The following is a 44,219-nucleotide window of genomic DNA, read 5'->3' as shown; positions in this document are numbered from 1 at the left end:
CAAGCTCGCTTCGGAACTCGGGGAGCGGATGGGTACGCCCGACACTCATCTACAACGACACTCGGGGAGCGGATGGGTACGCCCGACGTTCGCCCACAGGTGCATCCGACGGTCGCGCTGATGCCGCCGTCTTGGCCTGCAACGACTCACCGAAATCCATTGTCTCACCATGGTTTCGACACGTTCGTCGCTAACGCTCCTCACGGCTCAACCAGCGGAGCGGGCCTGCCGTCGGTGAATCCAGGCCGAGTGCCGAAGCGGTGTATCCCCCGCTCCCTGAACCGCCCCGGGTTTCCTGGAGAGTCTCTCAGGCGGAAGTCTGATCCTGCTGGTCAGACTTGGTCGACGTTCCCAACGTCTGGTGATGATCGTAGTAGACCCGTTCAGCGTGAGCGGGTGTGAGGTGGTTGCAGAACCCGTTGGGGCGTTTGTGGTTGTACCAGTGCACCCATTCGGCGGTACCGATCTGCAGGTCCGGTAGGCCAGCCCAGACGACGTCACCGAACTCCACGAGCTCGGTCTTGTAGCTGGAGTTGATCGACTCGGCCAACGCGTTGTCGTAACTGTCGCCGATCGACCCGATCGACGGGGTGATCCCCCGATCGGCCAACGCGGTCGAGAACGCGAGCGCCGTGTACTGTGACCCCGCATCCGAATGATGAGTCAGAGAACTGAAATCTGTTGTCCCACTGCGCATCCGCTCATGCAGGGCGTAGTCCAGAGCGGCTCGTACGAGCGACTCGGTCATCGACGTGGCGCACTTCCAGCCCACGATCCGCCGCGCGAACACGTCGGTGATGAACGCGGTGTACACCCACCCCGATGCGGTCCGGCAGTAGGTGAAGTCGGCCACCCATAACTGATCCGGCGCCGGGGCCAGGAACCGGCGGTGCACATGATCAGGGGCGCGCTCATGACTGCGATCGGGGCGGGTGGTACGCACGGTGCGGCGTTTGAGTGCCCCATGCCACCCCATCAGCCGCATCAGCCGTTCCACCGTGCAGCGGGCCACCCGGTGACCGCGGGAGGTCAGCACCACCCAGGTTTTGCGGGCGCCGAGCACCTTGAACAACCAATGCTCCGTACGTAGATCGTGAATCATGTTGATAGTCAATGCATCTGACCAATCTCGGGCCGACGGGCCGCGGGTGAGGAAGTCATAGAATGTTGATGGGGCGATCGCCATGCCGTGCTCGGTCAGCACGGCGCAGATCGACTCGACACCCCAGATAAGACCATCCGCGCCCACCCGGTGACCCCGGTGAGCGCGGATGAATTCAACGATTACCGGTGTGGCCGGTCGAGCTCGGCCGCAAAGAAAGCCGACGCCGCTTTCAAGATGCCGTTCGCCCTTTTCAGTTCTGCCACTTCACGTTTCAACGCCCGGATCTGCTCAGCCTCCGCCGTCGACGTCCCCGCACGATCTCCCGAATCGACCTGATCCTGACGCACCCACTTGCGCAACGTCTCCGGCGTCGTGATCCCCAACAACTCCGCCACATGACAGATCGTCGCGTACTCCGAGGAATGCTCACCGCGCACCTCGGCAACCATCTTCACCGCACGCTCACGCAACTCACTGCCGTACCTCTGCGAACCCATCGTTCAATCCTCTCGTTCCCAACAACGAGAACCTCCAGACACTCCGGGGCGGATCACCCCGAGTGCCGAAGCGAGGAACGAGCTTCGGTGTATCGAGGGGCCGGCGATCCGACATCCGAACGCAACCACCCCAGCAGCCCTGCGAACACCCAACGCACCCAATATGTCTCGGCCCGAGTTGGGTTCCTCGAGTCACCAACCCCTCGTTACACCGAAGCTCGCAAGCTCGCTTCGGCACTCGGGGAGCGGATGGATACGCCCGACACTCGCCAACTTCGGCACTCGGGGAGCGGATGGGGTACGCCCGACACTCGCCAACTTCGGCACTCGGGGAGCGGATGAGGTACGCCCGACACTCGCCAACTTCGGCACTCGGGGAGCGCGTGGTACGCCCGACGCTCCGCTCGGGGAGCGGATGGGCACGCCCGAAGACTCGGAACGCCGGTGGGTACGCTCCGAAACCCGCTCCCGATCACCGTCTCGTCGGTAGCCCGAAACTCGCGACCAGCTTCCGGATGAGACCGGCGTCGTCGACGGCGAACGACTCAGTCACCTTGGCGGCCAACCGAAGTGGCTTGGGGTGCACGTGCACGTAGTAGGTCGTATGGACCACCCCCGCGTCGTCGACGCGGGCGTCGAACTCCGAGATCGCGTGAATCAGTTTGAACTGCGGCCCGTTGGCCAGACTCCGCCTGATGTGGTCGCCGCTGCGACCGGTCCGAACGCCGAGTTCGGTGCGGGTGCAGTCCGGATGCAGCGGCACCGACGACGGATCGTGCGTCACCAGCGCATCCACGTAGGCGCGCGCCGCGCCGATTCGCGCAGCGGCGTCGACGATGCTCACCGCGCTCCGTAGGCTTTGACCGGCTGCGGCGAGTTGGCCAGCAGATCAGCGACGACTACGCCGAGTTCGCCTGGCTCCCAGCGTGATCCCTTGTTCTTCGACGCCGCGCGCTGCCAGGCGTCGAGCACCGTGACGGTGCCGCCCTCCACTTCGAAGACGCGCCCGGTGACCCCGCCCGACTCGGGCGATCCGAGCCACACGACCAGCGGCGAGATGTTCGCCGGGTCCATCGTGTCGAAGGAACCGTCGGTCGGGGCGGCCATCTGCGCCGCCATCGCGTCGCCGGCGCCGAGCGTCATCTGGGTGCGCGCCGACGGCGCGATGGCGTTCGCGGTGACGCCGTAGCCGCCTAGTTCGGCCGCCGCCTGAATCGTCAGCTCGGCGATGGCCGCCTTGGCCGCCGAGTAGTTACCCTGCCCCACCGAGCCGAAAATGCCTGCGCCGGAAGAGGTATTGATGATCCGCGCCTGTGGGGTGTGTCCGGCCTTGGCCTGCGCTCGCCAGTATGCGGCGGCATGCCGAAGCATCACGAAGTGCCCCTTGAGGTGAACACGGACCACCGAATCCCATTCTTCTTCGGAGAAGGAGACGAGCATCTTGTCGCGCAGGAAGCCCGCGTTGTTGACCAGTGTGTCAAGCCGCCCGAACTCACGGACGGAAGTGTCGACGAGGTCGGCGGCCGCGTCCCAGTCGGCGACATCGGCGCCGTTGGCAACGGCTGTGCCTCCGGCAGCAGCGATCTCGTCGGCGACGCCGCGCGCGGCGTCGAGGTTGAAGTCGTTGACGACGACACTCGCGCCGTCGGCGGCGAACGCCAGTGCGTGGGCCCGGCCGATGCCCTGACCGGCGCCGGTCACGATGACGGCTCGGCCTTCATTCAGCGTGCTCATGGGTCTTCTCAGGTCCTCTCGGAAGTGCTCGGAAAGCGTGACGGTCAGATCTTGTTGTCGATGGTGGCGGCGTCGAGGAAGGCGGGCTTCTCCCCGCCACCGTGCACGGTCAGTGTCGAACCGCTGATGTAGGCGGCCAGCGGCGAGAGCAGGAATGCGCTCGCATTGCCGATGTCGACGGGAGATGCCAAGCGTCCCAACGGGATCGTCGCGCCGACGGCGGCGATACCCGCCTCGTCGCCGTAGTGCAGGTGCGACAGCTCGGTCTCGACCGGCCCGCTGACGACCGAGTTCAGCCGCACCTTGGGAGCCCATTCGATGGCGAGCGATGCCGTCAGATTGTCCAGGCCCGCCTTCGCCGCACCGTAGGCAGCCGTTCCCGGCGACGGCCGGTGTCCGCTGACGCTCGAGATGTTGACAATCGCACCGCCCGAATCCTGCTGCTGCATAACAGCATTGGCGGCACGGGCGACGATCAGCGGAGCCAACAGGTTGAGATCGAAGATCTTTGACGAGAACCGGTCAGACGCGTCAGCGGCCAGCGCGAACGGCGATCCGCCCGCATTGTTGACCACGCCGTCGAGCCGACCGTGCCGCTCGGCGACGGCATCGATCATCGCGCTCACCGAGTCGGTGTCGCGGACGTCGCAGCGGTGGAACTCGTAGGGAGTGTCCACGGCGTTGCGGGCGCACACGACGGGGGTGGCCCCCAGCGAAGCCAGGACGGCACTGATTCCCGCGCCGACGCCGCGCACCCCGCCGGTGACCAGAACGACACGACCGGCCAGGCCCAGATCGACGTCGATCTGGGTTGCTCCGGAACTTGCTCGGTTCGACATGAGTGCTACCCTACCAAACAACCAAGCACTTGCTTGGTTGGTCCGATCATCACCGTCCAAGGAGAACCGAGTGCCGATCACCACAACCCGTGACGAACCCGGCATCGCCGTCGTCACGATGGACTATCCGCCGGTCAACGCACTGCCCAGCGCGGCATGGTTCGAGTTGGCCGACACCGTCCTGGCCGCCGGTGCCGACCCGGAGACGTCGGTCGTGATCCTGCGCGCCGAGGGACGCGGCTTCAATGCGGGCGTCGACATCAAAGAAATGCAGGCCACCGAGGGCTTCGGCGCTCTGATCGACGCCAACAAGGGTTGTGCCGCCGCATTCTCCGCCGTCTACGACTGCGAGGTTCCGGTGATCGTCGCGGTCAACGGATTCTGCGTCGGCGGCGGCATCGGACTGGTCGGCAACGCCGACGTCATCGTCGCCTCCGACGACGCCGTGTTCGGTCTGCCCGAAGTGGACCGCGGCGCACTCGGCGCGGCGACTCACCTCGCGCGGCTGGTTCCCCAACACATGATGCGGACCCTGTACTACACGGCGCAGAACGCGACCGCCCAGCAACTGCACCATTTCGGCTCGGTCTACAAAGTGGTCCCGCGCGACGAATTGCTCGACGCCGCACTGGTGCTCGCGCGCAGCATCGCCGCCAAAGACACCCGGGTGATCCGCGCCGCGAAGGCCGCGATCAACAACATCGACCCCGTCGACGTGAAGACCAGCTACCTGCTCGAACAGCGCTACACATACGAACTGAACCTCGCCGGCGTCGCCGACGAGCACCGTGACGCATTTGTGGAGACCGGAAAGGCGAAGGGCGCCAAGTGACTTCAGTGACTGCTCCTCCCAGCAAGACCGACAAGACCTCGACGCTCGACGAGATCGTCGCCGAGTTGTCCGACGGCATGACCATCGGCATCGGCGGGTGGGGGTCGCGACGCAAGCCGATGGCTCTGGTCCGGGCGATCGCGCGGTCGTCGGTGACGGATCTGACCGTCGTGACCTATGGCGGCCCCGACCTCGGATTGCTCTGTGCCGCAGGAAAAGTCAGGCGCGCTTACTACGGATTCGTATCGTTGGACTCGGCGCCGTTCTACGATCCGTGGTTCGCCGCGGCCCGCACGACCGGAAGCATCGAGGCCCGCGAGATGGACGAGGGCATGGTCAAATGCGGCCTGGAGGCGGCCGCCGCCCGGGTGCCGTTCCTGCCGATCCGCGCCGGCCTGGGCTCCGACGTCGTCAACTTCTGGGAGGGTGAACTCAAGACGGTCACCTCCCCGTATCCGGATGCCGACGGCCGTACGCAGACACTGATCGCGATGCCCGCGTTGACGCTCGACGCCGCATTCGTACACCTCGACCTCGCCGACAAGCACGGCAACGCCGGCTACACCGGCGTCGACCCGTATTTCGACGACCTGTACCTGGCCGCGGCGAAGCGCCGCTACCTGGAGACCGACCGGCTGGTGTCCACCGCGGAACTGGTGGAAACCCTTCCCACGCAACGACTTCTACTCAACCGGATGAACGTCGACCGGGTTGTCGAGGCGCCTGGCGGTGCCCACTTCACCTTCGCCGGATCCTACGGTCGCGACGAGCGCTTTCAGCAGTTCTACGTCGAGTCGGCCAAAGACCCGGCCACCTGGGCGGCCTTCAAAAACCGTTTCCTCGACGTCGACGAGGCGACCTATCAGACCGAGATCGCCGCCTGGGCGGCCGAGCAGAAGGAGTCCAAGTGAGCTCCCCGGACACCATTACTCGTGCCGAGTACTGCGTCATCTCCTGCGCCGACATCTTCTCCGGCGCAGGTGAAATCATGGCGTCGCCGATGGCCCCGACACCGCTGCTCGGCGCGCGACTGGCCCGGCTCACCACCGAGCCCGACCTGTTGATCACCGACGGTGAGGCACTGATCTTCGCCGACACGCCGGGCATCGGGAAGAACGGGCCGATCGAGGGCTGGATGCCGTTCCGCAAGGTGTTCGACGTCGTCGCCTCGGGCCGCCGCCACGTCGTCATGGGCGCCAACCAGATCGATCGGCACGGCAACCAGAACCTGTCCGCCTTCGGCCCACTGCAGAAGCCGACGCGGCAGATGTTCGGCGTCCGCGGCGCGCCCGGCAACACGGTCAATCACCCCACCAGCTACTGGGTGGCACGGCATAGCGCGCGGGTGTTCGGCGATGTCGACGTCGTTTCCGGCGTCGGCTTCGACAGGGTCGACGCCGACAATCCGGCCTTCGACGATCTGAACATCCACCGGGTGGTCACCAACCTGGGCGTCTTCGATTTCGGCGGCCCGGGCCACACCATGCGGGCGCTGTCGCTGCACCCCGGCGTCGACGCCGCCGACGTCGCCGAGAACACGAGTTTCGAAGTAGCCGAACTGAATTCGGCTCCGGTCACCAGAACGCCGTCGGATGAGGAGCTCCGGTTGATCCGGGAAGTGCTGGACCCCAACGGTGTTCGGAATCGAGAAGTCAAGTGACCTCGAATGGGGGTCACGCCCCCCATTTGCCCCCCGAAGGTCTTCAGCGCGCGGCGACACTGCCCACCCGCTTCACCGACCTCGTCGGCATCGAATACCCCGTCGTGCAGACCGGCATGGGCTGGGTGTCCGGTCCCGCACTGACAGCGGCCACCGCCAACGCGGGCGGCCTGGGCATCCTGGCGTCGGCGACGATGACCTTCGCCGAGCTCGAGGCGGCGATCAAGAAGACGAAGTCGTTGACCGACAAGCCGTTCGGGGTGAACATGCGGGCCGACGCCACCGACGCGGCCGACCGGATCGACTTGGTGATTCGGGAGAACGTCAAGGTCGCATCATTTGCCTTGGCTCCTAAGCAGGAGCTGATCGCGAAGCTGAAAGACAATGGCGTAGTGGTCATTCCGTCGATCGGGGCAGCCAAGCACGCGGTCAAGGTGGCCGGCTGGGGCGCCGACGCGGTGATCGTGCAGGGCGGCGAGGGCGGCGGGCACACCGGTCAGGTAGCGACCACGTTGCTGCTGCCGTCGGTGATCGACGCGATCTCGAACGGCAACGGCGGCACCACGATTCCCGTGGTCGCGGCGGGCGGCTTCTTCGACGGCCGCGGTTTGGTGGCAGCGCTGGCCTACGGTGCCGAAGGAGTTGCGATGGGAACGCGGTTCCTGCTCACGAGCGACAGCGCGGTCCCCGACAGCGTCAAGCGCGAGTACCTGCGGCGGGGGCTGGCCGATACTGTCGTATCGACGAAGGTCGACGGCATGCCGCACCGCGTACTGCGTACTCAGTTGGTCGATGCTCTCGAAAGTGGCAGCAAGGCAAAGGCTTTGGTGGCCGCGGCACGCAATGCGAACGACTTCAAACAACTGACCGGCATGCGCTGGACCACCATGCTGCGCGACGGGGCGTCGATGAAGCGTTCCGGCGAGCGGACCTGGCAGCAGATCATCATGGCCGGAAACACCCCGATGCTGCTCAAAGCCGGTCTGGTGGAAGGCAATACGGAGGCGGGTGTGCTGGCGTCGGGTCAGGTGGTCGGCATGATCGACGACCTGCCCAGTTGCGATGCGCTGATCCAGTCGATCATGACCGGGGCGCACGAACGGTTGGAGTCGTTGCGGCGCTTCGGCTAGGTGTAGTCTCCCAATTCTTCTGCGAGGCGTCGCCGGCGCGAGCGCAGCGACGGGGCATAAGGGAATTGGGGGACACCCCCTAAGGCGGATCGGCCGGACTACAGAATGGTCGTCTCCACGCGCGAGCGCCCGGCACGTTTCGCCCGGTACATCGCGGCATCGGCCGCGTCGTAGAGGTCGGCGAGCGGCTGCGAATTCCAGTGTGCCGCTGCGACGCCCACACTCGCGGTGACCGAATGATCGTGGGGACCGTCGAGCGTGAACAAACATGACGCCGCCATCGCGTCGATGTCGGAGGTGCTCGACGCTGCCGCTACGGCGATGAACTCGTCGCCGCCGACGCGCGCGACTCGCCCGTCGGTGACGCCGTCGCTCAGAATCCTCGCGGCCCGCCGCAGCAAGGCGTCGCCGCGAGCATGACCGTTGTCGTCGTTGAACCGTTTGAAACCGTCGAGATCGACCACGATGACGACCAGCCAGTGCGGCGGATCGACCCGGGCCGTCAACGATTTGGTGTACTCGTCGAGGCCACGCCGGTTGAGCAATTTGGTGAGGGGATCAAGCAGTGACTGACCGGTAATCCGCCGCAACCCGATCCGGCCGCCCTCGACCACCGCCTGCACCATCATCGGGATGCCGACGACCGTGGAGAGTGCGGGCGCGACGATGACGTAGAGCAGCGAAGCTGACATTCCGTCGTGAATTCCCCACACGGTGAGTGCCGTGATGACCAGCACACAAAATCCGCAGTGCACCAACAGGACGCGCCAGCCCAGAAGAAAACCGACGAACAGTCCGACCATCCCCATGTGGATTGTCGCAAGCAACCGGGCCTCCGGGCTCGACAGCACCGCGGCACCGACGGTGACCGCGACGTCGGCCCACACCGCGAAGGCGAGAGCCATCCGGTACGACGGCCACGGCAGGCTCACCCACAGCACACCGACGACAAGCGCACTGATGAGCACCACCACTTGAATGGTTCGCATCAGTGGGCCGTGTGGGCCGTACGGATGAAACTGCATCCCCGCACCCAGGACGGCCACAGTCAGACACAGCATCGCTATCGCCCAGCGCAGCATTGTCTGCGATCCGCCGACCCAGCGCAGCGCATTCGTCGCGAATCTGTACTCCGCCCGTCCCGCACGACGCCATTGCTCGCCGTCGAACAGCGCCCGCAACAGCGACGTCAGCGTCGGCGTTGACAGTCGGGGCACAGGATCCGATAGTAGCGGCCGAGGTCGGCCGCCAGACCCTACTTCCGGCCGGTGACCCGCAGCACCGCGGCGATGACCTCGGCGGCCTGCGCGGTGGCGCCCCATTCGTTCGGGTGATACGGAATCGCCCCGCCCGCGTACGGGTTGCCGAGCTGGAAGCCGGAGACCCACGGGAGCAGATCGCACGCGCGGTGCCCGTTGGGTGCGCCGACCAGGGTCGCCCCGGATCGGGCCGCGGCGACCGCGGTGACCCGGACCAATCGGCGGTACTCAGCGGCGAGTTCGGCGGCGCGGTTACCGGGCAACGGGACGGTCACGCATGTCGACCCGTCGTCGTTCAGCACCGGAAGGTATTGCACGAGAAAGACTTTGGCCCCCGGCGCACGCTGGTGGACACCCGCCACGATGTCGATCAGCGCGTTCTCGACCTGCCGGAGCGTCACCGACCGGCGTGCTCCGCGTTGCGGATCGATGGCGGCACCGCAGGCGCGGCCCGCGATCTCACCGACGGCGTCGCCGCCCGGTATCGCGCCGACCGCGCCGCGACAGCTTTCGGCGGTCATCCGGCCGATGTAGTCGATGTCGTTGCCGCCGACGGTGATGGTCACCACCTTCGTCGACGCCGAGACCGCGTCGATCTGCAGGGGCAGATACCGATGGGACCGGCGGAGGAATTGGCGTCGGGAGATGACGTCCGCCGTCGTCGCACCGGAGCAGGTCACGTCGACCAGTCGAAGCCGCAGTGCGGCCGCCACCTGGTGAGGGTAGTTGCGGCCGGACCGCCAACACCCGTGGTCGACGACGGGTGCGATACCCGGGCCCGCCGCGTACGAACTGCCCATCGCGACATAGGTCGCACCGACGCGCAAGCCCACCGGAACAGGCTTGGGAATCTCCCCGGCGAATGCGGTGGTCACTGTCGCGATAACGACGAATACGCAGGCGAGAAGCAGTCGCGTAATCCGGGGCACGCCCAAATCTATCAAACCGTTACCCGAGAATCCGAAACCGGCTACGCGCCACGCGGGCGATTGTGACGCGCGGCACGGCGTCGAATCTCGGCGGCCATCACGTCGTCGAGGAGATCGACGGCGATACAACTCCTGGACGCAACTCCCACGTCGAAGTCCGACATTCGCACCCTTTCGGAAGTTCAGATGGTCACGGCGACCGGTAACGTCGTCGCAGTGGATTTGCGCACGCTACGACGACACCCCGACGTCGAGGGACCCGGGCTGTCTGCGTACGACGCCGCGGATCGGCTGATCCTCGACGAAGCGGCGTCGTCGATCAGTGCCGCACCTGCGGGGACGACGGTGGTTATCGATGACAGTTACGGAGCGCTGGCCTTGAGTGTCGTCGACGCTGGCGGGTCAGACGTGCGTGTTCATCAGGACCTGGTGACCGGTGAGCGAGCGTTGAGCGAGAACGCTGCCCGCTTGGATCTCGGCGGGGCGGCGCGGTCGGGGCCGCTCACCCCCGAACTCGTCGACGGCGCGACGGTGGTTCTGCTGCGCCTTCCCCGCTCGCTCGGTCGTCTCGACGAGGTGGCCGGCCTCATCGGCCGGTACGCCGATCCCGCCGTTCACGTGTTTGCCGGCGGACGGATCAAGCACATGTCCCCGGCGATGAATGATGTTCTGCGGACATACTTCTCACGCGTCGACGTGAGCCACGCACGCCAGAAGTCGCGGGTGCTGACGGCGACCGGACCGTTGCCCGGCGTCGAATCGCGGTGGCCGCAACGCGCCCCGCATTCCGATCTCGGTCTCACGTTGGTGGCCCATGGCGGTGTCTTCGCCGGAACGAAGGTCGACGTCGGCACCAGGTTCCTCCTGGAGCAGCTCGACGCCGCGGTGCCGTCGGCGTCGGGCGCAGTCGATCTGGCCTGCGGGAACGGGATCGTCGGAGCGTGGTTGGCGATGCGCCGCCCGACGATTCTGGTGTCGGCGTGTGATCGGTCGGCGGCCGCGGTGGCGTCGGCGCGCTTGACCGCGACGGCGAACGGCGTCGGCGGACGCGTCGACGTCGTGCAGGCCGACGGCCTCGAGCACCTCGACGACGCGAGCGCCGAGTTGATCGTTCTCAATCCCCCGTTTCACGCCGATGCGGCATTGTCGACGGGCATCGCGACTCACCTATTCGCTGATGCCGCACGGGTTTTGGCACCCGGCGGCGAGTTGTGGTGCGTATGGAATTCACACCTGCGCTATCGGGGTGCGCTGGAACGTATCGTCGGGCCGACGCGGCAGATCGCCCGTAACCCCAAATTCACCGTCACAGCGTCGAGACGCGTCTGATTGAGCCTGCAGATTGCTGCTCCCGCCGCCGGTTGAGCGACGGGTGCTGCTAAAAATTGCTGTGGCACAGTCGGTTTCGTTGGTCTGCGGTGGTGGTTTCGAGTTCCGAAGGTAGGTGAGCAGGTCGCGGGCTCCGCCCAGGAGCCCGAGTCACGTACCCGACGACGCCCGCATCGTCGACGGCGGGGGCGCTCGCACTGTGCAGTAGCCGAACTCCCACGGCGGCAATCCCCTCCTACGGCGGTGGCTGCCGCCGTATTTGCAGGTTACCGCCGTAGGTGTTCGACGAACACAGTGTGAAGGAACCACCGCAGCGAGAAGCCAGGATGTGCGGGCAAATCCCCACGTACCCAACGCCTTTGGTGTCACGACGATTTCGACTCGCTACGCTCGCTCAATCAACGGGAGGGGCGCTTCGGCCGCTGGATCCAGGATCAACGGGAGGGGCGCTGCGGCTCGGTTGAGCCTAGGCTCAATCAACGGGAGGGGCGCTTCGGCTAGGCTCAATCAGCGAATCGTACCGCCGTAGAAGCCCCTGGCTCAGAAAACGGGGCAGCACACCGAAATCCCATCCCGACCTCATCGTCGGTGCGCCCGGCGACGGATGGAAAGTCGCGATGGGACTGCTGCAGACCCGACGCTCCGGGCGCGAAGCCTGTCATCTCAGCGACGCGGATCGACGTGGCGGTAATGCAGATCGATGACCATGTTCGCGTTGGGTTCACTCCGAGCTTCCGTCGGGGCTGTGCGAGAGAATCCCGTCGAGTACGACCGACAGATATTGTTCGGCGATCTGATCGACCGACATCGCACCGCCCGGCCGGTACCACCGGACCGCGACCCACACGGTATCGCGCATGAAGCGGTAGACCAGTTCGATGTTGAGATCGGAGCGGAACTCGCCGTCGGCGACTCCGCGCGCGAGGACGGAATGCCACAGCTGACGGAACTCCTGGTTGCGCTCGCCGATGTAGGCGAAACGTTCTTGTCCGGCAAGGCGTTTGGCCTCGTCTTGGTAGATCGCGACGGCATGATGATCCGCGTCGATCGCCTCGAAGGACGCGACCACCAACTGTCGCAGCGTATCGGCCGCCGACGACTGTGCGGACGCGATCTCTTGGTACCGCGCGAACAACGAGTCGAGGAATCCGCGCAGGAGTTCGTCCACCATCGCCTCCTTGGAGTCGAAATGGTGGTAGAGACTGCCGGACAGGATGCCCGCGGCGTCGGCGATGTCGCGTACTGTCGTCGAGCGGAGCCCCTGCTCGGCGAACATGCGTCCCGCCATCGTCAAGAGTTCGTCGCGACGGCTTGTTCCTGCCGGTGCCTTTGCCATGGACACAATCCTACCAAGCACTTGCTTGGTTTTGCGTTCGGGATCGTAAAGTACCGTCGGACACCAATGAAGCCGCCCTCCACGGCGTTGGAGGGCGGCTTTCGATCTGGCTGAGATCCGATCAGCGCTTAGCGTTGCGCCGCGATGACTTCGCGTTCCAGCGGCGCCACATCTTCATCTGAACTTCGGTCATCTTCTTGTCGCGCGCGGTGAACGGAGGCGACATGAGTTCGGCGAAGTTGATCGGCAGCGTCGAAACGGTGACCGCACGTGCGTGACTGAACGTTTCGAAACCGAACTTGCCGTGGTAGTTGCCCATGCCGCTGCGTCCGACGCCGCCGAACGGCAGGTGGGCACTGAGCAGATGCAGGGCGAAGTCGTTGCCACTGATCGAACCGCTACGGGTGCTGTCGGCGACCGTCTTGAGATTGTCGTTGTCGTCGCCGACCCAGTACAGGGTGAGCGGGTGTGGGTGCGAATTGATCTGGTCGATGGCCTCGCCGATCTCCCGGTAGGGGTAGACGGTGAGCACCGGCCCGAACACTTCATCCTCCTCGATCTTCATGCCGGCCTTGACGTCGGTGAGCAGGGTCGGCGGAATCTTGCGCGCTTGCGCGTCGGGCAGCGTTTCACCGGCCGGAATCACCTGGCGCTTCGTCGCACCGAGCTCCACGGCGTCGTCGATGAGACCGACGATGCGGGTGTAGTTCTTCTCGTTGACGGTCGAGGTGTACTCGCCGTTGTGAGCGATCGTCGGGAAGTTGTTCCTCCACCGTTCGATGACCTTGTCGGAGAATTCGCCGACCTTCGATTCGGGGACGAAGACGTAGTCGGGGCACAGGCAGACCTGTCCACCGTTGACCATGCGAGCGTCGGCGAGGAACTTCGCAGCCTTGGAGATGTCGGCGTCGGGGTCGACGATGGCGGGGTTCTTGCCGCCGAGCTCGAGGGTCACCGGCACGAGGTTCTTGCCGGCCTCAGCCGCAACGGACGCGCCCACCTCGGGTGACCCGGTGAAGAACATGTGGTCGACCTTGAGCTTGGCGAAGTCGGAACCGCCGCCGTGCTTGTTGGTGATGATCGCGAGTTCCTCGATGGAGAAGTAATCGGGGGCGTGCTTGGCGATGACGGCGGTGGTCTTGCCGGTGATCGACGACGGCCGCATCAGAACGCGGTTGCCCGCGGCGAACGCTGCGCCGGCCGGTACGAAGGTGAGCTGGAGCGGGAAGTTCCACGGGCCCATGATGCCGACGACGCCGAGCGGGTCGTGACGCAGTCGTTGCTTGAAGCCGAGCAGTCCCTGCAGCTTGGCCACGTTGGTCTCGGCCATCCACTTGCCGACCGAGCGGCGTTGATGGGTGAGATCGATCATGCAGCCGGCGACGTCGGCGGCGATGGACAGGTCCGCGGGTCGCGACCCGAAGTCGGCGGTGAGCGCCTCGGTGATCTCGTCGGCGTTGTCGAGCAGGAGCGCCTGCAGTCGGTTGATCCGGTCGATGCGGGTGCGCAGGTCGGGGATGCCGTCGCGCAGGTACGCGGCCTGTTGGATCTCGAGCAGTTCGGCAAGCGTGCGATCCTCGGAGGACACTCGCCCCGTAGTCGCGGTACCTGCTTCGGCTGGTTTGGTCATGGGTCGTTCCCCTTGCTCGACATTGATTGGAACAGTTTCTTACAAGTGTTCCAACATTGTATGCGCAAAGTCGATGCAATGTGGACACAGGCGTTGCCAGTTTAGCGCGCGGGGTTGGGTTTGGCCTACGGACGATTGCAATCAGCGACCTCAGGCGCGGCGAGGGGCGGGCTCCCCCGGCGGCAACGTCGGGACCGATTGCAATCAGCACGCTCAGCCGCGGCGAGGGGCCGGCTCCCCCAGCTGCAACGTCGGGGGACGATTGCAATCAGCGACCTCAGGTGCGGCGAGGGCCCGCTCCCTCGGCGGCAACGTCGGGGGACGATTGCAATCAGCACGCTCAGCGGCAGCAAGGGGCCCGGCTCCCTCGGCAGCAACGTCGGGACCGATTGCAATCAGCACACTCAACCGCGGCGCGACGGCGCCATTTCCTACAGGCGTTCGATGATCGTCACGTTGGCGGTGCCGCCGCCCTCGCACATGGTCTGTAGGCCATAGCGGCCGCCAGTGCGCTCCAACTCGTTGAGAAGCGTCGCGAACAGCTTTGCGCCGGTGGCGCCCAGCGGATGACCGAGCGCGATGCCACCGCCGTTCGGGTTGACCTTCGACGGATCGGCATCGGTCTCTTTCAGCCAGGCGAGCACGACGGGCGCGAACGCTTCGTTGATCTCGACGACGTCGATGTCGTCGATGCTCATGCCGCTCTTCTCCAGCGCGTACTTGGTCGCGGGGATCGGCGCCGACAGCATCATGACCGGGTCGTCGCCGCGCACCGAGATGTGGTGAATTCGGGCGCGCGGAGTGAGCCCGTAGCGCTTCAGCGCAGCTTCGGAGACCACCAGCGTCGCCGACGCACCATCGCAGATCTGCGATGCGACGGCCGCGGTCAGATCCGACCCCTCGGCGAGCACGTTGAGCGACGCCATCTTCGCCAGCGACGTTTCCCGGGGGCATTCGTCCACGACGCAGTCGCCGAGCGCGACGTACTCGTTGTCGAATCGCCCGGCGGCGATGGCAGCGCGTGCACGCTCGTGCGACTGCAGGGCCCACTGCTCCATGTCGAGGCGGGTGATGTCCCACTTCTTCGCCATCATGTCCGCGCCGACGAACTGGGAGATCTCGACGTCGCCGAAACGCTCGGTCCAGCCGGGAGACTCAGCGGTCGGCGTGGTGAAGCCGAGTTCACGTCCGGCGATCATCGCCTGGCTGATCGGGATGGCCGACATGTTCTGGACGCCGCCGGCGAGCACGACGTCTTGGGTGCCGCTCATGACTCCCTGCGCGGCGAAATGGATTGCCTGCTGCGACGATCCGCACTGCCGGTCGACAGTGGTGCCGGGTACGCCGAGGGGTTGCCCGGCGGTCAGCCACGCGGTACGGGCGATGTTGCCCGCCTGCGGCCCGACGGTGTCGACGCAGCCGAACACGACGTCGTCGACGACGTCGGGGTCGACCCCGGTGCGGTCGAGGATGGCGTTGATGACGTGGGCGCCGAGGTCGGCGGGGTGCACTTTCGCGAGTGACCCGTTGCGCTTGCCGACGGGGGTGCGCACGGCGTCGACGATGTAGGCCTGTGGGGTTGACATGTGTTGACTCCCTTGATCTTCGGTGACGGGGGCGAGCGCAGCGACGGGAAAATAGTCAGGCGAGCGCAGCGACGGGAAATCAGTCAGGCGAGCGCAGCGGACGGGAAACGCTCAGGCGCGCTGGCTGGAGATCGACACGATCTCGCCGGTGAGGTAGGTGGAGTAGTCGCTGGCGAGCATCGCGATGGTGGCGGCGATCTCCCAGACTTCGGCGGCGCGGCCGTACGCTTCACGGGAGGCGAGCTCGTCGAGGAGCTCATCGCTGGTCACCTTGGCGAGGAACGGATGGCGCGCGATGGACGGCGCGACGGCGTTGATCCGCACACCGAACTCGGCGGCCTCTATCGCGGAGCATCGGGTCAGCGCCATCACTCCGGCTTTGGCTGCGGCGTAATGGGATTGGCTGTGTTGCGCCCGCCACCCGAGCACCGACGCATTGTTGACCAGCACGCCGCCGTGGTCGACGCCACGAAAGTAGCGCAACGCGGCACGCGTAGCCCGGAACGTGCTGTTCAAGGTGACGTCGAGGACGCGGTCCCACTGTTCATCGGTCATGTCGACGACGGGTGTCTCACCGCCGAGCCCGGCGTTGTTGACCAGCACGTCGATCCGGCCCAATTCGTTTGCGGCACCGTCGATCAGAGCGTCGACCTGGGCGGTGCTCGACACATCGCAGACGATGGCGGCGACCTGTTGGCCGGGAAACTCCGCGGTCAACGTGTCGAGGGTCTCGCCGAGGCGGCGCTCGTGGAAGTCGGAGACCACTACGTCGCCGCCTTCGAGGAGAACCCTTCGGGCGCAGGCGAATCCGATGCCGGTACCGGCCGCGGCGGTCACCACGGCCTTCTTGCCCGCGAGCAGACCGTGGCCCGGGATCTCCGTGGGAATCTGCGCCAACGGCGACGTCGGGGCCGATGATGTCATGGGCGTGCCTCTCTGGGTAGTCCGAGCACCCGCTCGGCGATGATGTTGCGCTGCACCTCATTTGATCCGCCGTAGATCGTGTCGGCGCGGGTGAACAGCAGGAGTCGTTGCCATTCGCCGAGTTCGACGGTGGCAGGATCGGCGATGTCGTTGGGGTGGCCTTCGGTGGTGGCCGACGGTCCGATGAGTGCAGGCGCGCCGACGACGTCGACCGCCAGCTGTCCGAGCTCGCGATGCCAGTTGGCCCACAACAGTTTTGCGACCGACGCCGCGCCTGCCTCGCTCACGATGTCACCGGCGCCGGGAGCGGAGCGAGCGGGCCGATTGTTACCGGCGTCGGGAGCGGAGCGAGCGGACCGACTACTACCGCCGAGCGTGCGCTGGGCGTGGGCGCGCATGACACGCAGCCCGATCCGGGCGCGGGTCAGTCGCGATGCGATCTCCGGATTGCTCACGGCGCCATTGGCTTTCGCTACCGCAATCACGGCGTCGAGCTCGCGGGCGAAGCCCACCTGCTGCCCCAGCGTCGACACGCCGCGTTCGAACTGCAGCAGTCCCATCGCGACTTTCCATCCGTCGCCGGGCGCACCGACGATGAGGTCGGCGTCGGTGACGGCGTCGTCGAAGAACACTTCGTTGAATTCCGAAGTGCCGGTAAGCTGTTGGATCGGGCGGACCGTGACGCCGTCCTGGTCGATGGGCACCAGCAGGAAGCTCAGCCCGGCGTGGCGCGACGATCCCTTTTCACTGCGGGCGACGACGAATACCCATTGTGCGACATGGGCAAGCGACGTCCAGACCTTCTGCCCGTTGACAATCCACTTGTCGCCGTCGAGCACGGCGGTGGTCGAGACGCCGGCGAGGTCGGAGCCGGCGCCCGGCTCGGAGTAGCCCTGCGCCCACAGCTCGGTGACGTTGACGATGCCCGGCAGGAAACGCGCCTTCTGTTCTTCGGTTCCGTACTCGATCAGCGTCGGGCCGAGGAGTTCTTCGCCGAGGTGGTTGACGCGGGCGGGCGCGTCGGCGCGGGCGTATTCCTCGTGGAAGATGATGCGCTGTTCGATGGTCGCGCCGCGGCCGCCGTATTCGGCGGGCCAGCCGAGACAGGTCCAGCCCGACGCCGCGAGGTGTCGATCCCAGGCGAGTCGTTGAGCGAAGAATTCGTGTTCGCTGCCCGGTCCGCCGCGGCCTTTGAGTGCGGCGAAGTCGCCGGCGAGATGTTCGGCGAGCCACAGGCGCACCGCAGCGGCGAAGAGTTCAGTCGCGTTCGGCGTCACCGCAGCCCATTCGCCGAGATCCACGCTGCGATCGGCGAGATTGATCTGGGTCATGACAGCTAGCATAAACTACCAAGCGCTTGCTAGGTTAGTGCGATGGAGGAGTACCCGACCACGACGCCCGCAGCACTCAACCGGGCGGCCGAACGCTGGCCCGACGGTGCGGCCGTCGTCGACCACCAGTGGGGCGATCCCGTGACGCTGACCTGGGCCGACCTGCGCAACCGCGTCCGTGAATTCGCTGCGGCGCTGGTCAACTACGGTGTCGCACATGGCGATCGGGTGGCCATCTGGGCCCCGAACAGCTACCACTGGCCGATCGCCGCCCTCGGCGTTCACTACGCCGGCGGAGTCTTGGTTCCGCTCAACTCGCGCTACACCCTCACCGAGGCCGTCGACATCATCGATCGATCCGGGGCGCGGACCGTCGTCGTCGCCGGCGCGTTCCTCGGTACCGACCATCTCGCCGACCTCGTCGGCGCCCATACCGGCCGTACCCTGATCCGCGCCCCGCTCGATTCGGCGCAGCCGTGCCCGCCGTCGGCCATCGACTGGCCCGACTTCGTCGGTTCCCCCTCGACCGCCGACCTCGCCGTCGCCGACGACCGCGCCGACGCCGTCGCGCCCGACGACCTCTCCGACATCCTGTTCACGTCGGGCACCACCGGACTCCCCAAAGGTGTGCTCGCCGAGCACCGGCACACCATGGCCGGGGCGTACGGCTGGGCGTCGAACGGCGAGATGACCGACGCCGACCGCTATCTCATGGCCAACCCGTTCTTCCACACCTTCGGTTACAAGGCCGGCATCCTGCCGTGTGTGCTGTTCGGGTCGACGATGCTCCCGCTGGCCGTCTACTCCCCCACCGAGGCGATGAAACTCGTTGCGGCACAACGTGCGACCATCTTCCCCGGCGCCCCGACCATCTTCCAGACCATCCTCGACGACCCCGCGCGCACCGAGCACGACCTATCGTCGTTGCGGCTGATCGTCACCGGGGCGACCATCGTGCCGGTGGTCCTCGTCGAGCGCCTGCAGACCGACCTCGGCGTCGACACCGTGATCACCGCCTACGGGCAAACCGAGACGAGCGGTTTCATCACGACGTGCCGGCCCGACGACGACGACGTCACCGTCGCCACCACCTGCGGCCGCGCGTACCCGGGCATGGAGGTGCGCATCGGCGAGCAGGGTGAAGTGCTCGCGCGCGGTCGGATGGTGATGCGCGGCTACCTCGACGACCCCGACGCCACGGCGTCGACCATCGACCCCGACGGCTGGCTGCACACCGGCGACGTCGGGACGCTCGACGACCGCGGCAACCTGAAAATCACCGACCGACTCAAGGACATGTACATCTGCGGCGGCTTCAACGTGTATCCGGCCGAGGTGGAGCAGACCCTGTCACGGATCCTCGGCGTCACCGAGGTCGCGGTGATCGGCGTCGACGACGACCGGCTCGGCGAGGTGGGGCGGGCCTACCTCACGCTGCTACCCGACGCCGACGTCACCGAGGCGTCGGTCGTGGCCTACGCGAAAGAACACCTCGCCAATTTCAAGGTGCCGCGATCGGTGGTCGTCGTCGACGCGCTGCCGCGCAACGCGTCGGGCAAGATCCTCAAGCGCGAGCTGACATAGCGTGGTATGGGATGCGCCATACTTCGCCGGAGGCACTAACGCGCAGGTAGATCAAGTGGGTAACGTTGATAGCCATGAGTGACCCGACCCGCCCCAATCCTTGGCAATACATCACCTACTGCTACGGCCGCACGCTTCCCGCTTCGATGCACGACTGGGTACGTAACGACTTGGCCGGTCCGGGCGCCGCTCGACGTACGGTGATCCGCAACGTGATTCCGGTCCTCATTCTGCTCGTCATCCTGTTGCTGTGCTTCCCCAACGCCACCCCGCTGGTGCAGTTGACGATGACGCTGCCGATTCTGCTGCCGTTCATCTACTTCGCCGTCGTGCTCAACAAGTTCTATCGCAAGGCGCGACTGAAGAGGCACGGACTCGACACCGAGCTGGTCCACGAGATCGAGTTGGCCAAGACCGCCGACGCCCGCGCCGAGTACGAGGCACGGCACGGGCGCCGGCTGCAGAAGTAGCGGCCTTACGCGAGCGGCTTGACCAGCGGGAACAGAATGGTCTCGCGAATGCCCAGCCCGGTCAGTGCCATCAGCAGCCGATCGATGCCCATGCCGGTCCCCGCCGTCGGAGGCATGCCGTACTCCATCGCGGCGAGGAACTCCTCGTCGAGGACCATCGCCTCATCATCACCGGCCGCGGCCAGCCGCGCCTGATCGACGAACCGCTCACGCTGGATGATCGGATCGACCAGCTCGGAATACCCCGTCGCGAGCTCGAAACCGCGCACGTAAAGGTCCCACTTCTCGACGACGCCGCGCTGCGACCGATGCGACCGCACCAGCGGCGACGTCTCGACCGGGAAGTCCCGGACGAACACCGGCTGCGACAGCCCGTGTCCGACGGTGTGCTCCCACAGTTCTTCGACGAGCTTGCCGTGGCCGTATCCCTTGCCCGTGGGGACCTCCAACCCGACTTTCGTGGCAAGCGCGAGCAGCTCGTCGACGGTGGCGTCGGGAGTGATCTCCTCGCCGACCGCCTCCGACAGCGACGGGTACATCGACACCGACATCCACTCGCCGGACAGGTCGTACTCGGAGCCGTCCGGCATCGTCGGGGTGAGCGTGTCGAGCGCTCCCAGCGAAACCTGTTGCACCAGTTCACGAGTCATCACGGCGGCGTCGTCGTAGGTGCCGTAGGCCTGGTAGGTCTCCAGCATCGCGAACTCCGGCGAGTGCGTGGAGTCGGCGCCCTCGTTGCGGAAGTTGCGGTTGATCTCGAAGACGCGGTCGATGCCGCCCACGACGGCGCGCTTGAGGAACAGCTCCGGCGCGATACGCAGGTAGAGGTCGATGTCGAAGGCGTTCGAGTGCGTCACGAACGGCCGGGCCGCGGCACCGCCGTGCAGCGTCTGCAGCATCGGCGTCTCGATCTCCAGGAAGTCCCTGTCCGCCAACGCCTTTCGCAATTCCGCCAGCACCGCGACGCGGGTGCGCGCGATGGAGCGGGCCTCCGGGCGCACGATGAGGTCGACGTAGCGCTGCCGGACCCGTGACTCCTCGTTCATCTCCTTGTGTGCGACGGGCAACGGCCGCAACGCTTTTGACGCCATCTCCCAGCGGTCGGCCAGCACCGAGAGCTCACCGGTGCGCGAGCTGATCACCTGACCGTGCACGAAGACGATGTCGCCGAGGTCGACGTCGGACTTCCACCGGGCGAGTTCCTCCTCGCCCACGCCGTTGAAGCTGACCATCGCCTGCAACTGCGTGCCGTCACCGTCTTGCAGCGTCGCGAAGCAGAGCTTGCCCTTGTTGCGCAAGAAGATGATTCGGCCGGCGACGCCCACGTTCACGCCGGTTTCGGCGCCTGCTTCCAGGTCGGTAAACTCGGTGCGGATCTGCGCCAGGCTGTGGTTGCGTTCGACGGCGACCGGGTACGCTTCGCGGCCGTCGGCCAGGATGCGCTCACGCTTCTCGCGGCGAATCCGCAGCTGTTCGGGGGTGTCGTCGGCGGTGTCACGAGTCGCGTCGGTCTGATTGCTCACGACTTGCCACAATACCGGTGGCGGTGCGCGCAACCCGCACTAGATGATTGATTCGGCGGTGATCCAGTGGGCCGGTCGGTGACTCTCGCCCGGGCGCTTAGGAAATCTGCAGATAGTTGTCCCGCCAGACAACGATTTCCCGGCGCCCGCCCGGAATCACTCATCTACCGTCTCGTGCTGGGAACACTGGTGGTGTGTCGCACTTAACAGCTGTATGACCGTTGCGGTCCTCTGCCGGTTGAGCGAGCGCAGCGAGTCGAAACCCCCACCGGCCGGGCAATGACGAACCCCGCAGCGTCACAGTGGCTTCGACTCGGCTTCGCCTCACTCAACCAGCAGGATACGGCGAAGCACGGTGCGCGCAACATATCAGTACTATTAGCCACGACGCACCACCAGCCGACTGTCGCACTTAACAGCTGTATGACCGTTGCCCTCCTCTGCCGGTTGAGCGAGCGCAGCGAGTCGAAACCCCCACCGGCCGGGCAATGACGAAACCCCCAGCGTCACAGTGGCTTCGACTCGGCTTCGCCTCGCTCAACCAGCAGGATGCGGCGAAGCAGGGTGCGCAAGATATCAATACCATTAGGCGCGACGCACCACCAGCCGACTGTCGCACTTGACGAGTTGTATGACGTTGCGTTCCCCTGCCGGTTGAGCGAGCGCAGCGAGTCGAAACCCGCCGGCCGGGCAATGACCCAACCCGCAGCGTCACAGCGGTTTCGACTCGGCTTCGCCTCGCTCAACCAGCAGGATACGGCGAAGCAGGGCTGCGCGCAGCATATCAGTACTATTAGCCGCGACACTCACTAGTGGCGTGTCGCACTTAAAAGATTGTGTGGCGTTGCTGTCCTCTGCCGGTTGAGCGAGCGCAGCGAGTCGAAACCCGCCGGCCGGGCAATGACGCAACCCGCAGCGTCACAGTGATTTCGACTCGGCTTCGCCTCGCTCAACCAGCAGGATACGGCGACGCAGGGTGCTCAAGATATCAATCCTATTAGCCGCGACAACCACTAGTGTGCGGAGATCATCGCCAGTTCGGCGGGCGACACGGAACCGTTGATCCGTTCGCTGCACATTCGGCGATGTCCGCCGACGACGAACCGCGCGCCGAGGACGCCGCGGGCCTGCAGATGCCAGGCGAGCCACTCGGCGTCGTGGCCGTCGTCGCTGATCAGCAGCCACCGCGCACCGGGCGCGGCGATACGCAGGGCGTCGGGGCCGCCGGGAGTGAGACGGTCGAGCACGGCGTCGGCGGGGACGGCGACGGCACCGAACACGACGCCGTCCCGCTCACGCACAGCTTGGCTGCGAATGTCGACGGCGACAGCGCCCGCGGCGACGTGGCGGTGATAGTCGCCCGCCGGAACCGAAAGCGGTGGCATACCGCCGGAGCGGCCGGAGGGGCGGAAGGTAGCGAACGCGGATAACGCAGAAGGGGCCGCGAGGGTGGCGGTCATGAGAGAAACCTCGGGAATGATCGAGACGGAACTGGGGGCGTCGAAGAGGGCCGCCGCATACGCGGACTAGCCCTGACAACACTCCTGACAGCTCTTGATCACGCAGACAGTCTGTCATATCGGCGCGCTGCGCACCAGCCTTAGAATCATTCACACGCGTTAATCGAGTGTTCGCGATCGGCTCGACGAGTTGTCGGTGTCATCGGCTACTGTCTAGTGGCCGCGCTTGCTATGCGGTGAAAATCCGTTCTTCGCTTCTACAAAGACAGGTGGATCTTCAAACCATGGGTGACACACTCAACGTCGGCGATCGTCTCGGTACCGGCCAGTCCCTAACCTCGACAAACGACGCCTACCAGCTGATTCTGCAGGACGACGGCAACCTCGTTCTGATCGATCAGGGCAATCCGGTGTGGTCCACCAAGACCAACGGCAGTGGCGTCGTGCGCGCGACCCTGCAGGAAGACGGCAACTTCGTGCTGTACAACGGCGCGGACGAGGGCATCTGGTCCACCAAGACCGACGGCAACACCGGCGTACGACTCGTCCTGCAGAACGACCGCAACGTGGTCGTCTACGCCGGCGACGCCGCCCTGTGGGCCTCCGACACCGTCACCGACTCGCCGATCCCCGAGGCCGCCGAAGTGCCGGCGCCGGCCGCTCCGGCACCGGCTCCCAAGGTCACCCATACCGTCGTCCCCGGCGACACTCTGTGGGGGCTGGCCGAGCAGTACCTCGGCGACGGCAACCGCTACGGCGAGATCGCTGCCTTCAACAACATCCCCAACCCCGATCTGATCAACGTCGGACAGGTCATCACCATCCCGTGACGTGATCTCTCGCTGTCGAGACAATGCTGGGCCGGAAGGTGAATCACCTTCCGGCCCAGTATTTTCGGGATTCATCGGCCGATCGTCAGCCGCGTCGACGCTCCTTGCCGCGCTCATGCACTCGACGCAGTCCGTCGAGAGTCAGCTCGGAAACATGGTCGGTGAGCGTCTCGCATTCGTCGTACATCAGCGGTGCGAGGAAGCCCGTCGCGACGACATGCACGTCGTCGGCGTCGAAACCCGGGACCTCGTCACGCATGCGATCCACCAGGGCGTCGACCTGCCCGGCGAATCCGTAGATGATTCCGGACTGGAGCGCTTCGGTGGTGTTCTTGCCGACCACGCTACGTGGAGCCCGTAATTCGGTGCGGCGCAACGTGACCGTGTGTTCGGCCAGCGCTTCGACGGCGAGGTTGACGCCGGGAGCGATTGCACCGCCGAGGAATTCACCCCGCGCCGACACGGCGTCGACGACGGTTGCGGTGCCGAACGCCACGACGATCGCCGGTCCGCCGAATCTGCCGTGTGCCGCAAGGGCATTCGCGACGCGATCGGCGCCGACCTCCTTGGGATTGTCGACCAGCAGTGGCACTCCGGTGCGCACACCGGGCTCCAACAGCGCGTGCGGGCCGTTGCCGAAGTGTTTGCCGACCATCACCCGCATCTCGCGCGTCAACGACGGCACCGTCGAGAGTCCGGCGACAGCGGTGACCTGCTCGACGTCGGAGCCGAGGAGACCGCGGATCGACATCGCCAGCTCATCGGCGGTGTAGTGCGGGTCGGTGTGAATCCGCCAGTCGTGCACCAACTTCGCGTGATCGCCGAGTCCTGCGAAGACACCGAGGTGGATGTTGGTGTTGCCGACGTCGACGGTGAGCAGCATGACCGGAGTCTAGACGGTGACCGGGATGCGGGGGTCGAGCAAACCGGAATCGAGCGGTACGTCGGCGGGATCGGTGCCCTGGGTGAGCACCTTGTTGTCGGCGTCGACGAAGACCACGTGCGGCGCGTAGTCGAGGACTTCCTGTTCGCTCATGATGCCGTAGGCGATGATGATGACGAGGTCTCCGGGATGAACGAGATGTGCTGCGGCACCGTTGATTCCGATGACGCCCGTGCCGCGTTCGCCGGCGATGGCGTAGGTCTCCAGTCGTGCGCCGTTGTCGATGTCGACGATCGTCACCTGCTCGCCCTCGCGGAGGTCGGCGGCGTCGAGCAGGTCGGCGTCGATGGTGACCGATCCGACGTAATGCAGGTCGGCCTGCGTGACGGTGGCCCGATGGATCTTCGAGGTCATCATTGTGCGAAACATGTTCTGTCCTTTTCCTTTTCGTCGATTGGTCGCATTCGCCTATTAGTCGCGTACCGTCTATTGGTCGCGCAGCGAGATGCCGATCGCGACTCCGACGTTGTCGAGCAGTCGGGTGTTTCCGAAGCGTGCGGCGATGAGGAGCCGGCCATCGCCCTGGGCCGGTGGATCCTCCAGTTGGCGGCCGCGTACGGCGAGGTAGTCGACCTCGATCTGCGGGAACGAATCCAGAACCTGTTGTGCGGCAGCGAGAATCGCGTCCTCGCCGCCCTGCGCCGCGTACGCGCCCGCTACCAGCGCGGCCGACAGCGTCGTCGCGAGTTCGCGTTGCTCGGCGTCGAGGTTGCGATTGCGCGATGAGAGTGCGAGGCCGTCGGACTCCCGAACCGTTGGCACCCCGACGATTTCGACGTTGAGATCGAGGTCGGTGACCATCTGTCGGACGAGCACCAGTTGCTGGTAGTCCTTCTCCCCGAAGTACGCGGCGTCGGGCGCCGCGATGTTGAGCAGCTTCAGCACGACGGTGAGCATTCCCGCGAAATGCGTTGGCCGCGAAGCCGCTTCGAGGATTTCCCCAGCGGGTCCGGGATACACCGTGGTGCGCGGCCCATTGGGATACATGTCCGCCGCCGTCGGCGCGAAAACCAGTTCGACGCCGAGTGCGCGGAGCATCTCGACGTCGGCGTCGAAGGTGCGCGGGTAGGCGTCGAGGTCTTCCCCGGCGCCGAACTGCAGCGGATTGACGAAGATCGACACGATGACGACGGTATTGCCGTGCGACTTGGCGGTGCGCACGAGTTCGAGGTGCCCCTCGTGCAGGGCGCCCATCGTCGGGACGAGGGCGATGCGCTTACCGGTGGCGCGCAGGGCACGACTGATCCGGTTGATCTGTGCCGGGTCGTGGTGGACCGTCAACTGCCCCGGCGTGAACGGGCGTGCCTGCTCGGCGTTCGTCATCGATTCTCCGTATCGTTTCGGCCTGCTCGCGACAGGAGGTCGCGCAGCTTCGGTGGCGCGTCCGCGTAGACCGCGGCGCGGTTGGCTGAGGCGATGTAGGCGGCGGGGATCCCCGCGGTGATCCCGGTGTCGGGTAGTTCGCGCAGTGCGGCGAGGTGCGCCGCGACAGCGTCGGCGTCGCCGCGGGCGACCGGCCCGGTGAGTGCCGCGGGTCCCAGGTCGAGGACGTTGCTCAGGGCCGCGGTGACCAGCGGTCCCAGGATGGCGTTGGCGGCGCGGACCGGCGGTTCGTCGTGGTAGGCGGCACCGCGCGCAACGGCGACGTCGAGGATGGCGAGGGCGTCGCTGATGAGCGCGACCAGGTGATTGGCGCCGTGGGCGAGCGCCGCGTGATAGAGGGTGCGGTCGGCCTCGGCGATGCGGACCGGTTGACCACCGATCTCGTAGACGAGTGATTGTGCGATCGTGTAACCGATCTCGTCGGCCGCCGTGATGCCGAAACAGGACGTGGCGAGGCGGTTGGTGTCGTCGACGCCGCCGACGAAGGTCATCGCGGGATGCACTGCCAGGGCAAGCGCGCCCAGGTCCGACAGGGGTGCGAGGATTCCCACGCCGTGCGCACCCGCGGTATGCAGCACGACGGTGCCGCGTCGAAGTGCCCCGCCGGCTGCGATCTGCCCGACGACCGTCGGGAGCACGGCGTCGGGGACCGCGATGACAAGCAGTTCCGACCGTGCGACGACCTGGTCGAGCGGAAGAATCTGCGATTCCGGGAGCCTGGCCGCGGCCCGCTCGCGCGACGCCGTCGACGATGCCACAACTGCCCCGACGACATGTCCGGCTCGTTCTAGCGCTTCGGCGATCGCGGTGCCGACCCGACCGGCGGAAACAACGCCGACAGCGAGGCGCGCGGGCGCCAATCCGTCCGCGCGCATGCCAGCAGAAAATCGGTCCGGTGTGCTCACCGTGGTCCCTTCGTTCCGTTCCAGTCCCGCTCCGCGGGTACCAGACGTCCACGACGAGGATAGGCGGTCGGCGAGCGATGTGGTTGAAGGTGTGATGTGAGTAACTGGGCAGATTGCAATCGGCAGGGTGGGTCGCAGCGAGGGAGTGGCTCCCTCGGCGCGGGTGACGGGGCCGAATGCAATCAGCCCGCGAGGCGGCGTCGACGACGGTGACGTCGGGACAGATTGCAATCAGCACGCACAGCCGCAGCGAGGGAATGGCTCCCTCGGCGCGGGTGACGGGGACGAATGTAATCAGCCGGCGAGGCGGCGTCGACGACGGGGATGTCGGGACAGATTGCAATCAGCAGGGTGGGTCGGCGCGAGGGAGTGGCTCCCTCGGCAGGGGTGACGGGGCCGAATGCAATCAGCACGCCAGGCGGCGTCGACGACGGAGACTTCCGGGCAGATTGCAATCAGCCCACACAACCGCAGCGAGGGAATGGCTCCCTCGGCGCGGGTGACGGGGCCGAATGCAATCAGCACGCCGTAGGAAACGAACGACCCTGCTAGTCGTCTTTGCGTCGGCGGCCACCGCTGCCCGGCGAGACTTGCTGCAGCTGGGTCAGGAGTTGAGAGAAGGGGACGCCGGTGCCGTCGTCGTGTTTGCCGATGGAGTCTTCGAGGTCGGCCTCGGACGGCTGCACGTTCTGCTGTTGCGCAGCAGGCTGCGGGGCCGCCGGGCCGGGAGCGCCCGGGTCGGGCAGCCACGCGTCGGTGGGCGCGTCTTCGGTGAACTGCGGCTGGTTGGGGTCGGGCTGGGGGGCTACATAGGCCTGGGTCGGCGCGGGTTCGGCGACGACCTGCTCGAACTGAGTACTGATGATCTCTTCGTCATCGGTCACCACGGGGATGATCTCGGTCATGTCGGTGGCCGCGGCCCGAGGGATGTCGTAGCGCGCGTCGCCCGACGGCTGGTGCCGACCGTCGGCCGTGGCGGGTGCCGTCGACGCGAAATCATGAGCGGCCATCACGCGGTCGTCGGGAGCGTAAAGGTTGCTGCCGATACCCGACGCCAGCTCACGCAGCTTCTCGCTGGGCAACGCGACACGTTCCTCGGGCAACGGCTCGCCGAGGAGGAGCTCCAGGCTGGCACGCAATGCCGCGACCTGGGCCTGCAGCTCGAGCAGCTCCTGGCCGGATTCGGCGGCGACCTCCTTGCGGATGGTGGTCTCGACGTCGAGCTCGTATTGGCGTCGCGCCGTGATCTCCCGCTCGAGTTGCAGCTCGTAGACCAGCCGCAGGTCGCGGCTCTTCGCCTCCGCGGTGTCTGCCTGCCGGCGGAATTTCGTGACGAGAATCGCCCCGATGACAGCGGCCCACAGTGCTGCGATGACGGCGATCGACGCCGCGATCGTCAGTTTGTCGATGAACACCATCAAGATGCTCGCGACGAGGGCAAGAAGTATCAGCAGGCCCAGCAGCCACTGGGCGCCCGATCGGGAGGATCGGCGGGTTTCTGCGGAGCGGCCGTTCGATGACGCCATGATCGAAAACTTACCTTTCCGCGAAGTGAATGTTGGTCAAGGTGACCGGAGAGTTGCGAAAAGATCGCTCCGCTCCACTCCGTACCCACCTCTCACGCGGGCCCGGGATGCTCGCCTAGCATATCGGTCGTCGGATCGTCGGGTGCGCGGCAGCAGTATTCCAGCCAAAGTGCGGCCCCGACGAGCAGTGCCGCACCGACGAGCGCGATCAGGGTCGGCACCTTGTCATGGTCGGCCTGCGCGAGGTCGTTCTGCTGCAGCAGAAACACGCCCATGCCGGCCCAGACGCCGACCATGATCGCTCCGAGGATCGACGATGCCTTCGCCAGCGCCACGATCCGGGCCGCGGTCAACGGATGCAGTTGCCCGCGAGCCCGCCCGACTTGCCGAGAATTGACTCGGGACCGCACGATCAGCGCGACGACGACCTCGACGGCGGCCAGCACATACAGCGCCACGCCCGCGAACAACGGAATCGAGGGAAGGGATCCGTAATTGGCGCCGACAAGCACCCAACTCGCGACCCCGACGATTCCGGCGACCACGACTAGATCGCGAATCCTGGTGGGCCCCAGCCCCTCTTCACCGTCGGGCTGTTCCGGCTCGGTACTCACCAGTCGCCGTCCAAGTCCCCGAGGCGGCGCACCCCGGCCGTCTCGGCAGAATCGAGTTGCGCGACAAGCTCATCCACACGCCGAGCACCGACGTCGGTGTGCAGCAACGCATCTGGCTCGACGTCGAGCCACGGCACCAGCACGAACGCCCGCTGCGCGGCCCGCGGATGCGGAAGGGTCAGCGTCGGGTCGTCTTGCACGACGATGCCGCCGACAACGTCGACGGTGATCACGTCGACATCGAGAGTCCTTGGCCCCCAACGGACTTCACGCGTGCGCTCGGCGGCCTGCTCCAGGCGCGCGCCCGCGGCGAGCCACTCGTGCGCAGTCCGCTCACCCTCGACGATGAGGGTGATGTTGTAGAAGTCGTCCTGTTCGACGCCGCCCCACGGGGCGGTTGCGTATACGGCCGAGACTGCTACGACGTCGTCGCCGAATCCGGCCACCACGCTCCGCAAGTGCGCCAGCCGGTCACCGACATTGCTGCCGGCCGACAGAACCGCCCGGGTCACGTCTCCCGCCGCGCCACTCGCCGCGGTCACGTCTCCCGTCGCACCGCTCGCCGCGGTCACGTCTCCCGCCGCGCCGCTCACCCGGGTCATCGATCGGCCCTGCCCGCCATGGATTTTCGCGAGCGCCGCGTCACCACTGCGACGTCGGCGAAGGTCAGCGGTATCGGCGCCGACGGCTTGTGCACGGTCACTTCGACGGCGGCGAGCCGCTCGTCGGCCATCAACGTCTCGGCGATCTCGGCGCCGACGGTCTCGATCAGGTTGCGGGGCTCGCCCGCGACGATGTCGTGGACGGTCTGCGCGAGCACACCGTAATCGGCCGTGTCGGCGAGGTCGTCGGAGGCCGCCGCGAGGGCGAGATCCATCCAGAGCGTCACATCGATGAGGAAGTCTTGACCGTCGATCCGCTCATGCTCGAAGACACCGTGAAATCCGCGAACGCGCAAGCCGCGCAATTCGATCCGATCGGCCACTGCTCAGTTCTCCTCGTCGGGTCGGTCGGTTGCCCGGGGTGCGTACCCGTCGTCCCAGGCGTGTGCGACGGCGATCGCGTCGCGGCTTGAGGAGACGTCGTGGACGCGGACACCCCATGCGCCGGCCGCCGCGGCAAGAGCGGAGATGGCCGCCGTGGCGACTTCGCGTCCGGCGGGCGGGCGGTCGGCGCCGTCGGCCGCCAGCAGCGAACCGAGGAAGCGTTTGCGAGAGGCGCCGACGAGGATCGGGAATCCCAGCCCGACCAGCGTCGGCAGCGCCCGCAGCAACGCCCAGTTGTGGTCGGCGTCCTTCGCGAAACCCAGCCCGGGGTCGAGGATGATCTTGTCGGGGTCGACCCCCGCCGCGACCGCGGTGTCGACCTGGGCCAGCAGTTCACCGCTGACTTCTGCCACGACGTCGCGGTAGCCGTCGGAGACCGCGACGCGGTGAGTGAAGTCGGCAGGCGAGAACGGTCCGGAGCCGCGCCCGGCGTCCGACAACGGCCGCCAGTGCATCAGAATCCACGGAATACCCGCCGCCGCAACGACTTTCGCCATCTGCGCATCGGCTCGGCCACCGGAGACGTCGTTGACCAACCGCGCGCCGGCGTCGATCGCCGCCTGTGCGACCGATGCTCGCATCGTGTCGACGGAGACGGTGACGCCGTGCGCGGCGAGCGCTTCGATCACCGGCACGACCCGTGCCGCCTCGACGTCGGCGTCGATCCGGTGCGCACCCGGGCGGGTGGACTCACCCCCGACGTCGACGATGTCGGCGCCCTGGGCCGCAAGAGCCACACCGTGACCGATGGCGGCATCGACGTCGAGATAGCGCCCGCCGTCGGAGAACGAGTCGGCTGTCACGTTGAGGACGCCGAGCAGTTTCGTCATCACTGGACAGACACGTCCTTATCGGGTGATCAGGTCGAGCGCCTCGCCGCGGGACACCGCGCTGGTCTTGAACAGGCCGCGCACCGCGGAGGTGGTGGTGCGCGCGCCCGGCTTGCGGATTCCGCGCATCGCCATGCACAGATGTTCGGCCTCGATCACGACGATGACCCCGCGCGGATCGAGTTTGCGCACAATGGCATCCGCGATCTGCGAGGTGAGCCGCTCCTGAACCTGCGGACGCTTGGCATAGAGGTCGACCAACCGCGCCAGTTTCGACAGGCCGGTGACTCGGCCCGACGTCCCCGGGATGTAGCCGACGTGCGCAACGCCGTGAAACGACACCAGATGGTGTTCGCAGGTGGAGTAGAGCGGAATGTCTTTGACGAGGACGAGTTCGTCGTGGTTCTCGTCGAATGTCGTGGACAGCACGTCGTCGGGGTCGGTGTAGAGCCCGGCGAACACTTCGCGGTAGGCGTTGGCGACGCGAGTCGGCGTGCGCTGCAAGCCTTCTCGGTCGGGATCTTCTCCGACCGCGATGAGCAACTCGCGGACGGCTGCCTCCGCACGGGCCTGATCGAACTCACCGCGTGCGGTCAGGTCGGTGCGCGCCTGCTCCCCCACGACGGTCTCCTCACTGATCGTCATCGCGGCCCTTCGCCTCGCCCGGCGCGTTGCCGGTGCCCGTATTGCCGTGCGGCGCTGCACCATTCGCACTGCCGTTCACACCGTTGACCGTACCGTTCGGGGGCCAGCCCGGCGCCGACCAGTCCGCGGGAGCGCCGTAGTCGGGGCGGGTGCCGCTGCTCGGCTGCTGTCCCGGCTGCGGACGTCCTTGCGGCGCATGGTTTTGCGGGTTGGACGGACCGGTCGGATACGACGGCGGCTGCCCGTACTGCTGCCCCGGATGCGACTGGCCCTGATATGGCTGACCAGGATAGGGCTGACCGGGATACGACTGGGGGGAAGGCTGACCCGGATGCGGCTGCTGCGGGTACCCGACCGGCGGATACTGCGGTCCTTGATACTGCCCGGTGTTCGGCGGGCCGGCGGGCAGCACGTATCCGGGCGCGTACGACGACGTCTGTGCGCCAACGGGTTCGGGGGCCGGGTCGGGCTCCGGCGGCCACGGCTCGCCACGCTCGATCGCCAGCTCGCCCGGCGTCTTCACCGGCGGCTTGCTGCTCGGCGTACGCACCCCGAACTCGTTGAATTCGGTTATCCGGGGACGCTTTTCGACGTGCGAGAAGATCTTCTCCAAGTCTTTGCGGGTCAGCGTCTCCCGCTCGAGCAGCTGGGTCGCGAGGATGTCGAGCGTGTCACGGTACTCGTCGAGAATCGCCCACGCCTCGGTGTGTGCCGCCTCGATCAGGCGACGCACCTCGTCGTCGATCTCCCGGGCGACGTCGGCCGAGTAGTCCGCATGCGTGCCCATCGACCGGCCGAGGAACGGATCCCCCTGCTCCTGGCCGTAGCGGACCGCGCCCAGCTTGGCGCTCATGCCATATTCGGTGACCATCGCGCGCGCGATCTTGGTGGCCTGGTCGATATCCGACGACGCGCCCGTCGTCGGCTCGCTGAAGACGAGTTCTTCAGCGGCCCGTCCGCCCATCGCCATCACCAGGCGCGCGATCATCTCCGAGCGGGTCATCACGTCTTTGTCCTGCTCGGGAACCGCGAGGGCGTGACCGCCGGTACGACCGCGAGCCAGGATGGTGACCTTGTAGATGGGGTCGAGGTCGGGCATGGCCCACGCGGCCAATGTGTGCCCGCCCTCGTGGTAGGCCACCACCTTGCGCTCGTGTTCGCTGATCACGCGGCTCTTGCGACGCGGGCCGCCGATCACCCGGTCGACGGCCTCTTCGAGGGCTTCGCCGCTGATCACGTTCTTGTTCTCACGCGCGGTCAGCAGGGCCGCCTCGTTGAGGACGTTCTCCAGGTCGGCGCCGGACATGCCCGGGGTGCGCTTGGCAAGACCGTCCAGGTCGGCGTCGGGCGCGATCGGCTTGCCCTTGGCGTGGACCTTGAGGATCGCTCGACGACCCGCCATGTCGGGGTTGCCGACCGGGATCTGCCGGTCGAAGCGACCGGGGCGCAGCAGCGCCGGATCGAGGATGTCGGGCCGGTTGGTGGCCGCGATCAGGATCACGCCCGACCGTTCGCCGAAGCCGTCCATCTCGACGAGCAACTGGTTGAGGGTCTGTTCGCGCTCGTCGTGGCCGCCGCCGAGCCCCGCACCGCGCTGGCGGCCGACGGCGTCGATCTCGTCGACGAAGATGATGCAGGGGCTGTTCTGCTTGGCCTGCTCGAACAGGTCGCGCACACGCGACGCACCGACGCCGACGAACATCTCGACGAAGTCGGAGCCGGAGATGGTGAAGAACGGCACGCCCGCCTCGCCCGCGACGGCGCGAGCGAGCAGCGTCTTACCCGTTCCCGGCGGGCCGAACAGCAGGACGCCCTTGGGGATATTCGCGCCGAGCGCCTGGTAGCGGGCCGGATTCTGCAGGAAGTCCTTGATCTCGTAGAGCTCTTCGACGGCCTCGTCGGCGCCGGCGACGTCGGCGAAGGTGGTCTTCGGCATGTCTTTGGTGAGCTGCTTGGCGCGCGACCGGCCGAAGCCCATCACGCCGCCCTTGCCGCCACCCTGCATGCGGCTCATCACGAAGAAGAACAGCCCGAACAGGATCAACATGGGCAGGAAGATCAGCAGCAACTGACCGAGGACGGAGTCTTGGCTCACGTTGGTCTGGTAGCCGGCACCGGTGGCGTCGATGCGGTCGAACACTTCCTTCGCGCTCGCCGCCGGGTACTGGGTGGTGATCTTGTCGGACTTGTCACCCTTGGCATTGACGACTACCGGCTCGCGCAGGCTGATGCGCAGCCGCTGTTCACGGTCGTCGATCTGCACGAACTCGACGTTGCTCTTAGTGTTGAGCTGCGTCAGAGCGACGTTGGTGTCCACGGCCTTGTATTCCCGGTTGGAGTCGCGCATGGCGCTCCATCCCCAGATGGCCAAGATGATCAGCAACACAATCGCAAGATTGCGGAAGACTGTCTTTCGGTTCATTCGCGCTGGTGCGGCGCCCGCGGGGTTCGCGCGGCGCCAACGTCCTTCCCATAACTTGCTCTTCAGGCTACCCGCCGCGTCGATCCGCGTTCTGCCCGGTCATCGAGCACGCACGAGCGCTGCGCGGCGGAGATCACACAGGTCAGAAGGTCAACGTGCGACTGCGGCGAATCGTTCCCGTCAGTCGGTGTAGACCGAGGGATTCAGGCGTCCGATGTAAGGCAGATCACGGTAGCGCTCCGCGTAGTCGAGGCCGTAGCCGACGACGAACTCGTTGGGAATGTCGAAACCGATGTCGTTGACCTCCAGGGTCGCGCGCACGGCGTCGGGCTTGCGCAGCAGCGTGCACACGTTCAACGACCGCGGCGAGCGCGTCGCGAGGTTGCGCAGCAGCCAACTCAGCGTCAATCCGGAGTCGATGATGTCTTCGACGATGAGCACGTCACGGTCGGCGATGTCGCGGTCGAGGTCTTTGAGGATGCGCACCACGCCCGACGACGACGTCGACGATCCGTAGCTCGACACGGCCATGAACTCCATCTGCGACGGGATCGGCAGGGCGCGCGCGAAGTCGGTCATGAACATGATCGCGCCCTTGAGCACACCGATCAGGACCAGGTCGTCGGGAGCGTCCCGGTATCTCGCGGCCACCGACTCGGCGAGCTCGGTGATGCGCTCACGGATCTGCTCCTCGGTGATCAGGACCGCTTCGATGTCATCCCCGTACGGATGTTCATGGCTGCTCACCCGACAAGCTTGACACGGCGGTCCCGTCCGGCCGGTACTGGGTTAACCTCACAACACGCCGTCGCCGACGGTGCAAGTCGTGCGATCAAGTGGTTGATGGCGGTTCATGTGTAGTTCATTTGGATGAACTTCTCGGCACATCGGACGTACCCGCCAAATCGATTTGACTAAACAGTGAAACAGATCACAGTCTGTAAACGATCTGATATCTGTAACCGAACAGTTCGACCCAAGGGAGGGCCACATGGGCAACAGCAGGACAGCGAGGGGTTGGGGACACCGCATCCGGTGGACCATCGCTGCCACGGCCATCGCCACCGCAACGGCGACCGGCGCCGCCGCTGTCGCGCAGGCGGCGCCGACCACACCGGCGCCAGTCAGCTACAAGGCCACCCTGGTTGGTCACACCGTCAAACTCGACGTCACCAACGGCGCGCTGGTGGTCGACGGAACCAACGTCACGATGCGCGACCGCACCGGCGCGGACGTCTTGCGAATCCCGCTGCGTTACAACCTGGAGGACCGCACCTACCCGATCGCGACCAAAGTCGCGTCGAGCCGCAGCATCACCCTGATCCCGATCCGCGACGCCACGAAGTCGACGAAAGCCGATACGAAAGACGTTTCGAACGGCGCGGTCGTCGTCGAGCGGCGCATCCGGGGCTACCAGAGCAAGCAAGAACGCGACGACGCCGCTTACACACGATTCCAATCGCAGGTCGCCAGCGCCATGACGATTTCCACGATCGTCGGTCTCGCGATCGGCCTGGTGGTAGGCGCTCTCCTGGTCGGCATCCCGACGTGCGCGACGATCGTCGCCTGTGTGCCGGGCATCCTGCTCGGCGGCTCGCTCGGTTCGGCAGTCGGCATCGTCGCGGGCGGCGGCGGCGCGATCTTCGGATACGGCATCCAGTACTTCAACACGATCAATTCACCGTTCGTGCCGCAGTACTACACCTCGAACTGACGAGCGACTGATCGTTCGATCTAATCAATACTTTGATCGTTCGATCCAATTTCCACCTCGCGTTGCCCGATTGCTTGAGTTGACAATTTGATATGGCAAATCGGGCGAGTTCATCTAATCGGATGAATTGGCCCGATTTTGCATCTACACGCCCGATCAATTGGTCTTTTGTGACCCCAAGCACTATCCTTTAGCGAGCAATGCGCAAGCGACATTAGGGACATTCATGACTTCAGTGCACACACCGCGATTCCGGACACGGCTCGCGATCATCGGACTCGGACTGGCGACGGCGGCGGCAACCAGCGTCGGAGCCACCGCACACGCGGCACCGGCACCGGCACCGGTCAAGTACTCGGCCAAGGTGGTCGGCAAAACGGTCGAGATCGACGTCACGAACGGCACGTTCGCGGTCGACGGCACCAACCTGACACTGAAGAACACCGCCGGGGCTCCCGTCTTGAGTGTCCCCCTGTCGTACGGCTCGAAGGACCGCAAGTTCCCGATCGAGGCGAAGACCGCGAGTACACACGCGACCCTGATTCCGCAGACCGACGTGGCGAAGTCCACCAAGATCGACGCGGCGACGCTGTCGGAGTTCAAGCATCAGGTCGTCTACTGCAAGAACGGAATCCGCGGGGCGCAAACGAAGCAGGAACGCGATGATCAGGCGTTCAACCGGTTCATCTCGCAGATGTCCGCATCGGTCGGCATCGGTACCCTGGTCGGTACCGCCATCGGAGCGGCGCTAGGCTTCGTCGGTTTCCTTGGCGGACCGGTCGGCCTCGCATCAGTGCCGCTGGGGGCGGCTGTCGGTGGAATCGTGGGCACCATCGCTTCCGGCGCGCCGATCGTTGCCTACTGGAACCAGTACAACTCCACGATCAACTCGAAGTTCACGCCGACCTGCTACTGAGCTCTTCGACTACGCGAGTAGCAAACGACGGATCCCGCCCCGCACCAGCGAGGCGGGATCCGTCGTTTCAGCGGTCAGATCAGCCGGTCACTCTGCCAGTGCGACCGCCTCGTGGGATTCGACGGCAGCGGCGTCGTCGACGATGCGGTTGGCTCGCCAGCGCGCCCACATCCGCTCCCCGGCGACGGTGAGCCAGATCGCGACGCCCGCATAGACCCAACCGACGAGGACGTCGATCACGTAGTGCTCGCCGCCGTAGACCAGCGTGAACGCCATCGCCACAGGAAACAGCACGAGAACTGCCCGCGCCACCCGGTTGGTGACGAACGGCCACAGCGCGACCACCACGACGATGGTGAACGCAGCGTGCAACGACGGCATCGCGGCCACCGGGTTGCTGTTGGCCTCCAGCCAGCCGGTGCTGGTGTCGATGGGCACCAGCCCGAATCCGAATCCGGCCACCCGCCCCACCCGCTGAGCGATGGCATGGTGTTCGGCGGCGTACCACGGCGGCGCCTGCGGCAGCAGAACATAGGTGAGCAGCCCCAGGAACGACAAGACCACCACCGTGGTCATATACCGCCGCCACGCGCCGCGCGAGTACACGTACAACACCGCCGCCAGCACCCACGGCACCACGAGGTGCGTCGTGTAGATGAACGCGGTCAGAAACGACCACCACGGCAACGCACCGTCGGCGGGAAGCAGATGCTGCTGCAGCCACACGGTGGGGAGCACCCCGCCGAACAGGGCTCGATCGATGTTGATCGGCGTCTCGATCTGCAGCGGCATCCCGATGCTCGTCGCCGCGGCGCGGCTGAAGTCGTAAGCCACGAGCGCCGCGATCAGCGGTATCCAATCGACGAGCACCCGCAGGTGAGAACGGAGCGGGCGATCTATCCGGAATGCGACGATTCCGCCCAGCAGCCACGCCGCCTGATACAGCCGTTCGAGCGGAACTCCCTTAGTCGCGATGACGATGCCCAGTGCGACGAGATAGCCCACGAACACCAATGCCCGCAGCCAACGCCGTGACTTCCGGAGTTCAGTCATCGCACCTGCCCATCGTGTTTTGCGCCGACCACTGATCCTATGTGTGCGGGGCGGGTCGCCATCCGACTTTGCCGAGTTTGCCGACGACATCGCGGATCATCTCGCGAATGCTTGGCGGCGTTGACAATTCGACGCGATCACTGCGCTCGGAGGTCGTACACGACGGTTGACCCGACTGTCTGCGGGGTGTAATTGGCGCTCACCCACGCCGCGATCTCGGTATTCGGGCCCTTGCTGCCGAACCCACCGAATCCGCCAGGGCCGCCGCGCCCACCGGAGCCATGCCCACCGCGGCCGTGTCCGCCGCCCTGGGCCGCAACCACGTAGTAGCGCACCTGCCCGGTCTTCACATACTGCTGGAACTGGCTCAGCGTCGGCGTCGGGTCGGATCCACCGAATCCGCCGATCGCCATCACCGCGGTCTTGCTCGACAATTCCATGCTCGCCGCCGTCGACGATCGGCTCACCGCTGCCGACCACGGCGTACCTGCCGTCCGCAGCAGGGTGTCGAGCTGGGTGTTCGACGCCGCTTCGTCCCATCCGCGCCCCCGCTCATGGGCCGACTGCGCCGGCCCGACCGACGGGGAGCCACCGGTGTGGGCGGTGCCGATCGTCGCGACGGTGTACGCGGTGGAACCGGCGAGCGAGGCGAACAGTGCGATTGCCACCGTCGCGGTGCGCCAGCGTCCGCCGAGCGCTCCGAACGCCAGGGCCACCACCGCTACCAGGGTCGCTGCGAGAATCACCCAGCGCAGCCAGGGCATCCAGTCGCCGTTGCGGCCGAGCAGGACGAATCCCCAGCCGCCCGCCGCGAGTACCATCGCCGCGGCGCCGAGGTGACCCCAGGTCTGCTCGCGCCTGCGCCACACCTCGACAGCCGCGATACCGATCATGCCGGCGATGGCGGGCGCGATGGCCAGGGTGTAGTAGGCGTGCATCATCCCGTTCATGAACGACAAGACCAGACCGTTGATGACCATCCACCCGCCGAAGACGATCGCGCCACCGCGCATCAAGTCCGTTCGCGGCGCACGACCCCGGCTGATCAGGACCGCCACCAGCCCGACCAGTGCGGCGGGCAGCAGCCAGGAGATCTCGAAGCCGACCTCACCGGTGAACAGCCTGGTGATACCTGCCGACGAACTCATCCCGCCGAATCCGTGTGCGCCACCGTTCTCTTTCATGAACTCGGCGATCTGCGCCTGGGTGGGGCCGGAGTGCGAGCCGCCGCCGTGGTTGCGGCCGAGGACACGAGACAGCCCGTTGTAGCCGATGACGAGGTTCATGAAGTTGTTGTCGGTGGATCCGGCCAGGTAGGGACGCGAATCGGCCGGCCACCACAGGGTCAGCAGCACATACCACCCCGACGAGACGACGAGCGCGGCCACCGCACCCAACAGGTGGACGACACGTCGGCCCAGTCCGGTCGGCGCGACGATCAGATACGCCAGAGCCAACGCGGGAACGACCATCAGCCCTTCCAGCATCTTGGCGAGGAACGCGAAGCCCAGTGCGACGCCGGCGAGCGCCAGCCACTTCCAGCTTGCTTTCGGCAGGGCGCGCACCGTGCAGTAGGCGCCCGCGGTCATCAGCAGCACCATGACCGCATCGGGATTGTTGAACCGGAACATCAAGGCGACGACGGGGATCAGCGCCAGCGCGGCACCCGCGAGCAGGCCCGCGTTGCGCGACGTCGTCACCCTCGTGACCGCGGCATAGGTCAGCGCCACCGCCGCGACGGCCATCAGCGCTTGGGGGATCAGCATCGAGGCGCTGGAGAATCCGAAGATCTGCCCCGACAGACCCATCACCCATTGCGACACCGGGGGTTTGTCGACGGTGATGAAGTTGCCCGTGTCGAGGGAGCCGAAGAGCAGCGCCTTCCAGTTCGACGACCCGGCCTGCGCCGCGGCGGCGTAGAACGAGTTGCCCATCCCGTTGACGGTGATGTTCCAGAGGTAGGCGACGGCGGTCGCGACGAGCAGTGCGGCGAGCGCGAGCCGAGTGCCTCGAGTGGCGGGCGGAAGCTGGGGTTCGGCGTCGGACGAGGCCTGCACCGGCGTTGTCGGTGGGTCGATCGTGAGGGTCATGGACCTGAGTCTCGACCGCACACGTGGCATAGACCTCCCAGGAAGCTGTTGATCCGCTGTCAGTGCGGTTCCCGGTGGCTGTATGCCGGAATTATCGGATAAGCCGCTCGGTTTTCAGCACGCCGCAGCGTCGTACCACCACGAGTCGATGGCCGCCGTCGCCCCCGACTGCCACCGGCCCCTGCCCCCGCCACCTGGTGATCAGCGCGTCCACGGCGTCGACGACGCGCGTCGTCGGCTCGGTTGCCCCGACGTCGAGCAGCCATCGATGCACCACCCGACGTCGGATCGAATCATGATGCGCGGCAAGCGCTTCGACGTCGATGCCGTCGTTCGTCAGCGCCGCGCGATACTGTTCGGCGGCCACTCCGTCGAGATACTCGACGTCGGCGCGCACGGCATCGGCGGTCCGTCCTAGTGCCGCCGCCACTCCCCCGTGCAGCACGTCGTCGAGCAGTGGAAGCACTTCCGTGCGCACGCGGACGCGGGTGAATCTGGGATCGTCGTTGTGGGGATCGCGGATCGGCGTCAGCCCCCATTGCGCGCATGCGCCATGGGTGGTGGCCCGCGCGACGTCGAGCAGCGGGCGTCCCCACGGGTCGCGCCAGCGCGACATGCCGGCGATCGATCGGGGCCCGGAACCGCGGGCCAGGCCGAGCAGGACCGTTTCGGCCTGATCGTCGACGGTGTGCCCGATCAGGACCGGACGGTCGGCGCGGGCCGCCGACAGAGCGTCGTAGCGGGCGTCGCGCGCGGCCGCCTCCAGTCCGCCGGAACCCGTGACGCGGACTGTGAGCACCTGCGCCGACGCCCCGACGTCGCGCGCGAATTGAGCTGCGGTACAAGCTGTTTCAGCCGAGCCGGGCTGTAGTTGATGGTCGACGACGAGCGCGCGGACGTCGAGGCCGGCGGCCACGGCGCCCGCGGTCAGCGCGAGCGAGTCGGGTCCGCCGGACAGTGCGACACACACACGCGGATCAGAAAGATGTTCGGCCGCGAAGTCCGCGACCGCCCGGGTCACAGCACGCGCTTGATCCACTTGGCGGGTTCGTCGATCTCGTTGGGCAGCGGCATCGTCGACTCATTGGTCCAGATGGCGTTGAACGGTTCCATGCCGACGGTCGCCACCACCTCGTCGACGAAGGCCTTACCGCGGATGTACTGGGCCATCTTGGCATCCATGCCGATGAGCGCGCGGATGATGCGCTGGACGGGATTGCGGGGCCCGGTGCGGCGGTCGTCGAAGGCCGATCGGATCGACGCGACGGTGGGGACCTGGGCGGGGCCGACGGCGTCCATGACGTGGTCGGCATGGCCTTCGAGGAGGGTGCCGAGCATCATCAGCCTGCTGAACGCGTCGTACTGCTCGGGCGTCTGCAACAACTGCATCGCGCCGATGATGCCCTTCTCGCGGGGCTTGTCCGACCGCAGCGCCGACGTCAGGCGGGCCACCATCTCCGCCGACGATTCACCGGACTCGCTGGTCAGCGTGGTGACGTTGTCGATCATGTACTGGCGCAGCCACGGGTTGGCGGAGAACTGCACCCGGTGGGTCACCTCGTGCAGGCATACCCACAGCCGAAAGTCGGACGGGACCACTTTCAGTGCGCGCTCGACGGCGATGATGTTCGGCGTGACCAGCATCAGCACGCCCTCGTCGCCGGTCTCCGGGTCCGGGGTGAACGGGTCGTACTGGCCGAGGATCGCACCCGACAGGAAGGCCAGCAACCCGCCCGCCTGAACACCACCGACCTTGCCGGAAACGGTTCCGAAGAGCCCGGACAGGTCGAAGCCCTTGCCCGACGGTTGCTCGTCGGCGGTTGGTTCCGACGTGCCCAGCATCGACCGCATCGACTGGGCCGCGGCGTCGATCCATTCACCCCGGTCGAGGATTCGAGCGGTCGGGACCCGCATACCGTCGGCCAATCCGGTGACCTCCCGGACCGGCCCCTCGGCACGCACCGCCGCGTCGGCCAGCTCCGCTCGGGCCTGATTCATCGTGTAGTCGGTGACTCGTGGGCCGGGGCGGGCGATGCGCCGGCCGGTCGCCGCGGCGAGTTCCCAGTCGACCCGGTCGCCGACGCCGATCGTCGCGCTGGTCGATTCGGCTTTGGGATCGGTCACATTCACATCGGTCATCGGCATCCACATTCTCGAAGCGCACCGGCCACCGCGTCGAGCGCCGGGCGGGCGTCGGCGGGTGAGGTGCCGTTGGACATCAGGGCGAACGACAGCACACGGCCGTCGACGGTAAGCACTGTCCCGGTCAACGAACTGACGCCGGTCAGTGTTCCCGTCTTGGCGCGCACCCAGCCCGCGCCCGCGGTGAGCTTCGGGTCGAAACGGTCGGCGAGCGTGCCCGTACCACCCGCGATCGGCAGGCCGTCGAGCATCGGGCGCAGTTTGGGCTCGGCGGTGCCCGCGGTGCCCGACATCAGTTTGTCGAGCAGCGCGGCGGGTACCCGGTTGGCATAGGACAAGCCCGACGTGTCGTGCAGCGTGACGCCGGTCAAGTCGAATCCGTTTGCGGTGAGCGTCTTTTCGACGGCTTGTGCGCCGCCGGCCAACGAGGCGTCGCCGCCGGTCGCCTTCGACAACTCCATCGACAGCGCCTGCGCCATCACATTGTCGCTGTAGCGCATCATGTCGTTGACGCGGGTGATCAGCGGCGCCGAGGTGACCTGCGCGACGACCTTCGCTCCGGCGTCGGCGGTGACCGTGGTGACCTTCGCGTCCACTCCGAGCGCGTCGGCGAGCACCTTGCCCGCGGTAACGGCGGGGTCGTCGACGCGGGGCGAGAACTCGTCGAGCGGCTTGATGCGCCCGGCGTCGGCCATCAGCGACTCGATCGGCGCGATGTCGCCGCCCGCGATGTCGCCGCGATCCCAGGTGGAGTCCATCGTCGGGCCGGTGAAGGCGCTGGTGTCGACGGCGACCGCGGTCACGTTGATGCCCGACTTGCGGATCTGTTCGGCCAGCGAGGCGATGCGCGGGGCGTCGGTGAAGAAGGTCGCCACGCCGGTCGGTTGCGCCGACAGCGTCGGGTCGCCCGCGCCGACCAGGATGACCTGGCCGTCGGTGCCCTGCACGACCGTCGTGGTGAGGCGTTTGTCCTCGGGCAGGCCGAGCAGCACCGCCGACGCCGTGAGGACCTTGGTGTTCGACGCCGGGATCAGCGGCAGCGTCGGATTGCGTGACCACAGCGTCGCGCCGGTCAGCGGATCGGTGACCTCACCGGTCAGCTTGCCCAGCGCCGGGCTCGCCGCGACTTTGGCCAGCGCCTTGCGCACCCCCGCGGCCGTCGGCTCGGGCGCGTCGGGCGATACCGGCGTGATGGTCGGCGACGCCGCGATCAGCGCCGGGCGTGCCGGAGTGCCCGGCGGAACGTCGGGGCCCTTGTTGAGCTGCAGATACACCACCACCGACGCCGCCGCGACCACCGCAACGATCGCTATCGACGTGATGATCCACAGCGCGATCCGAGTGCCTTTTCGCGCGCTCACACAACCTCCGCAATCTCACACATCAGTCCAACAGTATCGTTGAGGCGGTTCTTACGCCCCCGCCAACTCATACGGCACCGTCTAGTAGGAGAAATGATCGTGGCATTCGACGTCATCATCGAGATCCCCAAGGGGTCACGCAACAAGTACGAGGTGGACCACGAGACCGGCCGCGTCTTCCTGGACCGGTACCTCTACACCGCGTTCGGCTACCCGGCCGACTACGGTTTCATCGACGACACGCTCGGGGAAGACGGCGACCCGCTCGACGCGCTGGTCCTGCTGCCCGAGTCGGTGTACCCCGGTGTGACGGTCAAGGCGCGCCCGGTCGGCATGTACACCATGACCGACGAAGCAGGCGGCGACGACAAGCTGCTGTGCGTCCCGGCCAAGGACGTCCGGTGGGATCACATCCAGGACATCGCCGACGTCAGCGAGTTCGAACTGAACGCGATCAGCCACTTCTTCGAGCACTACAAGGATCTCGAGCCGGGCAAGGAAGTGACCCCGGGCGGCTGGGTCGGCAAGGCCGAGGCCGAGAAGGTCCTCTCCGAGGCCATCGAGCGTCTGAAGGAGCAGGGACACTAAGTCCGCTCGCTTCCGCAGAGTTCTGCAAATAATCCCGCCGTTGAGGGCATATT

41 protein-coding genes are annotated in these 44,219 nt (G+C 66.4%); 11 read left to right on the top strand and 30 right to left on the bottom strand.

Features of this window, described 5'->3' with window-relative positions:
- Nucleotides 1–307: 307 nt before the first annotated feature.
- From HH308_RS26665 to HH308_RS26650, 4 genes are all read right to left on the bottom strand, one after another.
- Nucleotides 308–1,602 (bottom strand): IS3 family transposase gene (locus tag HH308_RS26665; protein ID WP_170197316.1). Its coding sequence is split into 2 segments (ribosomal slippage): nucleotides 308–1,323 and nucleotides 1,323–1,602, totalling 1,296 coding nucleotides; the frame shifts between segments, so codons are not numbered across the junction.
- A 472-nt stretch (nucleotides 1,603–2,074) separates the two neighbouring features.
- Nucleotides 2,075–2,446, bottom strand: a complete 372-nt coding sequence (locus HH308_RS26660; RefSeq protein ID WP_170197315.1) for a DUF8021 domain-containing protein — start codon at nucleotides 2,444–2,446, stop codon at nucleotides 2,075–2,077.
- Nucleotides 2,443–3,336 (bottom strand): SDR family oxidoreductase, encoded by an 894-nt coding sequence (locus HH308_RS26655; protein ID WP_170197314.1) that lies wholly within the window; start codon nucleotides 3,334–3,336, stop codon nucleotides 2,443–2,445. Before HH308_RS26655 ends, HH308_RS26660 begins: the two co-directional genes overlap by 4 nt.
- A gap of 44 nt (nucleotides 3,337–3,380) precedes the next feature.
- Nucleotides 3,381–4,175: an SDR family oxidoreductase gene (locus HH308_RS26650; protein WP_170197313.1), complete on the bottom strand. Its 795-nt coding sequence runs from the start codon at nucleotides 4,173–4,175 to the stop codon at nucleotides 3,381–3,383.
- A gap of 70 nt (nucleotides 4,176–4,245) precedes the next feature.
- Between HH308_RS26650 and echA20 the strand changes: the two genes are divergently transcribed.
- Genes echA20 through HH308_RS26630 form a run of 4 tightly spaced genes read left to right on the top strand, consistent with a single transcriptional unit; the run spans nucleotide 4,246 to nucleotide 7,797 of the window.
- Nucleotides 4,246–5,007, top strand: a complete 762-nt coding sequence (gene echA20 / locus HH308_RS26645) for a (7aS)-7a-methyl-1,5-dioxo-2,3,5,6,7,7a-hexahydro-1H-indene-carboxyl-CoA hydrolase (RefSeq protein ID WP_170197312.1) — start codon at nucleotides 4,246–4,248, stop codon at nucleotides 5,005–5,007.
- Nucleotides 5,004–5,918, top strand: coding sequence for a CoA transferase subunit A (locus HH308_RS26640; protein WP_376767286.1), 915 nt, complete (start codon nucleotides 5,004–5,006; stop codon nucleotides 5,916–5,918). The genes echA20 and HH308_RS26640 overlap by 4 nt, the downstream gene beginning before the upstream one ends.
- Complete coding sequence (locus HH308_RS26635) at nucleotides 5,915–6,667, top strand: CoA-transferase subunit beta (RefSeq protein WP_170197311.1); 753 nt, start codon at nucleotides 5,915–5,917, stop codon at nucleotides 6,665–6,667. Before HH308_RS26640 ends, HH308_RS26635 begins: the two co-directional genes overlap by 4 nt.
- Nucleotides 6,668–6,693: 26 nt before the next feature.
- The gene (locus tag HH308_RS26630; RefSeq protein ID WP_170197310.1) at nucleotides 6,694–7,797 is read left to right on the top strand and encodes an NAD(P)H-dependent flavin oxidoreductase; all 1,104 of its coding nucleotides are present in this window, start codon (nucleotides 6,694–6,696) and stop codon (nucleotides 7,795–7,797) included.
- 98 nt (nucleotides 7,798–7,895) lie between these two features.
- Here the strand turns inward: HH308_RS26630 and HH308_RS26625 are convergent, their stop codons facing one another.
- Nucleotides 7,896–9,014, bottom strand: a complete 1,119-nt coding sequence (locus tag HH308_RS26625; protein ID WP_170197309.1) for a GGDEF domain-containing protein — start codon at nucleotides 9,012–9,014, stop codon at nucleotides 7,896–7,898.
- A gap of 38 nt (nucleotides 9,015–9,052) precedes the next feature.
- The gene (locus HH308_RS26620; RefSeq protein WP_170197308.1) at nucleotides 9,053–9,931 is read right to left on the bottom strand and encodes an SGNH/GDSL hydrolase family protein; all 879 of its coding nucleotides are present in this window, start codon (nucleotides 9,929–9,931) and stop codon (nucleotides 9,053–9,055) included.
- 240 nt (nucleotides 9,932–10,171) lie between these two features.
- Between HH308_RS26620 and HH308_RS26615 the strand changes: the two genes are divergently transcribed.
- On the top strand, nucleotides 10,172–11,314 hold the full coding sequence (locus HH308_RS26615) for a class I SAM-dependent methyltransferase (protein ID WP_170197307.1): 1,143 nt from the start codon (nucleotides 10,172–10,174) through the stop codon (nucleotides 11,312–11,314).
- 721 nt (nucleotides 11,315–12,035) lie between these two features.
- On the opposite strand, the gene HH308_RS26610 is transcribed toward HH308_RS26615, so the two are convergent.
- From HH308_RS26610 to HH308_RS26590, 5 genes are all read right to left on the bottom strand, one after another.
- Nucleotides 12,036–12,650: a TetR/AcrR family transcriptional regulator gene (locus HH308_RS26610; protein ID WP_170197306.1), complete on the bottom strand. Its 615-nt coding sequence runs from the start codon at nucleotides 12,648–12,650 to the stop codon at nucleotides 12,036–12,038.
- Nucleotides 12,651–12,771: 121 nt separating this feature from the next.
- On the bottom strand, nucleotides 12,772–14,280 hold the full coding sequence (locus tag HH308_RS26605) for an aldehyde dehydrogenase family protein (protein WP_170197305.1): 1,509 nt from the start codon (nucleotides 14,278–14,280) through the stop codon (nucleotides 12,772–12,774).
- A gap of 431 nt (nucleotides 14,281–14,711) precedes the next feature.
- Nucleotides 14,712–15,866 (bottom strand): acetyl-CoA C-acetyltransferase, encoded by a 1,155-nt coding sequence (locus tag HH308_RS26600; RefSeq protein WP_170197304.1) that lies wholly within the window; start codon nucleotides 15,864–15,866, stop codon nucleotides 14,712–14,714.
- A gap of 111 nt (nucleotides 15,867–15,977) precedes the next feature.
- On the bottom strand, nucleotides 15,978–16,790 hold the full coding sequence (locus HH308_RS26595; protein ID WP_170197303.1) for an SDR family oxidoreductase: 813 nt from the start codon (nucleotides 16,788–16,790) through the stop codon (nucleotides 15,978–15,980).
- Nucleotides 16,787–18,121 carry an acyl-CoA dehydrogenase family protein gene (locus tag HH308_RS26590; RefSeq protein ID WP_170197302.1) on the bottom strand — a complete coding sequence of 445 codons (1,335 nt, stop codon included), beginning with the start codon at nucleotides 18,119–18,121 and terminating at the stop codon, nucleotides 16,787–16,789. The genes HH308_RS26595 and HH308_RS26590 overlap by 4 nt, the downstream gene beginning before the upstream one ends.
- Before the next feature lie 42 nt (nucleotides 18,122–18,163).
- Between HH308_RS26590 and HH308_RS26585 the strand changes: the two genes are divergently transcribed.
- Both HH308_RS26585 and HH308_RS26580 read left to right on the top strand, forming a co-directional pair.
- A complete protein-coding gene (locus tag HH308_RS26585; protein WP_170197301.1) occupies nucleotides 18,164–19,705 on the top strand; it encodes a FadD3 family acyl-CoA ligase in 1,542 nt (513 codons plus the stop codon).
- Between the two features lie 74 nt (nucleotides 19,706–19,779).
- Entirely contained in the window at nucleotides 19,780–20,175 is a 396-nt protein-coding gene (locus tag HH308_RS26580) for a DUF5313 family protein (RefSeq protein WP_170197300.1), read from the top strand.
- A gap of 5 nt (nucleotides 20,176–20,180) precedes the next feature.
- On the opposite strand, the gene lysS is transcribed toward HH308_RS26580, so the two are convergent.
- Nucleotides 20,181–21,698 carry a lysine--tRNA ligase gene (gene lysS, locus HH308_RS26575; protein WP_170197299.1) on the bottom strand — a complete coding sequence of 506 codons (1,518 nt, stop codon included), beginning with the start codon at nucleotides 21,696–21,698 and terminating at the stop codon, nucleotides 20,181–20,183.
- Between the two features lie 1,013 nt (nucleotides 21,699–22,711).
- Nucleotides 22,712–23,158: a rhodanese-like domain-containing protein gene (locus HH308_RS26570; RefSeq protein WP_170197298.1), complete on the bottom strand. Its 447-nt coding sequence runs from the start codon at nucleotides 23,156–23,158 to the stop codon at nucleotides 22,712–22,714.
- 284 nt (nucleotides 23,159–23,442) lie between these two features.
- Between HH308_RS26570 and HH308_RS26565 the strand changes: the two genes are divergently transcribed.
- Nucleotides 23,443–23,988 (top strand): LysM peptidoglycan-binding domain-containing protein, encoded by a 546-nt coding sequence (locus tag HH308_RS26565; protein ID WP_170197297.1) that lies wholly within the window; start codon nucleotides 23,443–23,445, stop codon nucleotides 23,986–23,988.
- A gap of 85 nt (nucleotides 23,989–24,073) precedes the next feature.
- Here HH308_RS26565 and HH308_RS26560 read toward each other — a convergent pair whose 3' ends face one another.
- From HH308_RS26560 to hpt, 12 genes are all read right to left on the bottom strand, one after another.
- Entirely contained in the window at nucleotides 24,074–24,871 is a 798-nt protein-coding gene (locus tag HH308_RS26560) for a type III pantothenate kinase (protein WP_170197296.1), read from the bottom strand.
- A gap of 9 nt (nucleotides 24,872–24,880) precedes the next feature.
- On the bottom strand, nucleotides 24,881–25,300 hold the full coding sequence (gene panD, locus HH308_RS26555) for an aspartate 1-decarboxylase (RefSeq protein ID WP_170197295.1): 420 nt from the start codon (nucleotides 25,298–25,300) through the stop codon (nucleotides 24,881–24,883).
- 57 nt (nucleotides 25,301–25,357) lie between these two features.
- Complete coding sequence (panC, locus tag HH308_RS26550; protein WP_170197294.1) at nucleotides 25,358–26,254, bottom strand: pantoate--beta-alanine ligase; 897 nt, start codon at nucleotides 26,252–26,254, stop codon at nucleotides 25,358–25,360.
- On the bottom strand, nucleotides 26,251–27,189 hold the full coding sequence (locus HH308_RS26545; RefSeq protein WP_170197293.1) for a Rossmann-like and DUF2520 domain-containing protein: 939 nt from the start codon (nucleotides 27,187–27,189) through the stop codon (nucleotides 26,251–26,253). The genes panC and HH308_RS26545 overlap by 4 nt, the downstream gene beginning before the upstream one ends.
- 578 nt (nucleotides 27,190–27,767) lie before the next feature.
- Nucleotides 27,768–28,745 carry a DUF6779 domain-containing protein gene (locus HH308_RS26540; protein ID WP_170197292.1) on the bottom strand — a complete coding sequence of 326 codons (978 nt, stop codon included), beginning with the start codon at nucleotides 28,743–28,745 and terminating at the stop codon, nucleotides 27,768–27,770.
- 92 nt (nucleotides 28,746–28,837) lie between these two features.
- Nucleotides 28,838–29,362, bottom strand: a complete 525-nt coding sequence (locus tag HH308_RS26535; RefSeq protein ID WP_170197318.1) for a DUF3180 domain-containing protein — start codon at nucleotides 29,360–29,362, stop codon at nucleotides 28,838–28,840.
- Nucleotides 29,356–29,871 (bottom strand): 2-amino-4-hydroxy-6-hydroxymethyldihydropteridine diphosphokinase, encoded by a 516-nt coding sequence (folK, locus tag HH308_RS26530; RefSeq protein WP_170197317.1) that lies wholly within the window; start codon nucleotides 29,869–29,871, stop codon nucleotides 29,356–29,358. The genes HH308_RS26535 and folK overlap by 7 nt, the downstream gene beginning before the upstream one ends.
- A gap of 86 nt (nucleotides 29,872–29,957) precedes the next feature.
- On the bottom strand, nucleotides 29,958–30,344 hold the full coding sequence (folB, locus tag HH308_RS26525; RefSeq protein WP_170197291.1) for a dihydroneopterin aldolase: 387 nt from the start codon (nucleotides 30,342–30,344) through the stop codon (nucleotides 29,958–29,960).
- Nucleotides 30,345–30,347: 3 nt separating this feature from the next.
- Complete coding sequence (folP, locus tag HH308_RS26520; RefSeq protein WP_170197290.1) at nucleotides 30,348–31,235, bottom strand: dihydropteroate synthase; 888 nt, start codon at nucleotides 31,233–31,235, stop codon at nucleotides 30,348–30,350.
- Between the two features lie 18 nt (nucleotides 31,236–31,253).
- Nucleotides 31,254–31,880 carry a GTP cyclohydrolase I FolE gene (folE, locus tag HH308_RS26515; RefSeq protein WP_170197289.1) on the bottom strand — a complete coding sequence of 209 codons (627 nt, stop codon included), beginning with the start codon at nucleotides 31,878–31,880 and terminating at the stop codon, nucleotides 31,254–31,256.
- Nucleotides 31,867–34,302 (bottom strand): ATP-dependent zinc metalloprotease FtsH, encoded by a 2,436-nt coding sequence (ftsH, locus tag HH308_RS26510; protein WP_170197288.1) that lies wholly within the window; start codon nucleotides 34,300–34,302, stop codon nucleotides 31,867–31,869. Before ftsH ends, folE begins: the two co-directional genes overlap by 14 nt.
- A 180-nt stretch (nucleotides 34,303–34,482) precedes the next feature.
- Nucleotides 34,483–35,049 (bottom strand): hypoxanthine phosphoribosyltransferase, encoded by a 567-nt coding sequence (hpt, locus tag HH308_RS26505; protein WP_170197287.1) that lies wholly within the window; start codon nucleotides 35,047–35,049, stop codon nucleotides 34,483–34,485.
- 244 nt (nucleotides 35,050–35,293) lie between these two features.
- On the opposite strand from hpt, the gene HH308_RS26500 reads away from it, so the two are divergent.
- Together HH308_RS26500 and HH308_RS26495 are read left to right on the top strand one after the other, a co-directional pair.
- A complete protein-coding gene (locus HH308_RS26500) occupies nucleotides 35,294–36,016 on the top strand; it encodes a DUF8020 domain-containing protein (RefSeq protein WP_170197286.1) in 723 nt (240 codons plus the stop codon).
- Nucleotides 36,017–36,242: 226 nt separating this feature from the next.
- Nucleotides 36,243–36,932, top strand: coding sequence for a DUF8020 domain-containing protein (locus tag HH308_RS26495; RefSeq protein WP_170197285.1), 690 nt, complete (start codon nucleotides 36,243–36,245; stop codon nucleotides 36,930–36,932).
- 87 nt (nucleotides 36,933–37,019) lie between these two features.
- Here the strand turns inward: HH308_RS26495 and HH308_RS26490 are convergent, their stop codons facing one another.
- The 5 genes from HH308_RS26490 to dacB form a co-directional block, all read right to left on the bottom strand.
- Entirely contained in the window at nucleotides 37,020–37,985 is a 966-nt protein-coding gene (locus HH308_RS26490; protein ID WP_170197284.1) for a phosphatase PAP2 family protein, read from the bottom strand.
- A gap of 137 nt (nucleotides 37,986–38,122) precedes the next feature.
- Nucleotides 38,123–40,075, bottom strand: a complete 1,953-nt coding sequence (locus tag HH308_RS26485) for a glycosyltransferase family 39 protein (RefSeq protein ID WP_170197283.1) — start codon at nucleotides 40,073–40,075, stop codon at nucleotides 38,123–38,125.
- 91 nt (nucleotides 40,076–40,166) lie between these two features.
- A complete protein-coding gene (gene tilS / locus HH308_RS26480; protein ID WP_170197282.1) occupies nucleotides 40,167–41,114 on the bottom strand; it encodes a tRNA lysidine(34) synthetase TilS in 948 nt (315 codons plus the stop codon).
- Nucleotides 41,093–42,214: an Rv3626c family coenzyme F420 biosynthesis-associated protein gene (locus HH308_RS26475; protein WP_246284868.1), complete on the bottom strand. Its 1,122-nt coding sequence runs from the start codon at nucleotides 42,212–42,214 to the stop codon at nucleotides 41,093–41,095. Before HH308_RS26475 ends, tilS begins: the two co-directional genes overlap by 22 nt.
- Nucleotides 42,211–43,578 carry a D-alanyl-D-alanine carboxypeptidase/D-alanyl-D-alanine endopeptidase gene (gene dacB, locus HH308_RS26470; protein WP_170197280.1) on the bottom strand — a complete coding sequence of 456 codons (1,368 nt, stop codon included), beginning with the start codon at nucleotides 43,576–43,578 and terminating at the stop codon, nucleotides 42,211–42,213. Before dacB ends, HH308_RS26475 begins: the two co-directional genes overlap by 4 nt.
- Nucleotides 43,579–43,677: 99 nt before the next feature.
- Here dacB and HH308_RS26465 point away from each other — a divergent pair, with 99 nt between their 5' ends.
- Entirely contained in the window at nucleotides 43,678–44,166 is a 489-nt protein-coding gene (locus HH308_RS26465) for an inorganic diphosphatase (protein WP_170197279.1), read from the top strand.
- Nucleotides 44,167–44,219 lie beyond the last annotated feature (53 nt).

Origin of the sequence: Gordonia asplenii (assembly GCF_012933505.1) — a bacterium.
GTDB lineage: Bacteria > Actinomycetota > Actinomycetes > Mycobacteriales > Mycobacteriaceae > Gordonia > Gordonia asplenii.
Note: the sequence above shows the minus strand (reverse complement) of the source record. Positions and strands in the feature narration are given on the sequence as shown.

Excerpts from the sequence above, each read along its gene's own strand:
- HH308_RS26655 (WP_170197314.1), bottom strand. The coding sequence starts at position 3,336 with ATGAGCACGCTGAATGAAGGCCGAGCCGTCATCGTGACCGGCGCCGGT.
- HH308_RS26650 (WP_170197313.1), bottom strand. The coding sequence starts at position 4,175 with ATGTCGAACCGAGCAAGTTCCGGAGCAACCCAGATCGACGTCGATCTG.
- HH308_RS26615 (WP_170197307.1), top strand. The coding sequence starts at position 10,172 with ATGGTCACGGCGACCGGTAACGTCGTCGCAGTGGATTTGCGCACGCTA.
- HH308_RS26610 (WP_170197306.1), bottom strand. The coding sequence starts at position 12,650 with ATGGCAAAGGCACCGGCAGGAACAAGCCGTCGCGACGAACTCTTGACG.
- HH308_RS26605 (WP_170197305.1), bottom strand. The coding sequence starts at position 14,280 with ATGACCAAACCAGCCGAAGCAGGTACCGCGACTACGGGGCGAGTGTCC.
- HH308_RS26600 (WP_170197304.1), bottom strand. The coding sequence starts at position 15,866 with ATGTCAACCCCACAGGCCTACATCGTCGACGCCGTGCGCACCCCCGTC.
- HH308_RS26595 (WP_170197303.1), bottom strand. The coding sequence starts at position 16,790 with ATGACATCATCGGCCCCGACGTCGCCGTTGGCGCAGATTCCCACGGAG.
- HH308_RS26590 (WP_170197302.1), bottom strand. The coding sequence starts at position 18,121 with ATGACCCAGATCAATCTCGCCGATCGCAGCGTGGATCTCGGCGAATGG.
- HH308_RS26585 (WP_170197301.1), top strand. The coding sequence starts at position 18,164 with ATGGAGGAGTACCCGACCACGACGCCCGCAGCACTCAACCGGGCGGCC.
- HH308_RS26580 (WP_170197300.1), top strand. The coding sequence starts at position 19,780 with ATGAGTGACCCGACCCGCCCCAATCCTTGGCAATACATCACCTACTGC.
- HH308_RS26570 (WP_170197298.1), bottom strand. The coding sequence starts at position 23,158 with ATGACCGCCACCCTCGCGGCCCCTTCTGCGTTATCCGCGTTCGCTACC.
- HH308_RS26565 (WP_170197297.1), top strand. The coding sequence starts at position 23,443 with ATGGGTGACACACTCAACGTCGGCGATCGTCTCGGTACCGGCCAGTCC.
- HH308_RS26560 (WP_170197296.1), bottom strand. The coding sequence starts at position 24,871 with ATGCTGCTCACCGTCGACGTCGGCAACACCAACATCCACCTCGGTGTC.
- panD (WP_170197295.1), bottom strand. The coding sequence starts at position 25,300 with ATGTTTCGCACAATGATGACCTCGAAGATCCATCGGGCCACCGTCACG.
- panC (WP_170197294.1), bottom strand. The coding sequence starts at position 26,254 with ATGACGAACGCCGAGCAGGCACGCCCGTTCACGCCGGGGCAGTTGACG.
- HH308_RS26545 (WP_170197293.1), bottom strand. The coding sequence starts at position 27,189 with ATGCGCGCGGACGGATTGGCGCCCGCGCGCCTCGCTGTCGGCGTTGTT.
- HH308_RS26540 (WP_170197292.1), bottom strand. The coding sequence starts at position 28,745 with ATGGCGTCATCGAACGGCCGCTCCGCAGAAACCCGCCGATCCTCCCGA.
- folP (WP_170197290.1), bottom strand. The coding sequence starts at position 31,235 with ATGACGAAACTGCTCGGCGTCCTCAACGTGACAGCCGACTCGTTCTCC.
- folE (WP_170197289.1), bottom strand. The coding sequence starts at position 31,880 with ATGACGATCAGTGAGGAGACCGTCGTGGGGGAGCAGGCGCGCACCGAC.
- ftsH (WP_170197288.1), bottom strand. The coding sequence starts at position 34,302 with ATGAACCGAAAGACAGTCTTCCGCAATCTTGCGATTGTGTTGCTGATC.
- HH308_RS26500 (WP_170197286.1), top strand. The coding sequence starts at position 35,294 with ATGGGCAACAGCAGGACAGCGAGGGGTTGGGGACACCGCATCCGGTGG.
- HH308_RS26495 (WP_170197285.1), top strand. The coding sequence starts at position 36,243 with ATGACTTCAGTGCACACACCGCGATTCCGGACACGGCTCGCGATCATC.
- HH308_RS26490 (WP_170197284.1), bottom strand. The coding sequence starts at position 37,985 with ATGACTGAACTCCGGAAGTCACGGCGTTGGCTGCGGGCATTGGTGTTC.
- HH308_RS26485 (WP_170197283.1), bottom strand. The coding sequence starts at position 40,075 with ATGACCCTCACGATCGACCCACCGACAACGCCGGTGCAGGCCTCGTCC.
- HH308_RS26475 (WP_246284868.1), bottom strand. The coding sequence starts at position 42,214 with ATGACCGATGTGAATGTGACCGATCCCAAAGCCGAATCGACCAGCGCG.